The 57,671-nt window shown below is 35.5% G+C and carries 53 protein-coding genes, 3 tRNA genes and 1 pseudogene (1 of these 57 running past the window's edge); 44 read left to right on the top strand and 13 right to left on the bottom strand.

Annotated features, from left to right (window positions below; translation table 11 throughout):
* The 22 genes from FYJ58_RS08665 to FYJ58_RS08565 all read left to right on the top strand — a co-directional run.
* Positions 1–206, top strand: partial view of a cation:proton antiporter gene (locus FYJ58_RS08665; RefSeq protein WP_154519339.1) — the final stretch only. The gene continues 979 nt to the left of window position 1, outside the view; 206 of the gene's 1,185 nt are visible here — the last part of the coding sequence; the start codon falls outside the window, past its left edge; the stop codon is at positions 204–206.
* A 97-nt stretch (positions 207–303) separates the two neighbouring features.
* Positions 304–855 carry an RNA polymerase sigma factor gene (locus FYJ58_RS08660; protein ID WP_235912603.1) on the top strand — a complete coding sequence of 184 codons (552 nt, stop codon included), beginning with the start codon at positions 304–306 and terminating at the stop codon, positions 853–855.
* Positions 852–1,715, top strand: a complete 864-nt coding sequence (locus FYJ58_RS08655; protein ID WP_154519338.1) for an RsiV family protein — start codon at positions 852–854, stop codon at positions 1,713–1,715. The genes FYJ58_RS08660 and FYJ58_RS08655 overlap by 4 nt, the downstream gene beginning before the upstream one ends.
* 126 nt (positions 1,716–1,841) lie before the next feature.
* Positions 1,842–2,390 carry a stage V sporulation protein T gene (gene spoVT, locus FYJ58_RS08650; protein WP_154519337.1) on the top strand — a complete coding sequence of 183 codons (549 nt, stop codon included), beginning with the start codon at positions 1,842–1,844 and terminating at the stop codon, positions 2,388–2,390.
* Between the two features lie 93 nt (positions 2,391–2,483).
* Positions 2,484–3,257: a nucleoside triphosphate pyrophosphohydrolase gene (gene mazG / locus FYJ58_RS08645; RefSeq protein WP_154519336.1), complete on the top strand. Its 774-nt coding sequence runs from the start codon at positions 2,484–2,486 to the stop codon at positions 3,255–3,257.
* A gap of 50 nt (positions 3,258–3,307) precedes the next feature.
* Complete coding sequence (locus FYJ58_RS08640; RefSeq protein WP_154519335.1) at positions 3,308–3,583, top strand: HU family DNA-binding protein; 276 nt, start codon at positions 3,308–3,310, stop codon at positions 3,581–3,583.
* A 95-nt stretch (positions 3,584–3,678) separates the two neighbouring features.
* Complete coding sequence (locus FYJ58_RS08635; protein WP_154519334.1) at positions 3,679–3,918, top strand: RNA-binding S4 domain-containing protein; 240 nt, start codon at positions 3,679–3,681, stop codon at positions 3,916–3,918.
* A gap of 140 nt (positions 3,919–4,058) precedes the next feature.
* Positions 4,059–4,343 carry a sporulation protein YabP gene (yabP, locus tag FYJ58_RS08630; RefSeq protein ID WP_154519333.1) on the top strand — a complete coding sequence of 95 codons (285 nt, stop codon included), beginning with the start codon at positions 4,059–4,061 and terminating at the stop codon, positions 4,341–4,343.
* 9 nt (positions 4,344–4,352) lie between these two features.
* On the top strand, positions 4,353–4,790 hold the full coding sequence (gene yabQ / locus FYJ58_RS08625) for a spore cortex biosynthesis protein YabQ (protein ID WP_154519332.1): 438 nt from the start codon (positions 4,353–4,355) through the stop codon (positions 4,788–4,790).
* Complete coding sequence (locus FYJ58_RS08620; protein WP_235912602.1) at positions 4,777–5,088, top strand: FtsB family cell division protein; 312 nt, start codon at positions 4,777–4,779, stop codon at positions 5,086–5,088. The genes yabQ and FYJ58_RS08620 overlap by 14 nt, the downstream gene beginning before the upstream one ends.
* 70 nt (positions 5,089–5,158) lie before the next feature.
* A tRNA-Met gene (locus FYJ58_RS08615) sits at positions 5,159–5,232 on the top strand.
* Positions 5,233–5,549: 317 nt separating this feature from the next.
* Complete coding sequence (gene spoIIE, locus FYJ58_RS08610) at positions 5,550–7,838, top strand: stage II sporulation protein E (RefSeq protein WP_205839207.1); 2,289 nt, start codon at positions 5,550–5,552, stop codon at positions 7,836–7,838.
* Positions 7,839–7,952: 114 nt separating this feature from the next.
* Positions 7,953–9,392, top strand: coding sequence for a tRNA lysidine(34) synthetase TilS (gene tilS / locus FYJ58_RS08605; RefSeq protein WP_154519330.1), 1,440 nt, complete (start codon positions 7,953–7,955; stop codon positions 9,390–9,392).
* On the top strand, positions 9,382–9,903 hold the full coding sequence (gene hpt / locus FYJ58_RS08600) for a hypoxanthine phosphoribosyltransferase (protein WP_154519329.1): 522 nt from the start codon (positions 9,382–9,384) through the stop codon (positions 9,901–9,903). The genes tilS and hpt overlap by 11 nt, the downstream gene beginning before the upstream one ends.
* Positions 9,904–9,917: 14 nt before the next feature.
* The gene (ftsH, locus tag FYJ58_RS08595; RefSeq protein ID WP_154519328.1) at positions 9,918–11,771 is read left to right on the top strand and encodes an ATP-dependent zinc metalloprotease FtsH; all 1,854 of its coding nucleotides are present in this window, start codon (positions 9,918–9,920) and stop codon (positions 11,769–11,771) included.
* 541 nt (positions 11,772–12,312) lie between these two features.
* Positions 12,313–14,427: a glycoside hydrolase family 13 protein gene (locus FYJ58_RS08590; protein ID WP_154519327.1), complete on the top strand. Its 2,115-nt coding sequence runs from the start codon at positions 12,313–12,315 to the stop codon at positions 14,425–14,427.
* A gap of 180 nt (positions 14,428–14,607) precedes the next feature.
* Positions 14,608–14,689 (top strand) — tRNA-Tyr (locus FYJ58_RS08585).
* Between the two features lie 25 nt (positions 14,690–14,714).
* A tRNA-Leu gene (locus FYJ58_RS08580) sits at positions 14,715–14,801 on the top strand.
* A gap of 227 nt (positions 14,802–15,028) precedes the next feature.
* Positions 15,029–15,670 (top strand): TlpA family protein disulfide reductase, encoded by a 642-nt coding sequence (locus FYJ58_RS08575; protein WP_205839206.1) that lies wholly within the window; start codon positions 15,029–15,031, stop codon positions 15,668–15,670.
* Positions 15,622–15,831, top strand: coding sequence for a CD1871A family CXXC motif-containing protein (locus FYJ58_RS15235; RefSeq protein ID WP_331464181.1), 210 nt, complete (start codon positions 15,622–15,624; stop codon positions 15,829–15,831). Before FYJ58_RS08575 ends, FYJ58_RS15235 begins: the two co-directional genes overlap by 49 nt.
* 13 nt (positions 15,832–15,844) lie before the next feature.
* Positions 15,845–16,714, top strand: coding sequence for a 4Fe-4S binding protein (locus FYJ58_RS08570; protein WP_154519325.1), 870 nt, complete (start codon positions 15,845–15,847; stop codon positions 16,712–16,714).
* A gap of 11 nt (positions 16,715–16,725) precedes the next feature.
* A complete protein-coding gene (locus FYJ58_RS08565; protein ID WP_154519324.1) occupies positions 16,726–18,741 on the top strand; it encodes a M13 family metallopeptidase in 2,016 nt (671 codons plus the stop codon).
* 175 nt (positions 18,742–18,916) lie between these two features.
* Here FYJ58_RS08565 and FYJ58_RS08560 read toward each other — a convergent pair whose 3' ends face one another.
* The 3 genes from FYJ58_RS08560 to FYJ58_RS08555 form a co-directional block, all read right to left on the bottom strand.
* Positions 18,917–19,378 carry an Hsp20/alpha crystallin family protein gene (locus FYJ58_RS08560; protein WP_154519323.1) on the bottom strand — a complete coding sequence of 154 codons (462 nt, stop codon included), beginning with the start codon at positions 19,376–19,378 and terminating at the stop codon, positions 18,917–18,919.
* Positions 19,379–20,169: 791 nt separating this feature from the next.
* On the bottom strand, positions 20,170–20,373 hold the full coding sequence (locus FYJ58_RS14925; protein ID WP_235912600.1) for an integrase core domain-containing protein: 204 nt from the start codon (positions 20,371–20,373) through the stop codon (positions 20,170–20,172).
* A 4-nt stretch (positions 20,374–20,377) separates the two neighbouring features.
* Positions 20,378–21,118 (bottom strand): IS3 family transposase, encoded by a 741-nt coding sequence (locus tag FYJ58_RS08555; RefSeq protein ID WP_235912598.1) that lies wholly within the window; start codon positions 21,116–21,118, stop codon positions 20,378–20,380.
* A gap of 117 nt (positions 21,119–21,235) precedes the next feature.
* Between FYJ58_RS08555 and FYJ58_RS08550 the strand changes: the two genes are divergently transcribed.
* The 3 genes from FYJ58_RS08550 (at position 21,236) to FYJ58_RS14915 (ending at position 23,848) form a co-directional block, all read left to right on the top strand.
* Complete coding sequence (locus FYJ58_RS08550) at positions 21,236–22,927, top strand: ABC transporter ATP-binding protein (RefSeq protein ID WP_154519322.1); 1,692 nt, start codon at positions 21,236–21,238, stop codon at positions 22,925–22,927.
* A gap of 159 nt (positions 22,928–23,086) precedes the next feature.
* The gene (locus FYJ58_RS14920; RefSeq protein WP_235912596.1) at positions 23,087–23,449 is read left to right on the top strand and encodes a DUF134 domain-containing protein; all 363 of its coding nucleotides are present in this window, start codon (positions 23,087–23,089) and stop codon (positions 23,447–23,449) included.
* Positions 23,450–23,464: 15 nt separating this feature from the next.
* The gene (locus FYJ58_RS14915; RefSeq protein WP_235912595.1) at positions 23,465–23,848 is read left to right on the top strand and encodes a NifB/NifX family molybdenum-iron cluster-binding protein; all 384 of its coding nucleotides are present in this window, start codon (positions 23,465–23,467) and stop codon (positions 23,846–23,848) included.
* Positions 23,849–23,912: 64 nt separating this feature from the next.
* Here FYJ58_RS14915 and FYJ58_RS08540 read toward each other — a convergent pair whose 3' ends face one another.
* Positions 23,913–25,079 (bottom strand): SAM-dependent methyltransferase, encoded by a 1,167-nt coding sequence (locus FYJ58_RS08540; RefSeq protein ID WP_154519321.1) that lies wholly within the window; start codon positions 25,077–25,079, stop codon positions 23,913–23,915.
* 299 nt (positions 25,080–25,378) lie between these two features.
* Between FYJ58_RS08540 and FYJ58_RS08535 the strand changes: the two genes are divergently transcribed.
* Positions 25,379–25,558 (top strand): hypothetical protein, encoded by a 180-nt coding sequence (locus FYJ58_RS08535; RefSeq protein WP_154519320.1) that lies wholly within the window; start codon positions 25,379–25,381, stop codon positions 25,556–25,558.
* A gap of 94 nt (positions 25,559–25,652) precedes the next feature.
* Here the strand turns inward: FYJ58_RS08535 and selD are convergent, their stop codons facing one another.
* A complete protein-coding gene (gene selD, locus FYJ58_RS08530; protein WP_154519319.1) occupies positions 25,653–26,693 on the bottom strand; it encodes a selenide, water dikinase SelD in 1,041 nt (346 codons plus the stop codon).
* Between the two features lie 391 nt (positions 26,694–27,084).
* On the opposite strand from selD, the gene FYJ58_RS08525 reads away from it, so the two are divergent.
* The 9 genes from FYJ58_RS08525 (at position 27,085) to FYJ58_RS08485 (ending at position 39,756) form a co-directional block, all read left to right on the top strand.
* A complete protein-coding gene (locus FYJ58_RS08525; protein ID WP_154519318.1) occupies positions 27,085–27,984 on the top strand; it encodes a selenium metabolism-associated LysR family transcriptional regulator in 900 nt (299 codons plus the stop codon).
* A 183-nt stretch (positions 27,985–28,167) separates the two neighbouring features.
* On the top strand, positions 28,168–30,717 hold the full coding sequence (xdh, locus tag FYJ58_RS08520; protein ID WP_154519317.1) for a selenium-dependent xanthine dehydrogenase: 2,550 nt from the start codon (positions 28,168–28,170) through the stop codon (positions 30,715–30,717).
* Positions 30,718–30,809: 92 nt separating this feature from the next.
* Positions 30,810–31,829, top strand: coding sequence for a molybdopterin-binding protein (locus FYJ58_RS08515; RefSeq protein WP_328597822.1), 1,020 nt, complete (start codon positions 30,810–30,812; stop codon positions 31,827–31,829).
* 33 nt (positions 31,830–31,862) lie between these two features.
* Entirely contained in the window at positions 31,863–32,849 is a 987-nt protein-coding gene (gene moaA, locus FYJ58_RS08510; protein ID WP_154519316.1) for a GTP 3',8-cyclase MoaA, read from the top strand.
* Positions 32,850–32,855: 6 nt separating this feature from the next.
* Positions 32,856–33,830 (top strand): MOSC domain-containing protein, encoded by a 975-nt coding sequence (locus FYJ58_RS08505; RefSeq protein WP_154519315.1) that lies wholly within the window; start codon positions 32,856–32,858, stop codon positions 33,828–33,830.
* Positions 33,831–34,289: 459 nt separating this feature from the next.
* Entirely contained in the window at positions 34,290–35,711 is a 1,422-nt protein-coding gene (gene arcD / locus FYJ58_RS08500) for an arginine-ornithine antiporter (protein ID WP_154519314.1), read from the top strand.
* A gap of 26 nt (positions 35,712–35,737) precedes the next feature.
* Positions 35,738–36,856: an aminotransferase gene (locus FYJ58_RS08495; RefSeq protein ID WP_154519313.1), complete on the top strand. Its 1,119-nt coding sequence runs from the start codon at positions 35,738–35,740 to the stop codon at positions 36,854–36,856.
* A 200-nt stretch (positions 36,857–37,056) separates the two neighbouring features.
* Complete coding sequence (locus tag FYJ58_RS08490; protein ID WP_328597821.1) at positions 37,057–38,208, top strand: aminotransferase class V-fold PLP-dependent enzyme; 1,152 nt, start codon at positions 37,057–37,059, stop codon at positions 38,206–38,208.
* Between the two features lie 201 nt (positions 38,209–38,409).
* The gene (locus FYJ58_RS08485; RefSeq protein ID WP_154519372.1) at positions 38,410–39,756 is read left to right on the top strand and encodes a uracil-xanthine permease family protein; all 1,347 of its coding nucleotides are present in this window, start codon (positions 38,410–38,412) and stop codon (positions 39,754–39,756) included.
* A 113-nt stretch (positions 39,757–39,869) separates the two neighbouring features.
* On the opposite strand, the gene FYJ58_RS08480 is transcribed toward FYJ58_RS08485, so the two are convergent.
* The 6 genes from FYJ58_RS08480 to FYJ58_RS08455 form a co-directional block, all read right to left on the bottom strand.
* Positions 39,870–41,561 (bottom strand): M56 family metallopeptidase, encoded by a 1,692-nt coding sequence (locus tag FYJ58_RS08480; protein ID WP_154519312.1) that lies wholly within the window; start codon positions 41,559–41,561, stop codon positions 39,870–39,872.
* Positions 41,561–41,926, bottom strand: coding sequence for a BlaI/MecI/CopY family transcriptional regulator (locus tag FYJ58_RS08475; RefSeq protein WP_154519311.1), 366 nt, complete (start codon positions 41,924–41,926; stop codon positions 41,561–41,563). Before FYJ58_RS08475 ends, FYJ58_RS08480 begins: the two co-directional genes overlap by 1 nt.
* A 168-nt stretch (positions 41,927–42,094) precedes the next feature.
* On the bottom strand, positions 42,095–43,288 hold the full coding sequence (ygeW, locus tag FYJ58_RS08470; RefSeq protein WP_154519310.1) for a knotted carbamoyltransferase YgeW: 1,194 nt from the start codon (positions 43,286–43,288) through the stop codon (positions 42,095–42,097).
* Positions 43,289–43,439: 151 nt separating this feature from the next.
* Positions 43,440–44,750 (bottom strand): YgeY family selenium metabolism-linked hydrolase, encoded by a 1,311-nt coding sequence (locus tag FYJ58_RS08465; RefSeq protein WP_154519309.1) that lies wholly within the window; start codon positions 44,748–44,750, stop codon positions 43,440–43,442.
* 55 nt (positions 44,751–44,805) lie between these two features.
* Positions 44,806–46,011, bottom strand: coding sequence for a diaminopropionate ammonia-lyase (gene dpaL / locus FYJ58_RS08460; protein ID WP_154519308.1), 1,206 nt, complete (start codon positions 46,009–46,011; stop codon positions 44,806–44,808).
* Positions 46,012–46,027: 16 nt separating this feature from the next.
* Positions 46,028–46,672, bottom strand: a complete 645-nt coding sequence (locus FYJ58_RS08455) for a helix-turn-helix transcriptional regulator (protein WP_154519307.1) — start codon at positions 46,670–46,672, stop codon at positions 46,028–46,030.
* Positions 46,673–47,016: 344 nt separating this feature from the next.
* Here FYJ58_RS08455 and ssnA point away from each other — a divergent pair, with 344 nt between their 5' ends.
* The 9 genes and pseudogenes from ssnA (at position 47,017) to FYJ58_RS08410 (ending at position 56,813) form a co-directional block, all read left to right on the top strand.
* Positions 47,017–48,351 carry a putative aminohydrolase SsnA gene (ssnA, locus tag FYJ58_RS08450; RefSeq protein WP_154519306.1) on the top strand — a complete coding sequence of 445 codons (1,335 nt, stop codon included), beginning with the start codon at positions 47,017–47,019 and terminating at the stop codon, positions 48,349–48,351.
* 130 nt (positions 48,352–48,481) lie between these two features.
* Entirely contained in the window at positions 48,482–51,469 is a 2,988-nt protein-coding gene (gene ygfK, locus FYJ58_RS08445; protein WP_154519305.1) for a putative selenate reductase subunit YgfK, read from the top strand.
* Between the two features lie 74 nt (positions 51,470–51,543).
* On the top strand, positions 51,544–51,918 hold the full coding sequence (locus tag FYJ58_RS08440; protein ID WP_154519304.1) for a RidA family protein: 375 nt from the start codon (positions 51,544–51,546) through the stop codon (positions 51,916–51,918).
* A gap of 175 nt (positions 51,919–52,093) precedes the next feature.
* Positions 52,094–52,801: a hypothetical protein gene (locus FYJ58_RS08435; protein WP_154519303.1), complete on the top strand. Its 708-nt coding sequence runs from the start codon at positions 52,094–52,096 to the stop codon at positions 52,799–52,801.
* A 73-nt stretch (positions 52,802–52,874) separates the two neighbouring features.
* A complete protein-coding gene (gene hydA / locus FYJ58_RS08430; protein ID WP_154519302.1) occupies positions 52,875–54,254 on the top strand; it encodes a dihydropyrimidinase in 1,380 nt (459 codons plus the stop codon).
* 140 nt (positions 54,255–54,394) lie between these two features.
* A complete protein-coding gene (locus FYJ58_RS08425; RefSeq protein ID WP_154519301.1) occupies positions 54,395–54,928 on the top strand; it encodes a hypothetical protein in 534 nt (177 codons plus the stop codon).
* Positions 54,929–55,049: 121 nt separating this feature from the next.
* Positions 55,050–55,142 (top strand): annotated as a pseudogene (locus FYJ58_RS15440) (IS607 family transposase); the annotation flags it as partial.
* A gap of 1 nt (position 55,143) precedes the next feature.
* Positions 55,144–56,268, top strand: a complete 1,125-nt coding sequence (locus FYJ58_RS08415; RefSeq protein ID WP_328597824.1) for an RNA-guided endonuclease InsQ/TnpB family protein — start codon at positions 55,144–55,146, stop codon at positions 56,266–56,268.
* A 194-nt stretch (positions 56,269–56,462) separates the two neighbouring features.
* A complete protein-coding gene (locus FYJ58_RS08410; RefSeq protein WP_154519300.1) occupies positions 56,463–56,813 on the top strand; it encodes a tRNA-binding protein in 351 nt (116 codons plus the stop codon).
* Positions 56,814–57,015: 202 nt separating this feature from the next.
* Here FYJ58_RS08410 and FYJ58_RS14745 read toward each other — a convergent pair whose 3' ends face one another.
* On the bottom strand, positions 57,016–57,192 hold the full coding sequence (locus FYJ58_RS14745; protein ID WP_205839205.1) for a hypothetical protein: 177 nt from the start codon (positions 57,190–57,192) through the stop codon (positions 57,016–57,018).
* A gap of 48 nt (positions 57,193–57,240) precedes the next feature.
* A partial coding sequence (locus tag FYJ58_RS08405) for a transposase (protein WP_205839204.1) occupies positions 57,241–57,671 on the bottom strand: 431 nt, incomplete at its 5' end.

Genomic DNA, 57,671 nt, shown 5'->3' with positions numbered 1-57,671 from the left:
AAAAAGAAAGAATTTTTTGCATGCTTGCGTATACACCAAAAGCGACAGTACAGGCGGCAATTGGAGGTATTCCGCTTGCAATGAATCTTGCATGTGGACAAAAGGTTTTAACGGCAGCAGTAGTGGCAATATTAGTCACTGCACCATTCGGGGCGATTGCAGTAGACAAAAGCTATCGACTGCTTTTAGAAAAAAATAACGAATAATCCAAACTTTTTTTAAATTAAAAACATCTATAAGATAGATACAATCTATGATTTGCAAATCGGGTAATGTTGAAAGAAAATTTATAGAGAAAGGGAAATGACTGTCTACGGATTTCAACGATTGTATTTAGGCAGGAAAAGAAATGGTACCAGAATGAAACAGACACTACAAAGTTATTTGATTGATTTTATTATGGAGAATCAAAAGAAATATTATCGTATCGCTTATTGTTATGTCAAAAATAAAGAAACTGCACTTGATATTGTACAAAATACAATTGTTAAAGTACTTGAAAATCAGGACTCTTTGCGGAAAAAAAGAGCAGCAAAAACATGGATTTATCAAATTTTAATTCATGAATGTCTGAATGAGTTAAGAAAAACAAAAAGAGAAATTCCATGTGAACCGGAACAACTGGGCGAGGACTTTTACAAAGAAAAATTTTATGATGGAGAGGAGGAAGTTTTATTTGAGGCAATTAATATTCTTCCTGAAAAGCAGAAGACAGTGATTCTTTTACATTATTATGAATATTTGACATTAAAAGAAATTGCAGCGATAACAGAAACAAATTTAAGCACGGTAAAAACGCGTTTATACAGCGGATTGAAAAAGCTTAAAACTATCTTGAAGGAGGAGATTGAATGAAAAAGTTTGAAGAGGCAAAAAAAATATATGATAAGATTGAGATACCAGAGGAATTGTCAGGTGTTGTAAAAGAAACAATTGAACAGCACAAACAAAAGGAAGTAAAAATTAGAGTCCCTTATTGGAGATATTCCGTTTTAGCTGCCGCATCTGTAATGTTATGTTTTACAATTACTCTAAATACAAATGCTTCTTTTGCTAAAACAGTTAAAGATGTTCCAATTCTTAAAACAATTGCAAAAATTTTGACGATACGATCTTATGAAGAAAAAGATGATGATAAAACGACAACGGTCAATGTACCGGCGATTGAAGATAAGAGGGAAGAAACTTCTAGAAAAATAAATGATATTAATAAGACAATTGATGAAAAAATAGAAAGCTATGTAAAGCGTGCAAGTGAAGATATCAAAGAGTATAAGAAGGCATTTATGGAAACGGGAGGAACAGAAGAAGAGTGGAAAGAAAAGGATATTCATGTTAATGTAGATTATAAAGTGATGAGCCAGACAGAAAACTATGTATCTTTTGTAATCAGTGGCTGTGAAGATTGGACTAGTGCATATTCAGTCGATTACTTTTATAATATTAATTTAAATACAGGAGAGGATATTACATTAGAAGAGTTGCTTGGAAAAGACTATATTGAGAAAGCAAATCAATCAATTCGAAGCCAGATGAAAGAAAGAACGGAAAAAAATAAAGAACTTACTTATTTTACCAAAGAAGAGGGCGGATTTGAAACAATTAGTAAAGATGTAAAGTTTTATATCAATAAAAAAGGAAATCCGGTCATTGTATTTGATAAATATGAAGTTGCACCAGGTTTTATGGGACAGCAAGAATTTGAAATTAAATAAACTTTTATTGGCAGTTCCGGTTTTAATGAATAATTTTTCTTAAGTTACAAAGAATATTGGTAAAGATAAGAAAAAATTTGTAAGGAAATACAAATTACGATACTATTTTAACTGGAGGAATATACGATGAAAGCGACTGGAATTGTTAGAAGAATAGATGATTTGGGAAGAGTTGTTATCCCAAAAGAAATTAGAAGAACTTTGCGGATTCGTGAGGGTGACCCGTTAGAAATTTTTACCGATCGAGAAGGTGAAATTATATTAAAAAAATATTCTCCGATTGGAGAATTGAGCCAGTTTGCCAAACAATATGCTGATTCACTTGCTCAGACAACAGGTCATGTTGTGTGCATAGCAGACAGGGATTCTTTAATTGCAGTTGCAGGGGGTGCTAAGAAAGATTTGCTATCGAAACCGATCAGCAAAGAACTGGAAGAAGCTATAAATGAGCGAGAAAGTATTATTGCTGAAAAAGGAAGCAAAAATTATAGAAAAATTACAGATAGCGAGGACTTAGATTACACATTTGAGGCAGTTAGTCCGATTATTAGTGCTGGTGATGCGGTTGGTGCAGTTATTTTATTATCAAAAGAAAATAAATCTAATTTTGGTGAAGTCGAGTCAAAACTTGCAGCTACTGCTTCCGGATTTTTAGGAAGGCAGTTAGAACAATAATTAAAATATAATATCTGTCGTAAAAAGTTTTTGTATTTTTACGACAGATATTATACAATAAAAAGACAGAAGAGAAAGATGAGGTGGTGAATTATGAAGGAATTTGATGAGTTTGTAAAAATAATCCGTATACTTAGAAGTGAGAATGGCTGTCCATGGGACAGAGAACAGACCCACGAGAGTTTAAGACAATGTATGCTTGAGGAGGCATATGAGGTTGTGGATGCGGTCGACAAAAAAGATATTGATAACTTAAGGGAAGAATTGGGTGATGTATTGCTTCAAGTAGTAATGAATGGAGTGATTGCGGAAGAAAAAAAGGAATTTACAATGGAAGAAATGATACAGGAAGTGTCTGAGAAGATGGTTCACAGACACCCTCATGTATTTGGGACGACAGAAGTAAAAAATTCGGATGAAGTATTGAAAAATTGGGAAGAATTGAAACAGAAAGAGAAAAAAGAAACTTCCGTTTCTGATAGTATAAAGCGGATTCCACTTGCACTGCCTGCTAATATTCGAGCTGCAAAAGTACAGAAAAAGGCGGCAAAAGTTGGATTTGACTTTGATAATTATGAAGAGGTTTTAAGTAAAGTCTATGAAGAACTGAGCGAATTAGAGGATGCAAAAAGAACAGGTGATATTTGTAAAATCGAAGAAGAGTTTGGGGATTTATTGTTTTCCGTTGTGAATTTATCTAGGTTTTTGCAAATAAATGCTGAAAATTCCTTGACAAATGCCACTAATAAGTTTATAAATAGATTTGTAGGCGTTGAATCTCTTGCAAGGCTTGAGAACAGGCAATTAAGCGAGCTGTCCATAGATGAGATGAATGATTTATGGAATCGCGTAAAAGAATCAGAATAGGCGAAGTTCTGATACATAAAAATATAACGATTCAGAGGAGGAGTTTATCCATGAACAAAGCGGAATTAGTAGCTGCTATCGCAGAAAAAACAGAATTATCTAAGAAAGATACAGAAAAAGCATTAAAAGCTTTTATTGATGTTGTAACAGATGAATTAAAGAAAGGTGAAAAAATCCAATTAGTAGGATTTGGTACTTTCGAAGTATCTGAAAGAGCAGCTAGAGAAGGAAGAAATCCACAGACTGGCGAAACAATGAAAATTGCAGCTTCTAAAGCTCCAAAATTCAAAGCAGGTAAAGCATTAAAAGATGCTATCAACGCATAATTAACTTGCATTTAAAGGGTTGCTCGGGATACGGGCAGCCCTTTTTTCGATTAGGTGGTATCACTTGAAGAACAAAAAACGATTGGGAGGTAACAATGCGATTAGATAAATTTTTAAAAGTATCTCGATTGATAAAAAGAAGAACAGTAGCAAATGAGGCTTGTGATGCAGGTCGAGTTCTTATTAACGGAAAAACTGCTAAAGCTTCGGCAGCAGTAAAAGAGGGAGATACAATAGAGATTAGTTTTGGAAACAAAGAGGTAAAAGTAGAGGTTCTTAATGTTCAGGAAACTGTAAAAAAAGACGAAGCGAAAGAATTGTATCGATATTTGTAATGAAATGAACCCTTTTTTAATATATATAATAAAGTATATCTAATTGATGTCGGGGTCAAAAGATATTTTGCCCCCTGATACCTACGGAGGACTACGCACCATTGCATTTAATATTAGAGAATATATTAGGAGGGGTTATTTTGGAGGAAAAACAAAAAACAAAGGCTCATAAATTGGTACTAACTTCAAGAAAAACAGCATTAATTACAGGAGTTCTTGATGTATTATCGTTTGATCCAGGAGAAGTGTTGCTGGAAACAGAAATGGGGACACTTATGATACGGGGAGAAGAACTTCATGTAAGCCGGCTGGATTTGGAAAAGGGAGAAGTGGACGTTGATGGCAAGACAGATAGTCTGACTTATTCAAATGGAGGGCAGGCTTCAAAAAATGGTGAATCTCTGTTGAAAAAGCTGTTCCGATAGAGGTGATTTATGAGTGAGATGATTCGTTTAGAGGCTGTTTTTTTTGCAACTGCCTTTCTATGGGGAATATTTTTACTTGTAGGATATGATATCATTCGGATTCTTCGGCGGATTATTCCGCATAATGCCATGATAGTAGCAGTCGAAGATATGTTCTTTTGGACAATAGGTGGGATTCTTGTTTTTTGCATGATGTATGAAAAAAATGATGGAATCGTTCGGGGAATTGCACTTCTTTCGTTATTCTCTGGAATGTTCTGTTATCATTATATGGTTAGTAAATATGTGGTAAGATGGATTTATCAGATAGTAGGTGTTCCGATTAAGAAAATATTAAATGTCGTTAAGAAAATATTGAAAAATGGTTGGAAAACAGTTAAACTAATAAACAAAGGACGAGAACGGGCAAACGAGCCGGAAGGTGGAGATCAGGATGGTAAGGAATAAATATGCCGAAAAACGGGCAAAACGAATGAGAAGAAAAAATCTTTGTGTTGTCGCAATTGTTGTATTAGTGCTGTGTTGTACTGTTTATTATAAAAAGGTAGACCTGGATGCAAAGAACATGGAATATCAGAAGAGAATAGAAGAGCTTGAAAAGCAGAAGAAAAAGCAGGAACAAAGAGCAGATGAGATTGATGATTATAAAGTATATGTTCAGACAAAAAAATATATTGAGGAAGAAGCAAGAACAAAATTAGGACTTGTTTATCCCGATGAGATTATTTTTGAGGCAGAAGATTAACAAGATAAAAAAATAAAAATGATTATTGACAAGCTAAGATAAGTTTGCTATAATAATAAGCGTCTTGTTTGGCGGGATAGCTCAGTTGGCTAGAGCACACGGTTCATACCCGTGGTGTCGAGGGTTCAAATCCCCCTCCCGCTATGAATAAATAAGGAATAGAAGTTTGTATTATACAAGCTTCTATTTTTTTGCTTTATAGGAAAGTTCGTCTCCTATAAAGCAAAAACGCTCCACTTTGTTCTTATAACATCATTTTATCTTATAGTAATAAAAATACTTTGCCAGGGATTATTCGAAATTCTTAATCAGACTTATGTCCATAGATTCGATTCGAAACCCATTCTAAGCAAAATCTTGTCTAACGGTTCTTTAAAATCCATTCCACAATTTGACAAAAAATAAATTTGAGTTTTCGTATAATGGGTACTCGAATGATGCGAGTGAATGGAGGAAATAAGATGACAACATGGAAGAAAAGAACAATAGTACTGGATTTATTGGGATTTATGTTTGGACGATTTTTTATTTCGGGAATGAATCCTGTAGGTATGGCTTATTACTTATGTATGTATACACAGGAGACGGGGAAAGGAATTTTAGCATTTACAATTCTTTTGGGATTGGCGACTAAGATGGACTGGATCGAAGTATTAAAATATGCCTTGGCAATGGGGACGGTAACGACTATATTCCATTTAATGGAACATACAGGAAAAAAGGTCAACAGTAAAATTAGAGGAATAGCAGGTGGATTTGTAATCGCTGCAATGTCGTTGACTCATGGGGTACTTATGCTTCACTATAAGTTCTATATTATATTAGCCTTATTAGAAGGGTTACTTGTTTTTTTATTTACTTATCTGATGCAAAAAGGAATTACATACTTATTATCCTGCAAAAAAGGAGAGGGAATTAGCAATCAGGAGATGATTAGTATTGGGATTATGCTAGGATGCATTGTATATGCCTTTCCTGCCTGGACATATTATGATATTAGTATGGCAAGGCTTTTCGTATGCTTTATTGTCTTGTTTGTCGGATATAAGTATGGCTCTGGTGCGGGAGCTGTTATTGGTGCAGCTTGTGGAATTGCAGTTTCTTTTCAGGGAAATGAAGTAACCTTAATTGGGATTATGTGTATTCTTGGAATTTGTGCCGGGATGTTCCAGGAAATTGGAAAATGGGGAGCATCCATTGCTTATTTGGTTACTGGAATTTCATTAGGATTTTTATATGAACAAACATTAATCAATATGAGTGGTTTGCGAGATTTAATCTGTAGTGTGTTTTTATTTCTTCTTGTACCTAATTTTTTATGTAAACCGGTTGCTTGGGAAGCGGGTACAAATGGGGATTATATTAAGCAGAATATTCAATTGATAACAAAGAATAAGTTTCGTGATTTTTCAGATGCCTTGGGGAGTCTTTCTAAATCATTCAATGGAATTGCAAAACCGAAACAAATGTTTAGTTATGAAGAGGTCAATGGTATTTTTGAAAATGTGTCAGAGCAGTTTTGCAAAAGCTGTTCAAGATGTGAGGAGTGTTGGAATCGGAATTATCAGACGACGTATCAATCAACCCAAGCAATTTTTTCAGTTGCAAAGGAGCAGGGACGGATTCGGGAGGAGGATATTCCATTTGATTTTGTGAAACGTTGTATTAATGTAAAAGCATTTGTAAGAGAAACGAATAAAAGCCTGGAGATTGCAAAAGTAAATTTGGATTGGTATAACCGGCTCACAGAAAGCCGTGAAGCTGTGGCGGAGCAGTTGAATGAAATGGCAGAAGTTATGAAAGATTTTGCTGAAGATGTCTGTGGAATGAAGGAAGTAAAAAATGATGTAGAAGAGCAGATGATAATGAAACTGCATAATCACCATATCGATGTAAAGCGTTTGGTTCTAATGGAAAACAGGGAAAAACGGACGGAAATCCATCTTGTTGCTAAGATGAAACGAGGGCGTTGTGTGACAAGCAGAGAGGTGGCTGTAATTTTGGGACAAGTATTAGGAAAAAGAATGCGTCCGGCGGAGCATACTAAAAATGTTGTTTCAAAAGAACCGGAACCAATGGTATTTGTGGAAGATACCCGCTATAAGACGATTACAGGTGTTGCTCGAAAGACAAAAGAAGGAGAGGAGATATCCGGCGATAATTTTTCTTTTTTAGAGTTGGATACGGGAGAGATGATTACAATGCTTTCTGATGGAATGGGTTCCGGAAAAGAGGCGAACAGGGAGAGTGCGGCTGTGATTGACTTGTTAGAGCGGATGATGGAGGCGGGATTAAGAGAAAAAGCGGCAATCAATTTAATTAATTCATTATATGTATTACAATCAGATAGCAAATCGTTTTCGACAATTGATATGGGAATTTTAAATTTGTTTGAGGGTAGTTGCGACTTTATTAAATTAGGTGCTGCGACTACATTTATAAAAAGAGGAGAGGAATATTTGACCGTGGAATCCTCTTCTTTGCCCGCAGGAATGTTTCAAAAGATTGAGGTTGAGTCGGAGCAAATGAAAATGGAGGATGGAGATTATATCATTATGGTGAGTGATGGGGTGTTAGATTGTTTCCCATATGAGGAAAAAGAAGCTTGTATGGAATTTTTATTATCTGAAATTAAGAGTAGTAATCCGCAGGAAATTGCCAACCAATTGCTTAGGAAGATTGAAGAGATGGAGGACGGAAAACGGAGTGATGATATGACAGTATTAGTTGTTGGAATGTGGGAAAAATAGATGTTATAAGGGAAGGAGTTCTCCTTCCCTTATCGTCTGTCTTTCGAAAAGAAATACAGTTTTGAGAAAAGTTTAGCAGGAGATATGTTGAAATAATGGGAGGTGAGTTGTAGAATGATAGAAAAGAAAAAGGAGCAGGTCATGTTAGAGAAAATTATTGCATATATAGAAAAGTATTCTTTAATTGAACGTGGAGATGGAATCGTTGTCGGCGTGTCCGGTGGAGCAGATTCGGTTTGTCTTTTGTTGATTCTGGTGGAGCTTAGAAAACGTTTTTTACTGGATTTAGTTGTGGTTCATGTTCATCATGGAATTCGTGGGAAAGAGGCTGACGAAGATGAGGAGTTTGTTCGAAATCTGGCTTCTCAGCTGGAGATTCCGTTTGTTGTGGAAAGGAGAGATGTTCCTGCATTTGCAAGGGAGTGTGGTCTGTCAGAAGAGGAGGCTGGAAGGGCTGTCCGATATGAGATTTTTGAACAGGTAAGAAAGTGCTATGGGTTTACTAAAGTTGCAGTGGCTCATAATAAAAATGATTGTGCAGAAACGGTTTTATTTCATTTGTTTCGGGGAAGCGGTCTGACGGGCATTAGTGGTATTTCTGCCAGCAGAGAGAAGGTGATCCGTCCTTTGCTCTGCTGTAGCCGTGATGAAATTGAGCGATTTTTGGCGGAGCGTGGACAGCTGTTTCGGACTGATCGGACAAATTTTCTTGAGGAATATTCCAGAAATAAGATTCGACTTAGAGTTTTGCCATATGTGGCAAAGGAAATTAACGATAGGGCGGTTGAACATATTGTTGGGACTGCAGGTATGGTATCGGAAGCTCAGGAATTTATTGAGAAAAATGTTCAAATTATGTATGATAAGGTTGTATCAATGAGAAATGGGATATACTTTATAAATGCAGATGAATTTCGTGCAGTTGATAGAATTATTCAAAGAGGAATTCTCTATCAGGTGATTGTGAGGCTGGCGAAAGGAAAGAAAGATATCGAACAAAAACATGTGGAATTAGTTATGGAGTTGATGAATCGAAGTGTCGGAAAGGAAGTGATGCTTCCTTATGACATCGTAGCAGTGCGGTCTTATGATGGTATTCAAGTGTGCAAAAGAGAGTGTCTTGTTAGAAGTAAACAGAAGAAAAAATGGGAGTTTGTGGAAGTTAAACCTGGTAATACTTATCTTCTTGAGGAGATTGGATATCAGATTTCTTTGGAACTGGTCAAAAATGAGCAAGGAGCGATGCAAATTCCAAAAAACGACTGTACGAAATGGTTTGATTATGATAGAATAAACAATGTTATCTTAGTCCGAAGCAGGCAGAGTGGTGATTACCTGGAAATTAATGACAAGAGAGGGAGGAAGAAGCTAAAAGATTATTTTATTGATAAAAAAATTCCTCGAGATGTCCGGGATGAGATTCCGTTATTAACAGATGGAAACCATGTAATGTGGATATTTGGTGATCGGATAAGTGAACGTTACAAAGTCAGTGAAATGACTAAAAATATACTAATGGTAAATATTATGGAGGTAAAAAAGAATGGAAGATAAGATTAGAGTTATGATTTCAGAAGATAAGGTAGCAGCAAGGATTCAGGAGTTAGCAGATGAAATTAACAGGGATTATGCGGGAAAATGTGTCCATTTAATTTGTATTTTGAAGGGAAGTATATTTTTTACTTGTGAGCTTGCCAAGAGAATCAATACAACCGTGACAATGGATTTTATGTCCGTTTCCAGTTATGGAGATGCGAAAGAAAGTTCAGGAAGAGTTAAGATTGTAAAGGATCTGGATGAAAGTATCGAAGGTAAGGATGTAATAGTAGTTGAGGATATTGTAGATTCCGGAAGAACTTTATCTCACTTGATGGATGTGCTGAAAGTAAGAAAACCAGCTTCTATGAAACTTTGTACTTTATTAGATAAACCTAGTCGAAGAGTCGTTGAAGTACCTGTTGACTATACAGGATTTGAGATTCCAGATGAATTTGTTGTAGGATATGGTCTGGATGATGTTCAAAAATATAGAAACTTACCATTTATCGGAGTGGTAGAGGACTAAAGGAGGATTTTGGCTTGAAAAAACAATTTAAAGGGCTTGGATTTTATTTTGTAATCCTGGCTATTATTATTGCGGCCTTATACTTTTCCGAGAGTATGCAGACAAAGACAACTGCATCCTATAATATTACTTCTTTCTTTAAAGATTTAGCGGATAATAGGGACGACATTTCATTTGTAGATATTTATCAGAATCAAGAAGTACCAACTGGAGAAGTTGTGGTGCGATTTAAGGATAATCAGGAAAAAAGGTTTTATGTAAGTGATACAAAAGAAGTGGAAAATCAGATTAAGTCTGAAAATTATACAACATTTGAGGTTCATGATATTAGTAAACCAAGTTGGATTATCACAACACTACTTCCATATCTTCTTGGCTTCATTGTAATCATTATACTATTCAGTTTTATAACGAATCAAGCTTCCAGCGGCGGTGGTGGCAATTCCAAGATGATGAATTTTGGAAAGAGCCGTGCCAGAATGACAACAGATGAAAATAAGCGGACTACATTTAAAAATGTGGCAGGGCTTCAGGAAGAGAAGGAAGCTTTGGAGGAAATTGTTGATTTTTTGAAGACTCCAAATAAGTATATCAGCGTTGGTGCCAGAATTCCTAAGGGGGTTCTTTTAGAAGGACAGCCGGGAACAGGTAAGACTTTACTTGCAAAAGCAGTTGCAGGCGAGGCTGGTGTTCCATTCTTCAGTATTTCCGGTTCTGATTTCGTTGAAATGTTTGTCGGTGTAGGTGCTTCCCGTGTAAGGGATTTGTTTGCGGATGCAAAGAAAAATTCACCTTGTATTGTATTTATTGATGAAATTGATGCGGTCGCAAGACGAAGAGGTACAGGTCTTGGAGGTGGGCATGATGAACGGGAACAGACATTGAATCAGCTGTTAGTCGAAATGGATGGTTTTGGTGCGAATGAAGGCATTATTGTTATGGCTGCCACAAACCGTGTCGACATTCTTGACCCTGCGATTTTAAGACCAGGTCGTTTTGACCGTAGAGTTACAGTCGGCTATCCGGATGTAAAGGGAAGAGAAGAGATTCTTTTGGTACATTCCAAAAATAAACCTTTGGCAGAAGATGTAGATATCAAACAGATTGCCCAGACAACAGCAGGATTTACAGGAGCTGACCTTGAGAACCTTTTAAATGAAGCTGCGATTGTTGCAGCCAGAGAGGACAGGGCATATATTGTAGAAGAAGACATTAAGAAATCATTTATTAAGGTTGGCATTGGTCCTGAAAAGAGGAGCCGTGTTATATCGGAAAAGGATAAAAAAATTACTGCTTATCATGAAGCAGGTCATGCACTGCTGTTTCATTTATTACCGGATATCGGTCCGGTTTATACGGTTTCTGTTATTCCAACCGGACATGGTGCAGCAGGTTATACGATGCCTCTTCCAGAGCGTGATGAAATGCACATGACGAAGGGAAAAATGCTTCAGGATATTATGGCAACATTAGGTGGTCGAATTGCAGAATCATTGATTTTTGATGATATTACAACGGGTGCTTCCCAGGATATCAAGCAGGCATCTCAGCGTGCAAGAGATATGGTAACAAAATATGGTTTTTCAGAAGCAGTGGGTATGGTTAATTATGCAAGCGATGATGATGAAGTGTTTATTGGTCGTGATTTAGCACATACAAGAACTTATAGTGAAAGTGTTGCGAAAGTGATTGATGAAGAGGTAAAAGAAATTATTGATGATTGTTACGAAAAAGCAAAGAAATTATTGACTGATAATATAGAAATTCTTCATGCTTGTGCAAAGATGCTAATCGAGCGTGATCGAATCAGCAGAGAAGAGTTTGAAAGCCTGTTTCCAAAAAAAGAAGTGGAACTGGCGAAAAATTAGAGAAAATAACAGGTGTGTTTGAAGAAAAATAAAAAAACACGCGTGCAATATTGCTAAAAATAAGATGAAAATTTTTGAAAGTTTGTGCACACTTCAAACAATTATAATGCTATACTATAACACGTAAACCCCAATACATTATATAGTTTTTGCTACACCCCATAAGTAACAAAAATACCTTCTCCAAAAAGAGAGCAGCAGATCGGATGGCTGCTCTCTTTTTTTTGCTTTATAGGAAACTTCGTCTCCTATAAAGCAAAAACGCTCCACGAGGATGTGCACAGATGCGAAAGAAGTATTGTTGCAAAAAGCATGCAACACGCATCTGGCACGCAAAGTGGAGCAAGTCCCTCATGAGTGAGGGATACAGGGAGTTGAGGTGGACTTGTCTACTTTGTTCCAATGGAACAAAGGAAGACAAAAGAATCTTAAATAAATCATTTCCTTTGGGGGAAGCATATTGTATAATAAGTGTATATATAATGTAATTATGTTTAGAATTAGTATTGTATTGAGGGAAACAAATCCATGGAGGCAAGAGATGGATATATCATTGAATTTTAAACAGTTGACAGAGAGTCAGAAGATTCGTTTCTATGTTGACAGCAATGTTCCAATTTTAGATGAAGAAGCTTTATTCAGTGATGGAACGAGTAATTATCGGATACCAATGGAGCCAGAGCCATACGAGGTGGTGAAGCTTCGATTTCGTACCGGAAGAGAGAATGTGGACAGTGTATGGGCAGTAATTAATGAAGAGCGGCACTTGATGAAAAAAACAGAAAGTGATTATTATTTTGATTACTATGAAGTAGAGTATAAACTAGAAGATAAAAAAATTGATTATTATTTTCGAATTCGCTCGGGAAGCCAGATTCTTTACTATAATAGTAAAGGAGTATGGAAGGAGATAAATCCATATTATAGCTTTTTTATTATGCCGGGATATAAGACACCGGATTGGGCAAAGGGAGCAGTTTTTTATCAAATATTTGTAGACCGCTTTTATAATGGTGATTCAGGCAATGATGTGGAAGATAGGGAGTATGTTTATATTGGTGATGGAACTGTCAAGGTAAAAGATTGGGATAAGTATCCGGCTGCGATGGGAATTCGTGAATTTTATGGTGGTGATTTAAAGGGAGTCATGGACAAGCTGGATTATCTGCAGGATTTAGGTGTGGATGTTATTTATTTGAACCCTATTTTTGTATCACCATCTAATCATAAATACGATATTCAGGATTATGATTATGTAGACCCACATTTTGGTGTAATTGTGGAAGATGGAGGAGAGACTTTGGCAGACTGGGATAATAATAATGCCAATGCTTCGAAATATATAAAACGCGTGACAAACAAAGCTAATTTGGAGGCAAGTAACCAATTATTTATTCAACTTGTTGAAGAAATCCATCGGCGTGGAATGAGAATTATATTAGATGGTGTATTTAACCATTGTGGTTCCTTTAATAAATGGTTAGATAGGGAAAAAATATATAAAAAGGAAGAAGGCTATGCACCAGGAGGTTATGTGTCGGAGGATAGTCCATATCATACGTATTTCCGTTTTCATGAAAATAACTGGCCGGATAATTCAAGCTATGATGGATGGTGGGGGCATGATACACTCCCTAAGCTAAATTATGAGGATTCTAAAGAGTTATTTGAGGATATTATGCGTATTGCGAGAAAATGGGTTTCTCCGCCATTTAACGTTGATGGCTGGCGTCTTGATGTAGCAGCTGACCTTGGATACTCACAGGAGTTTAATCATTATTTTTGGAAAGAGTTTCGGAGAAATGTAAAAAAAGCAAATCCGGAAGCGATTATTCTGGCAGAACATTACGGTGACCCATCACCCTGGCTTCAGGGAGAGGAGTGGGATACTGTAATGAATTATGATGCGTTTATGGAACCTGTTACTTGGTTTTTGACCGGGTTAGAAAAGCATAGCGATGACTTTAGAAGTGACTTGCTGGGATCGTCAGATAGCTTTTTCGGGGCAATGCAGCATCATATGAGTCGTTTTAATACACAATCATTACTGACAGCAATGAATGAACTGTCAAATCATGACCATTCCCGATTTCTTACGAGGACGAACCGGAAAGTTGGCCGGATTGGCACTGTAGGTCCGGAGGCAGCATCCCAAAATATTAATAAGGCAATTATGCGAATTGCTGTTTTAATGCAGATGACTTGGCCGGGAGCACCAACAATTTATTATGGAGATGAGGCGGGGGTCTGTGGATGGACTGACCCGGATAATCGAAGAACTTATCCATGGGGAAGAGAGGATCAGGAATTGATTGCATTGCATCGGGATTTAATTCGGATTCATAAGATTCATCCATCGCTGAAATATGGTTCAATTATATTTTTATATGGTGAACTGCAGGTAATTAGTTATGGACGATTTAATGCAAAAGAGAAAATGGTCGTTATTGTTAATAGTAGGAACGAATCTTTCGAATTAAAGATTCCTGTATGGAAAATAGGGATTCTGGATAAGGAATGTTTAGAACGGGTTATTTTAACAAATGAGGATGGTTATAATATAGATAAGCCTTATTATTTTGCGGAAGGTGGGATTTTACAGATTGAAATGCCGCCACAATCGTCTGCAATTGTTAAGAATATTAATAGTGTGTAAAAATGGAAAAGAAAAGAGCGGGAGTATCAGGCTGCTCTTTTCTTGTTACTCTCAGTAAAAATTTTTCTAATATTGTATATAAAGTTGTAAGTTTATATTAAAATTGAAAAAACAAAAAAATTAAAAAAAATTGCTTGCATTTTGTCGAAAACATGCTATAATAGTTTGTGGATTGATTTTGGATGGATTCCCGAGTGGCCAAAGGGGGCAGACTGTAAATCTGTTAGCAACGCTTTCGAAGGTTCGAATCCTTCTCCATCCATTTAGATCGATTTATTCGATTTGATGCCGGCGTGGCGGAACTGGCAGACGCACAGGACTTAAAATCCTGCGGGACTTATACTCCCGTACCGGTTCGATTCCGGTCGCCGGCATTTAGAATTTAAAGACTCAACCTTTGTAGAAAATATAGGTTGAGTCTTTTTGTATTTCTTAAAGAATCGTGTAAAAAAATCCAAAGGAAATTTTAAGATTTCTTAAGAGTTTTTATAGATACTTTCCTTATACTTTTTGTTATAATAGTGCCACATATTTACAATAAAATAAGAGAAAGGAAGTACGGAACAAATATGTAATGACATATCCGGAACAGGTGAACAGAATGAGAAAATTGAAATTAATTAGTTTTATAACAGTAACTGTAGCTGCATTAGCATTAGCAGCTGGATGTTCAAATGGAGCAAATAAAAATGAGACAAAAACAGAAAACGTGTCAGAAACACAAGAAAAGGAAAGTGAAAATCAAAATCAAGGTAAAACCGAGAATATAGGAAAAATATTTCAAACTATGGATACAACAGATATAACAGGGAAAAAAGTAACAAAAGATGTTTTTGCAGAAAAGAAGCTTACAATGGTTAATATGTGGGCAACCTGGTGTGGTCCATGCGTTGAAGAAATTCCTGAGTTGGAAGAGATTGCAAAGGAATATAAAGATGGTGATGTTGCAATAAAAGGACTTCCGGTTGAGATTGATGGGCAGACAGGAAAGCCTATGGCGGGTCTCACGGAAGGCGAAAAAAAGATGGTAGAAGATGTTCTGAAAGAAGCAGGTGCAACTTACCAACAACTTTTAGCAAGTGAAGACATGAAACAGACACTTAGTGAATTAGAAGGTTTTCCTACCACTTATTTTATAAATCAGAAGGGCGAATTAGTTGGTGAACCGATAGTGGGATCTAATTCGAAAGATGGATGGAAAAAAATAATCGAAGAACGATTAAAAATGTTAGAAGAAAAGTAAGAAAGGGCGAGGTGGAGATGTGGTTTATGAAAAATAAAACAGCATATCTTATTTTAATGATAGCCGTCATATTTATTGTAATTGGGATAAATCGAGGCGAGGCGGAAGTTGTCTTGACGAAAGCAGTCCAAATCTGTCTAGAGTGTATAGGCATTGGATAGGAGGCTGTGTCATATGAATATAATAAGAAAAATAAGAGAGCATGTACGACTTATTGTTCAAATTACCTTTACTGCTTTGTCAAATGGATATGTAAATGGATTTTTACAGGGAACTATTTATAAAGGAACGAGTAAGAAAATATGCGTGCCGGGATTAAATTGCTATTCCTGCCCCGGAGCGTTAGGGGCGTGTCCGATTGGTTCACTGCAGGCAGTATTGAATGCCAGACAATATCAATTTTCTTTTTATATAATAGGAATTTTGATGGCAATTGGTGCTTTTTTTGGGAGGTTTGTGTGTGGATGGCTTTGTCCATTTGGTTTAGTACAGGATTTGCTTTATAAAATACCACTTTTTAAAAAATTGCGAAGGTTACCGGGAGAAAAATATCTTCGGCTTATAAAGTATGGAGTACTTTTACTTTTTGTAATTATTTTTCCAATATCAATTGTAAATATAGTTGGAATTGGTACACCTTGGTTTTGCAAGTTGATTTGTCCGTCCGGAACATTGCTCGGAGGAATTCCTCTTGTGTTGAAGAATCCATTATTACGTGAAACAATAGGTGTTTTATTTTCCTGGAAAGTGCTTGTGCTGGTAACGATTTTGGTCTTATCAATTAAATTGTATCGGCCATTTTGCCGTTATCTTTGTCCACTGGGTGCAATCTATAGCTTTTTTAATCCGATTGCATTGTATCATATGGAGATTGATCAGACAAAATGTACAAAGTGTAAGGTTTGTCAGAAAAACTGTGGTCTGGATATTCCAGTATATGAAAAGCCAAATGCAATGGAGTGCATACGATGTGGTAAATGTATAAAAGTATGTCCACATGACGCAATTAAAAGCAGTATAATGCTAAAAAAAAGTGAAAAATAAGAGGTGGAGAAATGAGGGGAGAAGTTGCTGTAATATGTAGCCAAATTATAGCTTTTAGTCTATTATTTACGTCTTGTGAGGGAATTGCAAAGGAAAAAAAGGAAGTATATGCAAATAAAGAGGGGCAGGTTCGGCTGCAAGATGATTACTATGACTACATAAACGGAAGCCTGATCCAAAAGAAACAAATACCGGCTGATGAAACAGGATGGAACTATTTTAATGAAGTCAGTAATCAAGCCGAAAAACAGTTAAATGATGAATTAAAACACATAGTCACTCATCGGGATGAATATGAGAAAAATTCCAGTGAATATAAGATTGCAAGCATATATCTCACAGCAAAAGATATGGAACGAAGAGATTTAGTTGGTTTTGGGGATTTAAAGCCATATATAAATCGGTTATTATGTTCAAAAAATATTTCTGAGTATTTAAAGGCAATGGCGGTTATTCAAAAAGATTTGGGAAAAGGAAGCCTTTTTGCCTTAGAGGCACAAGCTGATTTGAAAAACTCAAATCAATATGCACTTTATATTGGTGAACCGAATTTAATGATTGGAAAAGAGGGATTTACCAGGGATTATTTTGAAGACAGACGAGAAGCCTATAAGAATTATATTACAGAGATTTTAAAGACGCTTGGAGAAAAAAAAGAAAACGTAGTTAAGATTAGTGAAAAAATATATGAGCTTCAGGAACAATTGGCAAAGGAAGCGTTAGATGCAGAAGAAAGTGGGAATCCGTCTGTGATTTATAATCCTCTTACCAAAGAAGAGTTAAAAAACATTTTTACTAATATTGATATATTAGGTTATTTAACCGATTCCGGGCTGGATAACTATCAGAATTATATTGCAGTAAATCCTGCAGTTTTAAAGACGGTAAATCAATATTTAAAAGAAGGAAATTTGTCGTTGCTAAAAAAATATTCTGCTTTTATTTTAGTCAGCAATTATTCAGGGTATTTGACAAAAGAAATTCAAGATGATAATCAAAATTTTGTACAGATTCTCAACGGAACAAAGGAAAAACCATCGGAAGAAAAAACATGGTCCCGTATTACACAAGAATTAGTACCGATGGAATTTGGAAAAATTTATGTAGAGAAAAACTTTTCTGCAAAAGATAAGAAGAAAATTGAGAAAATGATTGATAAGATTCTTATGGCTTATCAGAAAAAAATTGAAGGTCTGGACTGGATGAGTGCAGATACAAAAACAGAAGCTAAGAAAAAGCTAGATTGTATGACTGTAAAGGTTGGTTATCCAGATTTATGGTCAGAGGAACTAAAACAAGTATCAGTTAAAGCTCCGGAAGAAGAGGGAGTATTTATCAATAATGTATTAAATATTCAAAAGACGGCGGCAAAACGCCAGCAAGAAAAGATGAATAAGCCAGTGGATAAGAGTGAATGGGGAATGTCGCCACAGACTGTAAACGCATATTATAATCCTTCTGCAAATGAAATTGTATTTCCGGCAGCTATTTTACAGGAACCATTTTATAACAGAGCGAAGAGTGAGGCGGTTAATCTGGGAGGAATTGGAATGGTAATTGCTCATGAAATAACGCATGCTTTTGATAATAATGGGGCAAAGTACGATGAGAAAGGAAATCTTCACAACTGGTGGACACAGGAAGATTATAAGAATTTTGAAAAGCTGAATGAAAAAGTGATTGAGTATTATAATCAATATGAAATTATTGATGGGTATAAAGTGAATGGCAAGCTGACGTTAGGGGAAAATATTGCAGATTTAGGAGCGATGTCTTGTGTTTCTGATATCGTTGGAAACAATAAAACTAAGCTGCGTAAACTTTATACTCAATATGCTAAAATTTGGGCATGCAAATATAACAAAGAAGAACAATTAAGCCGAATGAATTCAGATCCACATTCACCGGGGAAAGTTCGTGTAAATGCTGTTTTAAGTTCGATGGATAAATTTTATAGGGCGTATTCCATTAAAAAGGGAGATAGAATGTATGTTGCACCAAAAGACAGGGTGAATGTATATGAATAAAATTTAAAAGTAAATGTAGCAAAAACGCTCCGCGAGGATGTGCACAGATGCGAAGGGAGTATTGTTGCAAAAAGCATGCAACACGCATCTGGCACGCAAAGTGGACAAGTCCCTCATGAGTGAGGGACTTGTCCACTTTGTTCAATATTATTAGGGAAGTCGAAGTTTGATATGTTTATCCTTCAATTGCGATATAACCTTTATTTTCAATCTTTTCCGGTGTTTTTTTCGGAATGGTAAGTCGTAAAATACCGTCTTCGTATTTTGCATGAATATCTTCTTCTTTTATTGTATTTCCTACGTAAAAGGCTCTTGCACATTGACCGGAATAACGCTCTTTTCTAATATAAGTTCCATCGTCATCTTGCTCTTCTTTATCGAGTCCTTTTGCAGCACTGATTGTCAAATATCCATTTTCTAGTTTAGCAGAAATTTCGTCTTTTTTAAATCCCGGCAAATCAATATCTACTTCATAGGAATTATCAGTTTCTTTCACATCAGTTTTCATTAAGTTCTTAGCGTGTTTTCCGTAAAGAGGATTGCGTTTGCCAAAGAATTCTTTTTCCCATGGGAAATCAAAAGAAAAATCCATCATGTCATCAAATAAGTTTTCTCCAAAAATACTAGGCATCATCATAAGTCATTCCTCCATTCATTTAAATGATTTCTTTTATTTGTTCTATCTGTACTATAACACACATTATTAGCACTGTCAATAGGTGAGTGCTAATTTTTATGAAAACATTGTGAAGTTTCTATTTTTCCTATTTTTTGATTCTATTGTAGTTGAAATGCTACTAGCTTCAATAATTATTAGAGAATTACATAACGTTTTGTAGCTTGTGTCATTTCCTGTTCTGCTTTTTTTCTATTTGAAAAAGTTTTGATAGACTTGTTCTTATTATAATACAGCTTGGCAAGACAGAGTTGATGGTTGGAACAGTAATTGAAAAAGTGATTAAAATGATCACTTTTCTGGAAAAGCATATGTTTACAGATCTCCTTGAAAATTGTAGTGCAATTTAGGTTGAGGATGGAGGAGTTTCTTTAAAGGAAGTGGAGAAATTAGGCATAGTTTTAATGGAAGCATTTTCCTCGATGGATAAATGCTTATTCATAGCTGATTATGTTAGGGAAGATTTAACTTTGTAATTTAAAAAAGGGAGAAAAAGGGAAAAAGATAAAAATAGAAAAATATGTTGATTTATGACAGAAAAGAGGTATACTTTTTATTAAAAGTAATGTACAAAGAAATCAAAAGTTTAAGGAAGGAAAAGATATCCAATTGCTACCTACATTCTAACAGCTTAAGCAACAAGATGGACAATGGCTCAGTTGTCAAGACAAAAATTTGATATTTTTATAATGAACTGATATGTTGACTAGTTACATGAGAGAATGCAGTGCAGCATCTCACAGATTTTTATATTATGCGACTGCCTTAGCTTCATCCAGAAGCATTGCCGGATAATATACCTCGGCAGGACGCTTGTTTCCAATTGACTGATGGCATCTTTCAAAGTTATATGTGTAGATATATCTTATAATAGCCTCTCTTGCATCTTTGAGATTGGCATACTCTGTAAGATAAGCTTCATCATATTTGAAAGTACGGAACCAGCGTTCAATCATGATATTATCTGCCCAACGACTTTTGCCATCCATGCTTCATTGGAATGTATGTAATGTCAATAGACCATACCTGATTCGGGCAATCTATAATAGCATTCCGAAGGAGATATAGACAGACTTTTGCCTGCTTCATACGCTTAGACCGATTCATCTTTGAATAAATCGGTGTAATGTCCATTTCACGCATATATCTTCCTGCTTTACGGCGACCAACCTGGTATCCGCGCAGTTTAAGCTGAGCAGACATCTGACGGGATCCCCAGGTAGGATTATCAGTATGCAGATGGTCAATGATAGCTTTGCATTCCAATTCTTCCTCTGAAACCGGGGTGCCACCACAATATACGCTGGTGCGGTTGATTCCGAGTAGCTTGGCTCCTGTAGAAATCGGCAGTTCTTTAGTCGGCGAAAGGTTTCGGACTAAATTTACTCTTGTAGTCAGGTCCGACAATTTCTTCAGATTTTTTTTGAGCCAGTCAACCTGCATGGTAAGTTGACCGACCTTTTTGGCGTATTCGGCTTTTTCCTTGCGTTCTTCCACTAGTTTTTCGCGGAGATTGTCTTCTCGCTTATTATCAAAAGCGAGAGAAGCATTAGCAAGGAATTCTTTCTTCCAATTGCGGAGAAGGTTAGGCTGGATATCATTTTCAACAGCAAGGACATTGAGTTCCTTCTCACCCTTGAGCAGTTGGAGAACAAGATTGGTTTTAAATTCAGCACTGAAATTTCTTCTTGATCTGGACATAATAAGTACCTTCTTTCTTTTGTTGGTTATAGTACATCAGATTCATTAAGAAATGTCGCTTTCAGTGTCTTAATTTATGAGACCATTATAGTTGATTTAGGAGAAGACATTAATTATATGTTAAACTATTTGTTCAAAGAAAAAAAACAGTTCATATTGTATATATTTTTTTTAATTTTAGATGGAATTAATGTTGCATTATTAGCTTATTTTTTAAAATATACATTTGATGCGGCAAATAGCGGAAGCTGTTATAGACTAAATATGGCATGGCTGGTTGTTGGGATTTATTTATTATTTTATTCGGTTGTCAGCAATTGCACCCGACATTTTAAAGCCAATTATATTACAAAAACCATGTTTTATTTAAAAGAAGATTTATTTTTTCAGATTGTAAATTACAGTATTCATAAATTTAATCAACAAGCATATGCAAGTTATATTTCTATTTATAATAATGACTTAGAGTTAGTAGAAAAAAAGTATTTTGAATCGATTTTTTTGATTATAAGGAGTATTGTAATACTAATCTGTTCTTTTGTTATGTTAATATGGATTCAACCGTTTGTTGCGGCTGCTGGTATTATACTTTCTTTGTTGCCGTTGGTAATTCCTAAAATTTTTGAGGAAAAATTAGGTAACTATACAAAGAAATATACTGACTCCATGAAAGAATATAATTCTTTGCTCAGTAATTATTTCATGGGATTTGAGACAATAAAAAGCTTTGGAATTAAAAAAAATGTTATACATTTGCATAGTCAGACAAATAAAAGCGTTGAAGATAGGAAAAAAAAATCTTATTATGTAAAAGCAAATGCAGATGTAGCTACTAATTTTATAGCAATTGGAACACAGTTCGCAGTCTATCTTATATCAGGTTATTTCATGATAAAAGGGGTTATCACTGCAGGCAGTGTAATTGCAATTACCCAGTTAATGTATAAAGTCGTGAATCCGGTGTTTGACGTTATTGATCAGCTCAATAATATGAAATCAGTAAAGTCAGTTATAAAAGAAATAAATGAAATTTTAAATTACAAAGAGGAGGAGAAAGAAGTTAAAAATCAACTAGAAGTAAAAAGAGGTATTTCATTTGAACATGTTTTTTTTCGATATGATGGTTCTGATTTTTGCTTAAAAGATATTTCACTTTATTTGGAAAAAGGTAAGAAATATGTGATTGTGGGGGAAAGCGGAAGTGGAAAGAGTACATTGGTTAAATTATTGTTAGGATATTATAATAATTTTAATGGTCAGATATGGTTTGATGATATTTGTTTAAAGAAAGTAAATCCAGAATGTTTATGTCAGATGTTTTCTGTCATGCATCAAAATGTATTTTTATTTGATGATACAATATTTAATAATCTTACATTATATCAAGATTATGATTTGACAGTGGTTCAATCTGTCATTCATCAAGTTGGATTAAGTGATTGTGTGAATCTCTTAGAAAATAATATTTACACTAAAATACAAGGAAATGGAGCTAATTTATCGGGAGGAGAAAAACAGAGGATTGCATTAGCACGTACTTTATTAAGAGGAAGTCAATGGGTCATTATGGATGAGGCGACTTCAAATTTAGATAATGAAACCTTTCATACGATTGAACAACAAATTTTGAGTTTAGAAAACATTACTTGTATAACAATAACACACAGATATCAAAAAGAACTTTTAGAACGATATGATAAAATTTTTGTATTAAAAAATGGAGAACTTTATGAGAGTGGAACTTTTCAAGAGTTAATGGAACAGCGAGGATTGTTTTATAACTCGTATACAGTATTTGATACAGTTTAAATGATTGACGGATATTCTTAGCAATTTGGATTTTATTAATTTTTAATGTCAGATTTGCGATGTATGGCTTTGCTTTGGTTTATTATTGACATATGTCGGAAATAGTGTTATATTGATTATACAATTTAAGTGACATATGCTGGAAAAAGGAGGAGTAAAATGCCCAGACCAAAAAAATGGAGAAAGGTATGTTGTTTACCAAAGAGCAGTGAATTTCATCCAATTAATTGCAGATTAGACTGGTCAGAATTTGTGATTTTATCAGTTGATGAGTATGAAACAATACGTTTGATTGATTATGAAAATCTTACACAGGCGGAATGTGCAAAATATATGAATGTAGCACGAACAACAGTTCAAGAAATTTATAGTAATGCTCGTAAAAAAATTTCCATTGCATTGGTGGAAGCTATGCCATTAAGAATTGAAGGTGGCGAGTATAAGTTATGTGATGGCGAAGAAGTATTATGTCATTATGGCAGATGCAAAAATCAGAAACGAATTCAAGAAAATAGAAAGTAAGGAGAAAATAAGATTATGAAAATTGCAGTGACTTATGAAAATGGAAATGTATTCCAACATTTTGGACATACAGAGACTTTTAAGCTTTATGAAATTGAAAATAATAAAGTTGTTAAATCTGAAGTTGTTGACACAAATGGCAGTGGTCATGGTGCACTTGCACAATTCCTAAAGAATTATCATGTGGATACATTAGTTTGTGGAGGCATTGGTGGCGGAGCACAGAATGCACTTGCAGAAGCAGGGATCAAATTATATGGAGGTGTGACAGGAAGTGCAGATGAGGCAGTAAACGCTTTATTAGAAAATAAACTTTCCTATAATCCAGATGTTAAGTGTAATCATCATGAGCATGAAAATGGAACTCATACATGTGGTGAGCATAGCTGTGGGAAATAGAATTAACAGTATTTGGAAAAAAGATTGTTGTAATTTATTAGTTTACAACAATCTTTTCTTTAACTTAATACCATCTTGTCATCGGAATCATATTATTTACGCCCTTTGATAAAAGAATTTGATGCAAGTCAATAATGCCATTATGAAAGGTTGCTGCACAACTACATAGATAAAGATCCCACATTCGTGTAAATTCAGTGCCCATAGAAGCTTCAATTTCCGGTAGATGTTCATTAAAATTATGACTCCAGCAGCGTAAGGTGCGATAGTAATGTTGGCGGAGGCTTTCGACATCTAATGTGTAAAAGCGATATTCTCCAAAAAGCTGCATCATTTCTCTAAGACTTGGAATCATACCGCCCGGAAAGATATATTTTTTTATCCAGGGATCGCCCGGATATTCTTTCAAAGCACTTATATAATGAAGGAGAAATAATCCTTGTTCTTTTAAAACAGAATTGACATTTTTGATGTAACATTCATAATTCTTTCTTCCAACGTGCTCAAGCATGCCGACACTTACAATACGGTCGAATGTAAGGTGGCTTTTTCCCAGCTCACGATAGTCCATTTGCCTGACGGTCAGTTGATGTTCCAGTCCTTCTTTTTGTATTTCATATTCGAATTTCTTTTTTTGCTCCTTGCTCAGAGTAATTCCCATTCCTTTGATTCCGTATTTTTTAGCTGCTTCAATTAAAAGAAATCCCCATCCGCAGCCGATGTCAAGAAGAGTCATATCTGGTTTTAGCAGAAGTTTTTGTAAAATATAGTCTACTTTGTTTACCTGAGCATCATAAAGAGTATTAGATTTTTCTTTAAAATATCCACAAGAATAACTCATTGTCGGATCGAGCCAAAGCTTATAAAAGTCATTTCCAATGTCATAATGGGAACAGACTTCTTTTTTTTGGTTTTTCTTTGACACAGAACTGTGGATTAATTTCTTTAATGCAGAATGGTCGGTGGAGAACTTTCCCATTTGACCTAAAAAATGGTCAAGGGCATAAAATAAATCACCTTTAATTTCTAAATCCTTTCGCATGTATGCTTCGCCTAGGGCGAGGGAGGTACTTGTTAACAATTCTTTTTGTGGAATTTCTTTATGAATTATTACTTGAAATTTAGGAGTTCCACTTCCGATATGGTAATTTTGGTTATTCATTGTTAAGATAAATGGATATTCATCAAATCGTTTCATAAATTCAATGAAATAGTGTTCGGCTAGTGTCATGGACTGTCACCTCTTTCAATCTCTTATTTTATTCTATATGAATGGAGAAGGTAAAATGTTTACTATCTGGGAAATACAGGAAACCGGTATGATTAGAGTTTTTACAGTTTTAGCACATTTATTCACATGAAATTTATTCGATGTTAAAAAACGATTTTGTGTTGGTGTTGCAAAATATATCTCTAATTAGTCAGATTAAAAGAAAGAGACAGGGAATAAGCTCTATAATAATAGATAGAAAAATGGTATATTAAAGTGGAAACAAGGGCATACTGCTCTTTGTACGAAGGAGAAATAGGATGGAGATGAATGAATTTAAAGACCTCTTGTTTGATATTTTGAATGAGACGGACAATCTTCCAATTCAAGACATAATCGTAAATGATAAAAAGAGTCAGATGTGCATTTATTTAAAGGATGGAAGCAGTGTTTATGTTACCTGTGAAAATTATGGAAAATGGTTTATTGTTCGTAATTAACATGATAAAACAAAGTGGTATAATGAAAACAAAATAGAATTAAAACCCAGTAAGCGAAAATTGGTCTACTGGGTTTTTGTTTAAGTAGAGATTATCAGGATATCTGAATCGGTATTTGTTCATAATCTTTCACTTCTCCAATGATTCTACTCCAAGGGGAATAACATTCCATGCGAGAAAGGAATTCGTTGGCATCTGATTCTGGCATGGAAAGTAAAAGACCGCCTGAAGTCTGTGGATCAAAAAGAATATCTTTTTTACATTGGGAAATATCGGAAATGAAAGCGGTTTTATCCTGCAGATAATCTAAATTGTGATACATGCCTTCTGGTATAATTCCCATAGAAGCATATTCTTCGGCACCGTCAATTAGTAATAAATCTTCTGAATGAATATGAATTGTTTTTTTACTGCCAGAAGCCATTTCACAGCAATGTCCAATTAGCCCAAATCCTGTAATATCTGTACATGAATGGACAGATAAATTGTTTGTACATTCTTTTGCATACTTATTTAACGTTGTCATGACTTGTGTGAGCTTTTTTTGTTGTTTTGGAGTAGTCAGTTCTGCTTTTGCAGCGGTATTCATGATTCCGATTCCAAGCGGTTTTGTTAAAACTAAAACATCTCCGGTTCTGGCATTACTGTTTGTTAAAAGCTGATTTGGATGGGCAAAACCAGTAACACAAAGACCATATTTTGGAGTTGGATCTGCGATCGTATGTCCTCCCGCGATAACTGCACCGGCTTCTTTTACTTTTTCGTATCCTCCAAGTAGTATTTCTTTCATAATTGAGATATCAAGACAGGAAGGAAAACACATTAGATTCATTGCGGTAGCAGGTGTTCCTCCCATTGCATACACATCACTTAAAGCGTTGGCAGCCGCAATCTGGCCAAACACATAAGGATCATCAACCATAGGTGGAAAGAAATCTACAGTTTGAATGATGGCGGTTGAGTCATCTAATTGATAGACACAGGCATCGTCACTTGTGTCATAACCGACAATTAATTTTTCATTTGAGAAAGTTGGAAGCTGTTCTAATACTTTATGTAAAACGGCTGGACCTATTTTCGCTGCACAGCCGGAGGTCTTTACAAGACTTGTTAATCGAATTGTTGAATTGTTCATAGTAGAAAATCCCCTTCTGTTTTGTTTGAATGTATTATTTAGATACCAGGGTCAAAAGGTCATGCTTTTCATGCTGGCATGAAAAAAGCATGACTTTGAGACCCGCAAAAACATGAGAAAGTAGCCCGAATAGGGCGGATTTCGAATGTTTTTAGGATGACGGGAGCACAAAGTGTGTAGTCATCCGTAGGTATCAGGAGTCAAAATAGCTTTTGACCCCAACATCTTATTTATAAGGTATTATACTATATCTGAAGTGGAAAAACGATGGCATAAGGATAGTTTCTTCTATTGTTTTATGATAGTTTTAAATAACATTTGTACAACTTATTTGAAAATGCTATAATATAAGATTAGTATCAGATGAGAGATTGTATTTAGGAGGGCGAAAATGGAATTAAAACAGTTGGAGATATTTGCAAAGGTTGTTGAGGTACAGAGTTTTTCTAAGGCAGCAAAGGAACTTTATGTTTCACAACCGACGGTCAGCTCCAATATAGTAGCTCTGGAAAAAGAGTTTGAAGTAAAGTTATTTGAAAGGACAACGAAGAAAGTATCTGTGACAAAAGAGGGGGAGAATTTTTATCGATATGCAAAAGAGATATTGGAGGTTAGTGAGGAGCTATATTATGAGTTTGGAAAAAGTTATCGTCAGACAGAGAGGATTGTGCTTGCCGGATCTACAATTCCTTCCTTATATATTTTGCCGGAACTTGTTTTAAAATTTCAAAAAAAATATCCGAATGTCCAATTTTCAATTGAACAGGGCGATAGTAGTGAAGTCATTCAAAAAGTGCTTTCTCATCAGGTAGCGATTGGTATGGTTGGGCAAATAAAAGAAGATAGCAGGCTATGTTATATTCCATTTTGCAGAGATAAATTGGTAGTAATAACACCGGTAAATAATTATTATCAAGAGTTATTTCGGACAGATTGTACGATAAAACGGTTCTTAGAAGAACCAGTTATTTTTAGGGAACAGAAATATGGAGAAAAGAAAGAAGCCGAGCTATTTTTGGAACGTTATCGAATAACAGAAGAAGACTTAAATGTTATAGCATATATGAATGATCAAGAGATGATAAAGCGTTCTGTTAGCTGTGGTATGGGAATTTCTCTTATTTCCAAAAGAGCGGCTATGGATTATGCAGAACTTGGAAAAATTTATATTTATGAACCGGATGAAGAAGTGAGCTATCGAGAACTGTACCTTGTGTTTGAAGCAAAGAAAAAATTTGATAAGTTAGAAAAGAAATTTTTGGATTTTACAATGGAAACCTATAAAAAATAAGAGAACCGAAATTCAACTTGTTAAAAACAAACAAAATTTTTTAGGTTTCAACAAAAAAATTTAGTTTTTCTGTTGAAGTTTTAACGCTATTATGGTACTCTATAAGTAGAGTTATGATGAAACGGAATCTGTTTTTGGGGGCAATATTTAACAGATTGTTTAAGCGTGAAATGGAGGAGAAACATGTATACATTAAATGTAAATGGAACAACCTATGAAGTCGAACAGGATAAAAAGTTAATGCGCTTTTTGAGAGATGATTTGAAACTTAAATCCGTAAAAGACGGATGTAGTGAGGGTGCCTGTGGAACTTGTACGGTATTGATTGATGGAAAGGCTACAAAAGCCTGTGTACAGCCTCTCTCTAAAATGAATGGAAAGACGATTATAACAGTAGAAGGATTATCGGAAAGAGAAAAACAGGTATTTGCTTATGCGTTCGGTGAGGCAGGTGCGGTACAATGCGGTTTTTGTATTCCGGGTATGGTTATTTGTGCAAAAGGTTTAATTGACGTGAATCCGAACCCATCAAGAGTAGAGATTGCTTTTGCAATTCGAAATAATATATGTCGTTGTACCGGATATAAGAAAATCATTGATGCAATTGAGATGGCAGCAGGAATTTTCCGTGGCGAGATTGAGATGAAGGAGCCGGAAGAAGACGTTAAGGTTGGAAGTAGAATTCATAGAGTTGATGTGAAGGACAAAGTGCTTGGAACAGGTCAGTATGTAGATGATATTGAGATGGAAGGCATGATATATGGAAGTGCGGTTCGTTCTAAGTATCCAAGAGCAGTTGTTAAGGCAATTCATACCGAAAAAGCAAAAGCACTTGAAGGAGTGGAATGTGTTCTGACTGCGGAAGACATTCCTGGAAAAAATAAGGTTGGACACTTAAAGCAGGATTGGGATACTATGATTGCAGTTGGTGATACAACGAGATACTTAGGGGATGCAATCTGCCTTGTTGCAGCAAAGACACCGGAGATTTTAGAACAGGCGAAGCAATTAGTTGAAGTGGAATATGAGGAGTTAGAGCCTGTTACCTGTCCGGAGGAGGCAATGAAGGACGATGCTCCTTTGATTCATGAAACAGGCAATATATTAAGCCATGAGCATCTTGTCCGTGGAAATGCGGACGAGGTGATAAAGGCGTCTAAATATAAAGTAACAAGACATTATGAAACACCATATACAGAGCATGCTTTCCTGGAGCCGGAAGCAGCAATTGCAATGCCATTTGATGATGGAGTGTTTATATATTCTACAGACCAGGGAACTTATGATACCCGTCATGAATGTTCGATTTTGCTTGGGCTGCCACCGGAAAAAATTATTGTTGAGAATAAATTAGTTGGTGGTGGATTTGGTGGAAAAGAAGATGTAACTGTTCAGCATCAGGCGGCGTTGATTGCTTATATTACAAAAAAAGTAGTAAAAGTTAAACTGACAAGACAGGAAAGTATTCTGGTTCATCCAAAACGTCATCCAATGAGTATGGATTTTACAACTGCATGTGATGAAGAAGGACATCTGACAGCAATGAAAGCAGTTATTGTGGCTGATACAGGAGCTTATGCTTCGTTGGGAGGTCCGGTTCTTCAAAGAGCCTGTACGCATGCGGCAGGACCATACAATTATCAGGTTATTGATATTGATGGAAAGGCAATTTATACAAATAATCCACCAGCAGGTGCGTTTCGCGGATTTGGTGTTACACAGACATGTTTTGCAACCGAGTGTAACTTAAATTTACTTGCAGAAATGGTTGGAATCTCACCTTGGGAAATCCGCTACCGCAATGCGATTCGTCCGGGTCAGGTACTTCCAAACGGACAGATTGCCGATTCTGCAACGGGTCTGGTAGAAACATTAGAGGCAGTGAAAGATATTTATGAAAGCAGTCCTTATGCAGGTATTGCTTGTGCGATGAAGAATGCGGGTGTTGGTGTTGGAATTCCGGATACCGGTCGTTGTCGTCTGATTATAAAAGACGGAAAGATACATATTCATGCCGGAGCTTCTTGCATCGGTCAGGGACTTGGAACTGTTTTAGTTCAGGTTGTTTGTGAGACACTGGATGTACCTTTAGAATGTTTGGTATATCATGCACCAAATACATCAATGGCACCAGATTCAGGAACAACTTCCGGTTCCAGACAGACATTGGTAACAGGAGAGGCAACAAAGAGAGCTTGCGAAAAACTGAAAGAGGCAATGAAAGAAAAAACTTTAGAACAATTGGAAGGTGAAGAGTTCACGGGAGAATATCTTGCCAAGACAGACAAGATGGGAGCCGATGTTCCAAATCCGGTATCTCATGTAGCGTATGGATATGCAACTCATGTCTGTATATTAAATGAAGATGGTACGATTGAAAAAATGGTAGCGGCACATGATGTAGGAAAAGCAGTGAATCCAAATAGTGTAGAAGGTCAGATTGAAGGTGGTGTTGTAATGGGTCTTGGTTACGCACTGACTGAAAAATATCCATTGGAAAATTGTCATCCAACAGCAAAATATGGAACATTGGGACTATTCCGTGCAAATAAGACACCGGATGTGGAAAGCATTATTATAGAGCGTCCGGGAGTATCAGTTGCTTATGGTGCGATTGGTGTAGGAGAGATTACTTCAATCCCAACTGCACCATCGGTACAGAATGCTTATTACGTAAAAGATGGAAAGTTCAGAACAAGTCTTCCATTAGAGGATACGCCATATAAAAAATAAAGAGAGAAAAAGAGAGGAAACCGACCAAGAGGCAAGTCCGCAAGGTCGGTTTTCATGCTAAAGATTAAAGTGGATAAAAGGAGAGTGTTACTGTGAAAGAGGTAAGAGTAGAAGATGCAGTTGGAATGGTGTTGTGCCATGATTTGACGGAGATTGTACCGGGGAAATTTAAAGGCTGTGCATTCCGAAAAGGACATATTATTGAAGAAAAGGATATTGAGAAATTACTTGATATCGGAAAACGATATATTTACGTTTGGGATTTAGATGAGGGATATGTTCATGAAAATGATGCGGCAAAAAGAATGGTAGACGCTGCGATTGGACAAGGAATTACATATGGTGAGCCAAAAGAAGGAAAAATTACATTAAAGGCTGCATACCAAGGAGTCTTAAAGATTAATCTGGACTTGCTTTATCAGGTTAACGAAGATGAAGCCATCTGCTTTTCTACAATTCATGGTAACAAGGTAGTACTGGAAGGAAAGGCTTTAGCAGGAGCAAGAGTAATTCCGCTTGCGGTTAAAAAAGAAGTAATAGAAAAATTTGAGAAAATATGCAAAGAACAAGGACCATTGATTGAGGTTTTTCCAATAAAAAAAGCAAAGATTGGTATTGTAACAACAGGCTCAGAAGTGCAAAGTGGAAGAATTGAAGATAAATTTGGACCGGTACTGGAGGCGAAAGCGAAGGAGCTTGGAGCAGAAATCGTTGGACAGGTATTTCCGGGGGATGATGCTGAGAAAATCAAAGAAGCCATTTTATCCTTTTTAGAACAGGGGGTTGATTTAGTCGAGGTTTCAGGAGGAATGAGCGTTGATCCTGATGACAGGACTCCGAAAGCAATCAGAGATTGTGGAGGCGAAGTCATAACATACGGAACACCGGTATTGCCAGGTGCTATGTTTATGCTTTCTTATGTGAACGGAACGCCGGTTGTAGGACTTCCGGGATGTGTCATGTATGCAAAACGAACGGTATACGATTTGATGGTTCCAAGAATTCTTGCGGGAGAAAGACTTACAAGAAGAGATTTTATTTTACTCGCCCATGGAGGACAATGTCAGAATTGCGAACATTGTGTGTATCCGGATTGTGGATTTGGACAGTAAGGTAAACCAAAAAAGTAAAGGTGGAAGATAACAGTGGAAGCAATACAATTAGAAGATGGAAAACATAGAACAATTGATTATATGAGAATCTCTGTTACGGATCGTTGTAACCTTTCGTGTGCCTATTGCATGCCCGGAAAGAATCATAAATTTCTTCCAAAGGAAGAATTATTGTCATTAAAAGAATTATATCGTATTTGTAAATTAGTCAGTGAAATTGGAATTCATAAATTGAAGATTACTGGTGGAGAACCTTTACTTCGGGAGGGAATTGAAGATTTTATAACACAAATAAAAAAACTTCCAGGGATTGAATGTGTAACACTGACAACAAATGGCACGATGTTAAGAAAAAAACTTCCGGTACTGAAAAAGGCAGGAATTGATGGAATTAATATTAGTCTTGATTCTATGAATCCGGTAGTATATAAAAAGGTGACAGGATTTAATCGGCTTGAAGAAGTTTTGGAGGCTGTGCAGTCATGTATTGCTTTGGAAATACCGACAAAATTAAATTGTGTCGTATTAAAAGAGATTAATGAATCCGAGATAAGAGAATTTGTTAAAATGGCAAAACAATATCCGGTAATTGTGCGTTTTATAGAGATGATGCCACTCGGAGAAGGCAGTCGGTTTGAATCGGTGTCAGGTGTTTTATTGAGAAAACAATTAGAACAGGAGTTTGGAGTCTTGTATTCTGCTTGGGATGTAGCGGGAAATGGACCTGCTGTTTATTACCACGGGGAAGACTTTAAAGGAAGAATTGGTTTTATTAATGCAGTCAGTCAGTGTTTTTGTGCTTATTGTAATCGTATCCGCATGAGTGCCGATGGATATATTCAGCTTTGTTTGTCACATCCGGATGGCTGGAATATGAAACATGCGATTCGCAGCGGAATGACAGATGATGAAATAAAGCAAAAATTTATTACATTATTGAAAAATAAGCCGGCAGGGCATGACTTTAATTTAGATATAAAAGAGAGAAAACCACATGACATGTGGCAGATTGGAGGGTAACTATAGATGGGAATTATAAAGGCAATTTGCATCAGCGAGAAGAGAGGAACAGAAAAAAAACCAATTAGCGAGGCTGTTTTAGTTGAAAATTATGGAATTGAGCGAGATGCACATGCCGGTAATTGGCATCGACAGGTGAGTTTATTGTCTTATGATAAAGTAGAAGAGTTTAATCGAAAAGGCGGCGGTGTGGCATCTGGAGATTTTGGAGAGAATCTTTTAGTGGAAGGGTTTGATTTTCGTTCCATGCCGGTTGGAACAAGATTGATAACAGGTGATACAATACTTGAGATTACGCAGATTGGTAAAGAATGTCATAGTCATTGTACAATTTACAAAAGAGTTGGGGAATGTATTATGCCAAAAGAGGGTGTGTTTGCAAGAGTAATAAAAGGAGGCGTAATTCATACGGGTGATGAAATGCGAATGGAGCTTCCAAGGAAAGACAGGTCGTTTCAAGTAGCAGTTATTACGTTGAGTGATAAAGGGTTTCGGGGAGAACGTAAGGACGAAAGTGGAGCTTTCATCGAACAATATATGAAAGAACGTGGCTATGAAATCGTAGAACGGATTCTTCTTCCCGATGAACAGATTCAGATACAAAAAAACCTGATTCGTTTAAGTGATAGCCGTCAGGTAGATTTAATATTTACAACGGGAGGAACCGGATTTGCAATGCGGGATTGTACACCGGAGGCAACGCTAGCGGTTGCAGACCGAATTGCTCCGGGTATTGCAGAAGCGATTCGATATGGTTCTATGCAGATTACAAAACGTGCGATGCTGGGAAGAGGAGTTTCAGTAATTCGGAAGCATACATTGATTATTAATCTTCCGGGAAGTCTTAAGGCAGTAAAGGAAAGCCTTGATTTTGTGATAGAACAATTGCCACATGGAATAGAGCTTCTTCGGGGAACAACAGGTGAGTGTGGAAAAACGATTAGTATTGAAGCAGATACGAAAAGTAATGAACTAGTTTAATAATAATGAAATAGGGGAAAATTGTAATAAGATTAAAAAATGGATGGAGAAAGAGAAAATTACTTCTCTTTCTTTTTTTTGGATTTTTATGCACATTTTGTACAAATTCATAAATAAGAGGGGTAAAACAAATATTTAACAAAGTTTTAATAGCGAAAATGGACAAAAAGAAACAAAAAAATTGTATAAAACGAGTTTTTTTGACAAGAATCTCACTTTTTTATACAAGAAAAATAAAAATATGCAGTATAGTTATTCAAAAATAGGAAATATATGTGTATTATAAAGCAATTGGGTGTATAATATATATAATTTATATTTTTTATACAATTCTTTAATAATACAATAATTTTTTTGTTTTAAGTCCGCCATAAAAGGACAATGAACGTTAAAATCTTAAGTACTGTTTTTATGAATCAATTTTTAAAACATTATTTATTTAAGGAGGATATATTTCATATGTCTAGTGAACAAAAAAAATTAGGACTACTTGCTTTGACAGCATTAGTAATTAGTTCTTCTATTGGTAGTGGTATCTTTGGTATTTCTACTGATATGGCAGAAAGTGCAAGCCCTGGAGCTGCTATTATCGCATGGATTGTAGTTGGTCTTGGTGTGTTAATGCTTTGCTTAAGTTTAATTAACTTAATTAATAAACGTCCAGATTTAAGTGGTATTTTAAGTTATGCCGAAGCCGGATTTGGACCTTTCGGAGGATTTATCAGTGGATGGGGATATTGGTTATCCGCATGGCTTGGAAACGTTGCATTCGCTACAATGATGATGAGTGCTTTAGCATATTTCTTCCCTGTATTTGGAAATGGTAATAACTTGATTTCTATTATCGTTGCCAGTGTAATCTTATGGCTTATGTTTTTCTTAGTAAATCGTGGTGTAGAAAGTGCGGCTGCATTAAATACAATTATTACAATTTGTAAACTTGTGCCATTATTTGCATTTATTGTTATTGCTATTTTCTCCTTTAAAGCAGATGTATTTACTGCTAACTTCTGGGGAACATTATCAGGAAACTTTGAAACAAAAGAAGTATTTTCACAGATTCAGAACAGTATGATGGTATTAATGTGGGTATTCGTTGGTATCGAAGGTGCTGCTATGATGGCAGACCGTGCTGAATCAAAATCGGTTGCAGGAAAATCTACAATTTTAGGTTTAGTTGGTCTTTTATTTGTTTATATCCTTATTTCCATTTTACCTTATGGTCTTATGGAGAGAGAAGCAATCGCCGAGTTAGGACAGCCTGCAATGGGATACCTTTTAGCTTCACTTGTAGGTCCTTGGGGAGCAGCATTTGTAAATATCGGTTTAATTATTTCTATTTTTGGATGCTGGCTTTCATGGACAATGCTTCCAGCTGAAACTACTTTATTAATGGCAAAAGGTAATTTACTTCCAAAGAAATTTGGAGAATTAAATGAAGCAAAATCTCCAACATTTTCTTTATTTTTCATGACAGTTTTAACACAGCTTTTCATCTTTACATTGTTATTTACAGATAAAGCTTATAACTTTGCTTACTCTTTATGTACAGCAGCTATTTTCGTATCATGGATTTTTGTAACATTATACCAGGCAAAATATTCTTTCGAAAACCGTGAGAAAAAAGGTGAAATGTTACAGTTTGTGATTGGTGTCCTTGGAACAATATTTTATCTTTGGGCTATCTGGGCTTCTGGAATTGAATATTTCTTACTTTGCTTAACAGTATACATTTTAGGTATTTTCCTTTATGTAAAGGGAAGAAAAGAAGCCGGAGTAGAAAAAGTATTTTCTTCTAAAGAGTACATTACAATTGCATTTATTGTAGTTGGTGCTGCAATTTCTATTTATATGCTTGCAACTGGACAGATTGCAATGTAAAATAGAATAAAAAGGAGATTTTGCTTATGAAAATACCTTGTTTTGGAGTCGAAGAGTGGTTAAACGTATGGGAGAACGATGCAATTTATGATATTGCAGGAAGTTCGATTGCTTCCTTTACACTAGATGAGATTATTGCAATTGGTCATAAGTCAAAAGAAGAATTCTTTGAAGAGCTTCTGAAAAAGAAAATGAATTATGGCTGGATTGAGGGTTCACCTGAGTTTAAAAAGGAAGTAAGTAAGATTTACAAAAATGTTTTACCAGATCAGATTTTACAGACAAACGGAGCGACAGGTGCAAATCTCTTAGCAATTTATGCATTGATAGAGCCAGGAGATCATGTTATCTCATTGCATCCAACTTATCAGCAGTTATATGATATTCCACGTTCCATGGGAGCCGATGTAGACTTCTGGGAGATTAACGAGGAGAATAACTGGTTACCTGATTTGGATGAACTTCGCAAAATGATTCGTCCGGACACGAAGATGATTTGCATTAACAATGCGAATAATCCGACTGGGACAGTTATGGAGGAAGTATTCTTAAAAGAGTTGGTTGAGATTGCAAGAAGCTGTGGTGCTTATATTCTTTCTGATGAAGTGTACAAGCCGTTGGAGGAGGACTTGGAAATTCCTGCAATTGTTGATTTATATGAAAAGGGAATTTCTACAAATAGTCTTTCTAAGACGTATTCTGTTCCCGGTGTGCGGGTAGGCTGGGTTGCTGCCAATGCAGAAGTAACAGATATTTTCCGAAAATACCGAGATTACACGATGATATGTGATGGTGTATTTGACGACTATCTGGCGACCTATACACTTGCAAACAAGGAAGCAGTGCTTAAGAGAAATCGTAAATTAGTTGAAGAGAATCTTTCCATCGTAAAAGAATGGGTTGCAAATGAACCTAGAGTTTCACTGGTATTTCCAAAGCATGTATCTACCTCTTTTATTAAATTGGATATTCCGATGGAAATTGAAGAGTTTTGTATTAAGCTGTTAAAGGATAAAGGCGTATTGCTCGTGCCGGGTAATCGTTTTGATGTGCCGGGACATGCCCGTCTTGGATATTGTGCACATACAGACGTGTTAAAAAATGGATTAAAAGCTTTATCCGAATATTTAAGACAGTTTGATTAGAAATGATATAGAAGTATTAAAATAGTTTAAGAAAAAATGCTATGATGATTTATTATCTTCATAGCATTTTTTCTTAAACTATTTTAATTATGTTCTTATGGTACGGCACGTTTGGTTAGTTGTTATTTTATGTTTACAAGAGTATAATGATGTTAGATTGTAATCGTTAAAGAAAATACAAATTATGAGAGGTGAAGGTAGTGAATGCAATATATGCGGATCAAGCGGCGACGTCATTTCCAAAAGCAGAAGGTGTTTCAGAAGCAATCACAAAATATCTTCTTTCAAATGGGAAAAATATAGGAAGAGGAGGTTATCAAAGTGCCTATGAAACAGCCAACCTTGTATATGATGTAAGGGAGAAACTATGCAGACTGTTTGATTTTGATAAACCAAGTAATGTAGTGTTTACAGCCAATATTACATATGCAATTAATATGATAATAAAGGGATTTTTAAAGGAAGGTGATCATGTACTTGTCAGTAGTATGGAACATAATGCGGTTATGCGTCCGCTTGTTCAATTGGCAAATGAAAAACAGGTTGAATTTTCAAGAATTCCATGTAATTCATTTGGAGAACTTTGTGTTGAAAAAGTTGAAGGAATGATAAAGAAAAATACGAAAGCAATTATTATGCTTCACGCTTCCAATGTAAGTGGAACTGTTATGCCGATAGAAAAGGTGGGAAAAATTGCAAAAAAGAACGGTCTATTTTTTATTGTTGATTCTGCACAGACGGCAGGGGTAATTCCTATCTCTATGAAAGAGATGAAAATAGATGCCCTTACGTTTACAGGGCATAAAGGTCTGCTTGGACCTCAGGGAATAGGAGGATTTTTAATTACAGATCAGTTAGCAAATCAATTAACGCCACTTGTTTCAGGAGGAACCGGAAGCATGTCGGATTCAGAAGAAATTCCGGATTTTTTACCGGACCGTTTTGAGGCAGGTACACTAAATCTTCCGGGAATTATAGGTTTAGGAGAGGCACTTTCTTATCTGGAGCAGACAGGAATTAATCATATATATCAACATGAAATGGAACTGACGAAATATTTTTTAGAAGGCGTAAAAAAAATTCCATCTTTTCAGATTATTGGTCATGAAGACATTAGTAATCGTACTGCGGTAGTTTCTTTGCAGTGGAAAAAAGGGGATGAAGCATTGCTTGCCTTTGAACTTGATCACAGTTATGGGATAATGACGAGAGTCGGAATGCATTGTGCACCGAATGCACATAAAACACTCGGGACATTTCCGAAAGGAACGATTCGTTTTTCATTTGGGCATAAAAATAAAAAAGAGGAAATAGAAGAGATTCTTGCAGTATTGACAAAAGTTAGGTGTTAAATGTGAAATTTAAAGTAAATATAAAAAAGCGATTGTATTATTATGCAAAATATGCTATGATAAAAATACAAAAATTATTTAGGTTGGATAAAAATTTTTGTACAAATTAAATAAGGGTGAAAAACAAATTAAAGTCTAAATCCAAATGCAATGTTTGGGGTGATTCATTACGTTGGATATGAATGTGCAGGAGGATGAATGATGGGTAGTAAAAAAGAAAATTATGCTTCCGTATTTGAATTAAATGGAGTACCAAAGTTTAGTCAGGCACTTCCTTTAGCATTACAGCATGTTGTTGCAATGATTGTAGGATGTGTAACACCTGCGATTATTATTGCAGGGGTTGCAGCAGGAAAAGGTGATATTACTGCCAATGATACGGTTCATTTAGTACAGGCAGCATTATTAGTTGCGGCGATCTCAACAATAATTCAAATATGTCCAATCGCAAAACGGATTGGTTCGGGACTTCCGATGGTAATGGGAGTTAGTTTTGCATATTTAGCAACCATGCAAAGTATAGCTGCTGATTTTAATCTGGCAACGATTTTTGGTGCACAGATTGTTGGTGGCTGTGTGGCAATAGTAGCGGGAATCTTTGTCAAATGGATTCGACCATTATTTCCACCGCTTGTTACAGGAACAGTTGTATTTACAATTGGTTTGTCATTATATCCGGTAGCAATTAATTACATGGCAGGTGGAAAGGGTTCTCCGGAATATGGAAGTGTAAAAAATTGGGTACTTGCATTGATTACGTTGGCAGTTGTAACAGCTCTCAATTATTTTGGAAAAGGGTTTTTTAAACTGGCATCTATTTTAATCGGTATTTGTGTTGGATATGTAATTGCATTATGTATGGGAATGATAAATTTTGATTCTGTAGTGTCAGCAAGCTGGTTTCAGTTCCCACAGCCAATGCATTTTGGTATCCATTTTGAAGCATCAACAATTATAGCAATGTCAATTTTATTTGCAATTAATTCCATTCAGGCAATTGGGGATTTTTCTGCTTTGACAACAGGAGGTCTTGACCGTCAGCCAACAGATAAAGAGTTAAGCGGCGGTATTACTGCATATGGAATAACGAATATTATTGGTGCATTTTTTGGAGGACTTCCAACTGCAACATTTAGCCAGAATGTTGGTATTGTTGCTACAACAAAAGTTGTAAACCGTTGTGTGATTGGCTTAGCTGCGTGTATTTTATTAGTGGCAAGTTTTGTACCTAAGTTTTCTTCAGTTTTGACAACAATACCTCAAAGTGTACTGGGAGGAGCTACCGTATCGGTATTTGCATCAATTACAATGACAGGTATTAAATTAATTTGTCAGCAGGAATTGAACTATAGAAATACTTCGATTATTGGTTTGGCAGTTGCATTAGGTATGGGACTTACATTAGTGCCAGAAAGTATGGCATTATTTCCAGCATGGGTAAGTACAATTTTTTGTAAATCCCCAGTAGTTCCAGCTGCTATTATTGCAGTATTATTAAACACGATTATTCCTAAAGAATTAGGTGAGACAGCAAAACAAAAGGAATAAGATAGTAAAATTGAAAATCCATGAAATAGAATGATTAAAAAAGCCACAGAATATAACAAAATTACTATGTTTTCTGTGGCTTTTTTGATTAATTTAGGTTTAAAATTAAGTTATTATTTGTTTTTTACAACCCAGATTCCATCTTTTCCGATTTTCTCTGGCTGATACATAGGAATTTTGATGGAAGTGCCATCTTTAAAGCTATATTTTATGATTGCTTCATTTCCTTTTTGTGATTGAATGGTTGAGTTGCCTCCAGAAAGATTTAATATATATTGTGCAGCAGTTTCTGGAGATTTGTAGTTAGAATAAAAAGAAAAGTCGTCAGACAGCTTCTGATTTGCCCGTTCTTGAATTATTTTTGTATATTCTAACTTTTTGTAATCAGGAAAATAGTATTTTGACTGAATTTTGTATGCCTGATTAAACTCTTTTTTACTAGAAATTTCATCAAAATAAGATGTTTTTATGTGGTCTCCATATAATTTGTTTTTCTTTTCAGTAATTTTCACGGTTTCTTTCCATACGGTTACATGTGGATCGGAGACTTTGGCATAATAGTAAATGTAGATAATATTTCCTTTAATAACTGTGATGTAATCAGGGTCCCAAGGCCATGGACTGGACCAGCCAAAAGAATATTTTCCTTTTTCATATTCTGTAACCATATCCCACTTGGAAAAGTCTTTCTTGTTGTAAGTTAATTTGTATAGTGCGGTTGCGTTTCGTGAGGTAAATGCAGTAGCCCATTTGTCAGCGAAGGCTTGAATTTTTTTAGCTTTTATCTTTGCAGAAGTGTCACTTGTTTTAGTTAAATGGTCTGTAGAGGTTTGAGATTGTAATACATTGAGAGGATTTTTCGCATCTACAGTATTTTTATTTGTTAAAAGACAAAAACTTATGCCAAAGCAAAGGACTACCAACAATAAGGATACTTGCATAGGGAGTTTTTTGTAGTGAAGAATATTTTCAATTCTTTTTTTAATACTTCCAGAACCAAAACTGATTGGAAGCTGGTTGCCTTGGTAAGGCTTGGTTGCAATTGATAGCAACGAGGTCGTATAACTTTTTTTTATGCCTGAACCTAATTGCTTGATAACTTGTTCGTCACAAGACATTTCCATATCATGGCTCATCAGAAAAAATGAAACCCATACAAGCGGATTAAACCAGTGAATACAGGTAATAAAAAATGCTATTGATTTAAATAGGTAGTCTTTTCGCTTGATATGAACCTGCTCATGGCAAATCATATAGTTGCGTTCGTCATCCGTCAGATTATATGGGATATAAATTCTTGGTTTAAAATATCCGAGAACAAAAGGGGTTGCTATATTGTCGGCTTCATAGATGTTGTCGCAACATGAGATTGCAGTAGATATTCTTTTCTGTAATCGATAAAAAGTTATTCCGTAGTAAAAGAGCAGACAAATAATACCTGATAACCATATAGCAGCCAGAATTGATGATGAAGAAATAAAATTATTTCCATTGTTACTCAAAGGAGTGGACGACAAATTTGTTTGAGTAACTGTTTTTGAAGGCAAAGCTTTTGGAGAAGTTATACTTTTTCCAATATGGAAAACAACGTTTTCTGTCTGTTTTGAAGTAAGTTGCTTTGGAATTAAGCTAATTGCACTTTCTGGCTGGAATGGGCATATTAACCGGATAAATACAACAGACCAGAGAACATAAGAAAAAATTTTTGGAGCCCTCGAGAGGAGAAGCCTTGTAATTAGTATTACTAAAATAACAAAACAAGATAAAATGCTCATATGAATTGTTGTTAAAAAAAGTTGTTCCATTAAGATTCCTCCTCGTAAGAATTAATAATGTCTTTTAGTTCTTTTACTTGTTTTTTGCTGAGTTTTTTATGCGTCATAAATGCAGTAAGAAAGCGGGGGAGAGAGCCACTATAATTTTCTTCAATAAATTGCTCACTTTTTTTTTGCTCATATTGGTCTTTTTTTAGAACAGCAGTAACTGTGGCACTTTCGTTTTGAAACAGTTGTTTTTCACAGAGTTTCTTTAGAACAGTGTAAGTTGTAGACTTTTTCCAACCAAAGTTTTGTTCACATAATTTTACTAATTCCCCAGACCCTATCGGTTCATTTGCCCAAATTAACTCAGCAAATCGTTTTTCGCTTTCTGTCATAATATATACATCCATCGGTATCCTCCTTTAATCTTTTTAAGGTCTATAAATGATAGACCTGTTGTTTGATTTAAGTCTACAACTTATAGACCTCTTTGTCAAGAGAAAATTAATTTACAAACAAATCACCCAATCATTTCTATAAATTTAAAAATGATTGGGTGATTTCTTGAAAAATGTTATTTATTTGAATATTCTAGGAGTTCCTTTTTCTTCTAATTTCTTAAGAATTTCTTGAGGATTCTCGAATTTGCTTAAGAAAATCATTGCTGCGATAACGTATGGTTTGAAGCTTGCTTCTTTGTATAATGGATCACGGTAGCGGTCGAATACGGAAGCATCTACTTCACCTTCTTCACAGCTTACGCCTGTAATATCTGCAGGTAGGCAGTGTAAGTAAAGAGCTTTTCCGTCTTTTGTTGTTTTCATTAATTCTTCGCTGCAAGTCCAGTCTTTATGTTTTGCGTTTTGAGCTAATAATTCTTTTTCTAACTTGTCGATACCGTCAAAGTCGCCATTACCATATAATTCAGTACGTTTCTCCATGGCAGCAAATGGAGCCCAGCTCTTAGGGTATACGATATCAGCGTCTTTGAATGCTTCCGCCATATTGTTTGTCTTTGTAAATGTACCGCCAGAAGCTTCTGCATTTTTCTTTGCAACTTCTTCTACTTCAGGCATAACTTCATATCCTTCAGGATGTGCAAGAACAACATCCATACCCATACGTGTCATCAGCCCTATAACACCTTGAGGAACAGATAATGGTTTACCATAAGATGGGGAGTATGCCCATGTCATAGCAAGTTTTTTGCCTTTTAAATTTTCAATTCCACCAAATTCGTGGATTATATGAAGCATATCAGCCATACATTGTGTAGGATGATCGATATCACATTGTAAGTTTACTAATGTAGGTCTTTGCTCTAAAATACCATCTTTGTGACCTTGTTCTACGGAATCAGCAACTTCGTGCATATATTTATTACCTTTTCCAATATACATATCATCACGGATACCGATAACGTCTGCCATGAAGGAAATCATGTTGGCAGTTTCACGTACTGTTTCACCATGTGCAACTTGAGATTTTCCCTCGTCTAAGTCCTGTACTTCTAAACCTAAAAGGTTGCAGGCAGAAGCGAAAGAGAAACGTGTACGAGTAGAGTTGTCACGGAATAAAGAAATTCCAAGTCCGCTTTCAAATACTTTTGTAGAAATATTATTTTCTCTCATAAAACGAAGCGCATCAGCTACTGTCCAGATAGCTTCCAGTTCATCATCTGTTTTTTCCCATGTAAGGAAGAAATCGTTATTGTACATTTCCTTAAAATTAAGAGCGTTTAATTTATCGATATAATCCTGTAATGCTTTCATATTTTAATCTCCTTTATGTTTTTTACACTTTTGTTGTTACGGTCAAATTTTTAGTTAGTTTTTTTTTTGATATGACTGCCTTTGGGGGAGGCAGTCATAAATAGAGTTACGACTAATGTTAACAGAATATAAGCGTTTTATTTTTGTTTTATTATTTACAATATAAAGTAGGTAGTGCTGCATAAACAGCTGCACATCTTACTAAATCATCTTTCCATGTTTTTTCGTTTGGTGCATGTGCCTGTGCTTCTGCACCAGGACCAAATCCGATACAAGGAATTTCGTTACGACCCATAATGGATACACCATTTGTGGAGAATGTCCATTTGTCTGTAAGTGGACGGGCTTTTCTCATTTCTTCTGTTTCAGCATTTCCGGTACGGGTATCGCCATACAAGCCTTTGTAAGCTTCTTCTAAGGCGGAAGTAACAGGGTGGTCTTCCGGAATTACCCATGTTGGGAAATAACATTCGATTGGATAAGTAAGTCCTTTATAAGATGGACGTGCATATTCATACATAGAAACGGTTACATCATCGCCATATTTTTTAACAGAAGGGAGTGCACGGATTTCGTCTAAACAGCTTTCCCAAGTTTCACCTGCAGTCATACGACGGTCTAAGGAAACAGCACAGGAGTCTGCAACAGCACAACGGGAAGGTGAAGTATAGAAAATCTGGGAAGTCGTAACAGTACCACGTCCTAAGAATCTTGCTTCCTTCCATTGTGGGTTATATTTTTCGTCTAACATTTTTACTAGACCTTTGATTTCAGTAGAATCTTTGGCATCATTTTCATTTAAAGCACGAACTTCCTGAAGAATATCAGCCATTTTATAAATTGCGTTATCACCACGTTCAGGAGCAGAACCATGGCAGGAAACACCTTTTACATCAATGCGGATTTCCATACGTCCACGTTGTCCACGGTAGATGCCGCCGTCAGTAGGTTCTGTTGATACAACAAATTCTGGTCTGACTTTATCTTCATTGATAATATATTGCCAGCAAAGACCATCACAGTCTTCCTCCTGTACAGTACCGGTTACTAATACAGTGTATTTATCAGTTAATAGATTTAAATCTTTCATAATTTTTGCACCGTATACAGCAGATACGATACCACCTAATTGATCGCTTGTTCCACGACCACCGATTTCTGTTTCACTCTCAAAACCTTCGTATGGATCAAAATTCCAGTTATCTTTATTACCGATTCCAACCGTATCAATATGAGCATCAAAGCCGATTAAAGTTTTTCCGGTTCCCATATAACCTAAAACGTTACCCATTGGATCAATTTCAACTTTATTGAATTCTAATTTTTTCATCTCTTCTGCAATGCGGTCGATGTGACCTTTTTCATCACAGCTTTCACCAGGAATTTTTACTAAATCCCTTAAAAATTTTGTCATGTCTGCTTTGTAATTTTCAGCGGCAGTTTTAATTTTATCAAAATCCATTATGTTTACCTCCTAATACATCTCATTCACTTTTTATTTCTTTGCAGTTTTTGAATTAATATTGTTTACCTTCCCAAACAATCTCTTTATAACGGTCAGGGTCTGTATCACCCTCCGTAGAGAAACATAATACTCTCGAATCTTTGTCCAGACCTAAATATTCTTTTAAGTCTTTGTATTTGTCCATTGTCATAATGCTTGTAAGAAGTCCGAATGGAGCAGCACCGGATTCACCGGAAACAATACTTGAGTCACCTTTTAGTGGAGCAGCTGACATTCTCATTCCTTTTGCTGCAACCCAGTCTGGAGCAGATACAAATACATCGACATGATTCTTTAAGATATCCCATGAAATCGTATTTGGTTCACCACAGGCAAGTCCAGCCATGATTGTAACCATATCACCGTCTACAATTCTTAAATTACCATCTTTTGCGGCAGCACCTTTATAAAGACAGGCAGCAGCCTCGGCCTCTACGACAACGATTTTTGGTGGATTATCAGGATAACGGTTTACAAAATATCCGGTTACAGCACCGGCTAAAGAACCAACACCTGCCTGAACAAATACATGAGTTGGACGTTCACATCCGGCTTCTTCTAATTGTTCATTTGCTTCCATTGCCATAGTTCCGTAACCTTGCATAATCCATGCCGGAATTTCTTCGTAGCCATCCCATGCAGTATCTTGAACAACAACACCATTTGGAGTTTCACTTGCAGCTTTTGCAGCCATACGAACACAGTCATCATAGTTGACTTCTTCAATTGTAGCTGTTGCTCCTTCTTTCTGGATGTTTTTGAGTCTTGTCTGTGTAGAACCCTTTGGCATAAATACAACAGCCTTTTGTCCCAATTTATTCGCTGCCCATGCAACACCACGTCCGTGATTTCCATCGGTAGCAGTAAAGAAAGTTGCCTGACCGAATTCTTCTCTTAATTCTTTCGAAGTCAACACATTATAAGGAAGTTCAGATACATCTTTTCCCGTCTGCTTTGCAATGTATTTTGCCATTGCAAAAGAGCCTCCCAATACTTTAAATGCGTTTAGACCAAAACGGTAAGATTCGTCTTTTATGTATACTTCCTTTAAGCCTAAATAATTTGCCATTTCTTCTAATTTTACCAAAGGAGTTTTCTTATATTGAGGAAAACTCTCATGGAAAGTTCTAGCTTTTTTGATTTCGTCTAAAGCCATGACGCTAAGTTGTCTGTCATCGCTTTTAGGCATTTCGTTTGCAACCCATAATATATCTTTCATTGAAAGAATAGCCTCCTTATTTGTCCGATTTTTTCACATCTATATAACTATATAAAGTATATTTGGAAATACCAAAATAGTTAGAAACTTTATCACCGGATTTTGTAATTAAGAAAGCACCTGCATCATTTAGAAAATTAATTGCGGCAACCTTTTCATCTTTTGTCATCAAAGCGACAGGTTTTCCAATCATGGCAACGGATTGTTCAATTAAATCATCTAAAAGGTCGTTTACATTCTGGGTGATTTTTTCAGGTAAATCTCCTTTATTAGATGGAACTTCCGTAGCAAGTATGGATTTTACTGCACTTTCTGCTGCAAGTAATCCGGTAATATCATAATTGACACAGAAAATGTAATCAATTTTATTGTTTTTGCCTCGGATATACATGGTACTGGACTGAAGAATTCGACCATCTTTGGTACGGGTGAGATACCGATAACGGTCTTCTAATTCATTCGAGTCTTTTTTGGTGGCCTCTAATACTACATGAGATGGTCCGTCTCCTATAGTACGGTTGGATATCTGGCCATTTTCGATATATGCCACAGAACTTTCAAGATGTTCTACGGTCAAATCATGTATTACAACTTCACAATTCGGACCAAACTGTAAGGCAATTCCGTGTGCCAATTGTTTTAGGTAATCTAACGTTTTCATTGAATATCTTCCTTTCGCGAGAGGTTTATTCTAATTCCATCATATCATAAAAAAATCGAAAATCAAGACTTTTTTACAATTTTTTTTTGATTACCTAAAAATTTTTGTATTTTTTGCTTGCAAACTCTTATTTCTAGTGTTAGACTTATTATATAGATACTACAAAATATGATGCTATATGAAGCTGATTTTGGGGAATTTATATGGTGTTTTGTAGAAAAGCGGCTAATAACAAGACAGAATTTTAAAATGTTGAAAAAAACTAAAAAATTTTTAGTTAATATGCAGACCATAAGGTTACTGGTTAAGAGGTTGAAAAAAGATAAAAGAAGGAGAAGAGAACTATGTTATTGATTGGGAATGGACGTTTAGTAACTAGAGATAATACAAATCCATTCATCGAAAATGGTGCAGTATTCATCGAAAATGACTTGATTAAGAAAGTAGGAACAACGAAGGAGTTAAAAGAAGCATATCCTGAGGCAGAATATATTGATGCTAAGGGCGGTGTTATTATGCCTGGATTTATCAATGCACATGAGCATATTTATAGTGCAATGGCAAGAGGATTATCAATTAAAGGATATGATCCAAATGGTTTCCTGGATATCTTAGATGGCATGTGGTGGACAATTGACCGGAATCTTACACTGGAACAGGTAAAACAAAGTGCAATTGCCACATATATTGACAGTATTAAGAACGGAGTTACAACAGTATTTGACCACCATGCAAGTTATGGGGCAATTACAGACAGTTTGTTTACAATTGAAGAAGCAGCAAAGCAAACAGGAATCAAGAGCTGTCTGTGTTATGAAGTATCTGACCGTGATGGGGAAGAAAAGATGAAACAGGCAGTAAAAGAAAATGAAGCATTTATTAAGCATGCCTTAAAAGATGATTCTGATATGATAGCCGGTATGATGGGACTTCATGCTTCGTTTACACTGTCTGATAAGACACTTGAATATTGTGCGGAGCATAAGCCGGATGAAGTTGGATATCATATTCATGTGGCAGAAGGAATTGAAGATTTATATGATTCTTTACATAAGCATGGAAAAAGAATTATTGACCGTTTGATGGATATGAATATTTTAGGAGAAAAGACATTGGCTGCTCATTGTATCTATGTGAATAAGCATGAGATGGATGTCTTAAAAGAAACAGATACTATGGTAGTACATAATCCGGAATCCAATATGGGAAATGCTTGTGGATGCCCTCCTACGATGGAAATTTTCCATCATGGTATAGTAACAGGCCTTGGAACGGATGGTTATACACATGATATGACAGAATCTTATAAGGTTGCAAATGTACTTCATAAACATCATTTATGCGATGCCAATGCAGCGTGGGGAGAAGTACCTGCAATGTTATTTGAAGGAAATGCTAAAATTGCAAATCGTTATTTCAAGCGCCCTGTTGGCATTATAAAAGAGGGTGCGGCAGCAGACGTAATTATTTCTGATTATATTCCATTAACTCCAATGACAAAAGACAATATTAATAGTCATATTCTATTTGGAATGCAGGGAAGAAGTATCGTTACAACAGTTGCAAATGGAAAGGTATTGATGAAAGACCGTAAATTGACACAGATTGATGAAGAAGAAGCAATGGCGAAAGTAAGAGAAGAAGCTTTAAAACTTTGGACAAAAATTAACAATAGATAGATATGCCAGTGCACTAGTGAGAAAGATTGAAAGAAATAAAAAAGAAAGGAAATATGCAATGCCCGTTCTTTCAATCTCTTGTATTTGGGCAGTATCGCAAGCAGACTTGTGATATGCATGGGTAGAAAAAATGAGTGATATTATGACACCAATTCCTTTTGAGGATTTATTAGATTGGATTTTAGAGGAACATAAAAAGTATGGTACAGTATTTGGAGTACATAAACCTTTTGTTGCAGATCAAAATAAGAAATTATCGTTATTTGATGAAAAAATAGAAACACCATTTGGTCCGGCAGCAGGTCCAAATACACAGTTAACACAAAATATAGTCGCTGCTTACTATGCAGGAAGCAGATTTTTCGAATTAAAGACAGTTCAGGAGTTGGATGGTGAGGATTTACCAGTCAATAAGCCATGTATTAAGGCAGATGATGAATGTTATAATGTAGAATGGTCAACAGAACTCCGGGTACAGGACGCATTTGCTGAATACGTAAAAGCATGGTTCATTTTGAAAATGATTTCAAAGGAGTTCGGTTTAGGCTCTCCAGATGGCTTTATGTTTAATATGAGCGTTGGATATGATTTAAAAGGAATCCAGACAAAGAAAATTGATGATTTTATCGAAGGCTTAAAAGACGCTTCCCAGACAGCCATTTTTAAAGAATGTAAAGAAACAGCATTAAAATATATAGACAAATTTGAAAAAGTGACAAAAGAGGATATAGAAGCAATTACAGCAAATATATGTAATTCAATTACATTATCTACACTTCATGGATGCCCTCCGGAAGAAATTGAAAAGATTGCAACTTATCTTTTGACAGAAAAACATTTAAATACATTTATAAAATGTAATCCAACATTGTTAGGTTATGAGTTTGCAAGAAAAACAATGGATGAAATGGGTTATGATTATGTTGCATTTGGTGATTTTCATTTTAAGGATGATTTACAATATGAAGATGCAATTCCAATGCTGAAACGTCTTCAAAGCCTTGCAGATGATAAAAAATTGAGCTTTGGTGTTAAGATTACAAATACATTCCCGGTTGATGTAAAACAAAATGAACTTCCGGGAGAAGAAATGTACATGTCAGGACGTTCTTTATATCCATTGTCAATTGCTTTGGCTGCAAAGCTTTCGGAAGAATTTGACGGCAAGCTAAGAATTTCTTATTCCGGTGGTGCCGATTACCATAATATTAAGCAGATTTTCGAAGCGGGAATCTGGCCAATTACAGTTGCAACGACAGTATTAAAGCCAGGTGGATATGGTCGTATGGTACAGATTGGAGAATTGCTTGCAAAATCAGAATATAAACCATTTGAACGGGTTGATAAGAAAGCGGTCCGAGAGCTTCAGACAGACTCTTTGACAAACCCATATCATACGAAGGCGGTAAAACCATTGCCATCCAGAAAGATGAAAAAAGAAGTACCTCTTATGGACTGTTTTGTTGCACCATGTAAGGAAGGATGTCCAATTCATCAGGATATTACCACTTATATGAAATTGACAGCAGAAGGAAAATACGAAGAAGCATTGGAAGTAATTACGGAGAAAAATCCACTTCCATTTATTACAGGTACGATTTGTGCTCACAGATGCATGAGTAAATGTACTCGTAATTTCTATGAAGAACCGGTACATATCAGGGAAACAAAGTTGGAAGCGGCAAAAGGCGGATATGAAGCATTTATGAAAAAACTTCAAAAGCCGGATGTTACAGAGAAAGGGAAAGCCGCTGTTATTGGTGGTGGTCCTGCAGGACTTGCAGCAGCCTATTTCTTAGCAAGAGGCGGAAAGCAGACAACTATATTTGAACGTAAAGATTCTCTTGGCGGTGTAATTAAACATGTGATTCCTAAGTTCCGTATACCTACCGAGGACATTGAGAAAGACATTGAACTTGTTAAGGCAATGGGTGTAGAAGTTAAGACGAATTCTTTGGTTACTTCAGTAGAAGAAGTTAAGAAAATGGGGTATGATACAGTAATTCTTGCACTTGGTGCTTCCAAAGAAGGAAATATCCGTTTAGAAAGTGGCAAAACAGTAAATGCACTTGCGTTTTTAGAAGAGTTCAAGAAAAAAGAAGGACATGTATCGATTGGTAAAAACGTAGTAGTAATCGGTGGCGGTAATACAGCAATGGACACGGCAAGAGCTGCAAAGGCTACGGATGGTGTGGAACATGTTTATCTTGTATATAGAAGAACAAAACGCTATATGCCTGCAGAAGAAGAGGAATTATTACTTGCAGAAAAAGACGGTGTGGAATTTAAAGATTTGCTTGCACCGGTTAAAGTGGAAAATGGTGTATTAATTTGCCATAAAGTAGAGCTTGGTGATATGGATGCTTCTGGAAGAAGAAAACCAATCGAAACAGAAGAAGTGGTAGAAATTCCGGCAGATACAGTAATTGCGGCGGTTGGAGAAAAAACAGATAAAGAATTTTATGAGGCAAATCGTATTGTGACAAATAAGAAAGGCTGTCCAATTGTAGATGAAAACCTTATGACAAATATAGAACAGGTTTATGTTGCGGGTGATGGATTAAATGGTCCTGCTACGGTTGTAGAGGCAATTCGTGATGGTATGAAGGCAGCAGAAGCGGTTCTTCAAAAATCAGTAAAATGTGAGCAGGAAGATGAGCGAAATCCGGAAGAACTTTATGCAAAGAAAGGTATTATACTGGATGCTAATCCAGCTACAACTGAAAGTGAGCGCTGCCTTGTATGTTCTGGCGTATGTGAAAACTGTGTTGATGTATGTCCAAATAGAGCCAATGTTTCGATTCAAGTACCTGGAAGAAAGATGGCACAGGTTCTTCATGTAGACAGAATGTGTAATGAATGTGGAAACTGTATGAGTTTCTGCCCATACAGCAGTGCACCATATAAAGATAAATTCACTTTATTTAGAACAGAAGAAGATATGTATCATAGTGAAAATCAAGGATTTGTTCTACTTGATAAAGAAAATAAAGTATTTAAAGTAAGACTTGGAAATGAAATTATGAATATGATTGGATTTGATAGAAAAACTTTGGTTCCAAAAGAGATTGTAGAATTTATTAAAGCTGTCTATGAGGATTATGTTTATTTATTTTAATTTAGATAAGTTTACGGATGTGGTATACTACATTTGATATTAAAATTTATAGAAAAGTTTAGGAGGAATAGAACATGAACAAAGTAATCGCAACAACAAAAGCACCAGGAGCAATTGGACCATATTCACAGGCAATCGTAGCAAATAATATGTTATTTACATCCGGGCAGATTCCAATTGACCCAGCAACAGGAAATGTTGTAGAAGGTGATGTTATTGCTCAGGCAGAACAAGTTTGCAAAAATCTTCAGGCTGTATTAGAAGAAGCAGGAACAAACTTTGAAAATGTAGTAAAAACAACTTGCTTTTTAGCAGATATGGGTGATTTTGCAGCATTTAATGAAGTATATGCAAAATATTTTGTATCAAAACCTGCACGTTCTTGTGTAGCAGTTAAGACATTACCTAAAAATGTACTATGTGAAGTTGAATTGACAGCTACAATATAAGATATAAAAGTAAAAAATAAAAAAATTAAAATGAAAGAAGTAAAAACAGTGACGGACACGGAAAAAAGAATTTGGACCGCCGTTTTTATTGAACATAAGGACAGTTCGCATAGCGTACTGTCCGTTGTTTCTATTAAGATCTATAAATGAGATTCTGATTATTAGGTGATAGAAGATGGAAAAAATATATATTTGTATTGTTTTACCATTAATTTTATTGTTAATTAGTTGCTCACAGGAAGAAAAAAGTAAGCATATTATCTTCCAAGATACGTATTGGGGAATGACTCCCGATGAGCTTTTAAAGAGCTATAATTTTACAAAGGATGATATAGATTATGAAAAAAGTGAAGATGGAATTACGGTTTCTATTCCTAATATGAAAGTTTTAGAAACAAAATCAGAAGGGGTTATTTTTCAATTTTATAAAGTAAAAGAAAATAAATATGGATTGTATGGAGTTACAGTTTCATATCCTGACGAACTAGATATGAATCTTGTTTTACAAGAATTAAAAAAAGAGTATGGAGAACCATCAAAAGAACATAAAGAATATAAAAGTAATTTAGAGGATAATCAATTAAAAAAAATAACATATAAAGAAAGTGAACATGAAAAATATTTTATTGATTCGGAATATTTGGATACACAACTAAAAGAAAAACAAAAAAAACAATTAAAAAAGATATTTGAAAAAAGATATCATAGTTTAGAAAATAATAAAAACTGGGAAGATTTTCTATCGAATGTACCTATGGCAACGATATATTGGACTGATAACTTTTCTTATCCAGAGGGAGTTACAATGCAAAAGGTGAAAGTAAGTAAGAACAAATTGTTCTTTTCTGGAATTGGTTATTTTACGAGGGATAAATATTTATAACTTGTGTAGTGGGATAGTCTAGAGTATATGTTGGAAGTCTTCTTGAAGATGCTTAAGATTAGGAGAATCGGATATGAGATATTTAATAAAAAACGGATTCGTTGTTACAAGTAAGGAAACAACACAGATGGATTTGCTTATTGAAGAGGAAAAAATTAAAAGAATTGCACCGACAATTGAGGCAGAAGAATCGATGGAAGTGATTGATGCAAAAGGAAACTATATCTTTCCTGGGTTTATAGATGCCCATACACATTTTGATTTAGAAGTAGCAGGGACAGTAACCGCAGATGATTTTTCTTCAGGAACAAAAGCAGCTATTGCAGGGGGAAACACTTGTATTATTGATTTTGCTACGCAAAATAAAGGTGAAACGCTAGAAGAAGCAAGTGAACATTGGCATAAAAAAGCAGACGGAAAATCTTCTTGTGACTATGGTTTTCATATGGCAGTGACAGATTGGAATCAACAGACAAAAGATGACTTGAAAGCGATGTTTGAAGAAGGAATCACGTCCTTTAAATTATATATGACATATGACACAAAAGTTAGTGATGGAGAGATTTTTGAAATTCTTACAGAATTAAAAAAATATGGTGGAATTGTTGGGGTTCACTGCGAAAATGGAGCGATTATTGATGAGCTGGTAAAGAAACAAAAAGAAAATGGTAACTTTTCTCCATCTGCTCATCCACTTACAAGACCGGCAGAAGTAGAAGCAGAAGCAGTAAATCGTTTGCTTTATATTGCTAAACTGGTTGATATTCCAATTGTAGTTGTTCATTTAAGTTCAAAGCTTGGATTTAAAGAGGCAGAACAGGCGATTGAACAGGGACAAACGGTATTTTTAGAAACATGTCCTCAATATTTATTGATGGACGACTCAAAATATCAATTAGACGGATTTGAGAGTGCCAAATACGTATGCTCACCACCATTGAGAAAAAAAGAAGATGCCGATTGCCTATGGAAGGCTTTAAAAGAAAATAAATTACATACAATTTCCACGGATCATTGTAGTTTTAATTTTACACAAAAAGAGATGGGAAAAGAAGATTTTACAAAAATTCCAAACGGTATGCCGGGAGTCCAGCATAGGGCAGAATTATTATATACTTATGGGGTACTGGAAGAGAAGATTACAGTCAGTCAGATGTGCAAATATCTTGCTGAAAATCCTGCCAGATTATACGGTTTGTATCCGAAAAAAGGGTGTATCAAAGAAGGAAGCGATGCAGACCTTGTAATTTGGAATGGTAATGCCAGTGAAACAGTTACGAAAGAAAATCAGCTTTATCATATGGATTATTCACCGTTAGAGGGTGTTGAAATAAAAGGAAAACCAGATAAAGTATTTCTTCGCGGACAGATGGTTGTGGATCATGGATGTGTTATCAAAGAAAATTGTGGATTATATGTAAAACGTAGTACGATGGAAAATGAAATATTATAGCAAATTGTGTATCCCGGTTTAATGTTTTAGAATAATTTAAAAAAACTAAAAAAAAATTAGTGTATCAAAAAAATATTTTGAATTTTACTGAATATATTGGTATAATAGAATCAGAAAATAAACAATAAAGTGGGGATGTAATGTATTATTTTTTGGAGATAGGTTTTTTTGTTACTTTAATTTTAGTAGTGGGTATTAGTATAACAGCTTTTATTAACCAAGTTGCAAGTAAAGAAGAAGGTTTTTTTATTAAGCAGGTGAGAAAATATTATGCTTTAAGTATAGTTTTTTTCTTGCTTTTTGCAGCTACGAGAATGATTTATGTATCGGTTGCAGATGTTTCTAATATTCCCATTGTGGATGGAATGGCAATAGGGGCTGAGCACAGTTTAACAGAAAATCAATTTCTCGTTTCTTATAAGACGGCGGGGCGTTCTTTTAGACAAACAATAAAAATAAAAGAAGAAGAATTGGAGCAAGTTCGGGTTGCCTGTACAGCGAAAGAAGGAGAGGTTTTTTTAAAAATGACGCAGCAGGCAACTGAGAAGACCTTTAATGTTACAAATTTTGATGGAATTATTGACATGAAGGGGTTTCATGCCGGTGAGATTAATTTGGAAACTTATAATAAGCAGGCGAAGGAGGTGTCTGTTGAGGTAATCTGGAAAAGGTGAGAAAATAAAAATACATAAGAAATGAAGGATTAACCTTGCAATATTTAAATTATAATGATAGAGTTGTATTAGAAAAAAGTAAGAGATAAAATATTAGAATCAAAGGAGAAAAGTTAAGTTATTAAAAGCGAATCGTACTCCTACTGATAGACGTTATTATACTTATGACCAATATTTGCAATTTAAAGGAATCCAAACAGAGAATGATATAAGAGATACAAAAGATAACTAAAACAATTGGCACTTGCAGGTTTATTTATAACTTCTATCTTGCTCATAATAAAGAACTTTATAACAACGGTGAAAAGTTTATGACAGCAAAATCATTTAGTGTTTGGATTAATCATGAATTTATACCAAATAATCCAGAGTATTCATGGATAAAAGAAGTAAGTTCTAAGTCGGTTAAAAAATCTATGGAAAATGCCTGTACTGCTTTTACCAGGTTTTTCAAAAAACAAAGTGGATTTCCTAGATTCAAGAAAAAGAATAAATCGGATGTAAAAATGTATTTTGTTAAAAATAATCCAAAAGATTGTTTTTGTGAAAGACATCGAATTAATATTCCTACTCTTGGATGGGTCAAATTGAAAGAAAAAGGTTATATTCCTACTACGAAAGATGGGTATGTAATTAAAAGTGGAACCGTTTCTTGTAAAGCTGGAAGATATTATGTATCTGTTTTAATTGATATTTCTTGTACAGAAAAACTACAATTAAATGAGTTTGGATTAGGAATTGATTTGGGACTGAAAGATTTTGCAATTATTAGTAATGGTATTACAAAGAAAAATATCAATAAAACTGCAAAAATAAGAAAATTAGAAAAACAATTAAGAAGAGAACAGCGTTGTCTATCGAGAAAATACGAAGACTTAAAGAAACGCAACAAGAAAATGAAAGGAGAAGCCACTAGACAAAATATTCGGAAGCAAGTCTTAAAGGTACAAAAACTTCATCAAAGAATTGATAATATTCGTACCGATTATATCAATAAATGTGTAAATGAGATAGTAAAAACCAAGCCATCTTATATTACCATTGAAGATTTGAATGTAAGAGGAATGATGAAAAACAGACATCTCTCAAAGGCAGTTGCTTCACAGAAATTCTATGAATTTAGGACGAAACTGGAAGCAAAATGCAAAGAATTAGGAATTGAATTGAGAATTGTAGACAGATGGTATCCATCCAGTAAATTATGTCATGAATGTGGATGTATCAAGAATGATTTAAAACTTTCTGACAGAGAATACATTTGTGAATGTGGATATCATGCTGACAGAGATTATAATGCAAGTCTTAATTTAAGAGATGCAACATCCTACAAAATAGCATAAACAAGCATTTGTAGGCATGTACCGATGGCTTTAGTCGGGAATTTACGACTGTGGACTGTACAAGAACTTGTGAGTAGCGTATTACTTTGTAATCGCAAAAGCATACAGGACGAAACAGTAAGAAAAGTTTGTGAAAACGTTCAATATCTCGATATGGATATGTTTGTCTATGTTTTGAGTGGCAGAATATAGTTATGGGACAACCAGTAAAAGAAGTAGTTTCAATTGATGATTTGGAGAAGTTAGATATTCGTGTAGGGGAAATTTTAAAAGTAGAAGACGTTGCGAATTCAAGAAAATTAGTAAAACTTACAGTTGATTTTGGTGATTTTCAGAGAGTTATTTTATCAGGTTTAAAAGAGGAAAGAGAAGACCCTACAGAGATAGAAGGAAAACAGGCTTTATTTGTAGTTAATTTGGCACCAAGGAAAATGGCGGGAATTGAATCAGAGGGAATGCTATTTGATATAGGATATTCGGATGGAATCTTACCAGTGCTTGCGGTTCCAGAGGAGAAGGTTCCAAACGGTGTTTGTGCGGGATAATATGATGTTGGGGTCAAAAGATATTTTGACCCCTGATATCTACGGATGACTATGCACTTTATGCTCTGGGTATTTCTATTATAAATTTTTAGAAATATTCAGAGCATTTTTTACTTTACTTTATAGGAAAGTTCGACTTTCGTTAAACGCTTGGATGAAAATAGCCCGCACAAAGGCGGGCATGGGAAATAGACGACACTGTTTAGAAGATATAAAAACCTTCTGCACCAGCCTCATCGGCGAATAAGTCATCTTCATTCAAGAAGTAATCCATATCCAGAAGTTCTTCCTCGCTCATACGGCGAATGTCCTTGGAAGTCATACCTTCTGGGGGATTATCCATATATTTTTTGCGTAATTCCTCGATGTTTGGTTTCATAGTAGTTTATCCTCCTTCCAGAGGATTATATCATAAAATCAGAGGAATTTATGCAGAAGAACGCTTTCCACGAGATTTGGACATTGCTTTCTCGTAAAGTTCTTCGAGAGATACGCGTTTGTGATTGTAATAAAGTTCAAGAAAGACCATCTTGTGCTTACAGTCAGGACATTCCAGAGGGTCATAACCGAAAGAGGATAGAATAGCAGTTCTCCATTGATTGAAGCTGCGGTAAATATGATGTTTGCTTTTTGAAATGGCACGATGGAGATTTGAATCAATCTTACGGTGGCGAGCGTAAAGGCCGCCATACCGGATCATTTTGAAATGTTTTTCAGGTATGTGCCGGATCAACCGTTTGATGAAATCCATGGCAGGAATGGTTTCTTCAATATATTTTTCATCCTCGTGGCGATTGTAGTGGAAAGTAACCATTTCACCATCATATTTATCAATCCTGGAAGTGGCGATGACAGGTC

It is taken from the genome of Velocimicrobium porci (genome assembly GCF_009696045.1).
Taxonomy (GTDB): domain Bacteria; phylum Bacillota; class Clostridia; order Lachnospirales; family Lachnospiraceae; genus Velocimicrobium; species Velocimicrobium porci.
This window is presented reverse-complemented; position numbering and strand designations above follow the sequence as displayed.

Coding starts and splice junctions, on each gene's coding strand:
- FYJ58_RS08540 (WP_154519321.1), bottom strand. CDS start 25,079: ATGACACTAGCCGAACACTATTTCATTGAATTTATGAAACGATTTGAT.
- FYJ58_RS08425 (WP_154519301.1), top strand. CDS start 54,395: ATGTATTATTTTTTGGAGATAGGTTTTTTTGTTACTTTAATTTTAGTA.
- FYJ58_RS08440 (WP_154519304.1), top strand. CDS start 51,544: ATGAACAAAGTAATCGCAACAACAAAAGCACCAGGAGCAATTGGACCA.
- tilS (WP_154519330.1), top strand. CDS start 7,953: ATGATAGAAAAGAAAAAGGAGCAGGTCATGTTAGAGAAAATTATTGCA.
- xdh (WP_154519317.1), top strand. CDS start 28,168: ATGTATACATTAAATGTAAATGGAACAACCTATGAAGTCGAACAGGAT.
- yabQ (WP_154519332.1), top strand. CDS start 4,353: ATGAGTGAGATGATTCGTTTAGAGGCTGTTTTTTTTGCAACTGCCTTT.
- FYJ58_RS08480 (WP_154519312.1), bottom strand. CDS start 41,561: ATGGAACAACTTTTTTTAACAACAATTCATATGAGCATTTTATCTTGT.
- FYJ58_RS14925 (WP_235912600.1), bottom strand. CDS start 20,373: ATGATTGAACGCTGGTTCCGTACTTTCAAATATGATGAAGCTTATCTT.
- FYJ58_RS15235 (WP_331464181.1), top strand. CDS start 15,622: ATGGAAAAAAATAATCGAAGAACGATTAAAAATGTTAGAAGAAAAGTA.
- FYJ58_RS08410 (WP_154519300.1), top strand. CDS start 56,463: ATGGGACAACCAGTAAAAGAAGTAGTTTCAATTGATGATTTGGAGAAG.
- FYJ58_RS08465 (WP_154519309.1), bottom strand. CDS start 44,750: ATGGATTTTGATAAAATTAAAACTGCCGCTGAAAATTACAAAGCAGAC.
- FYJ58_RS08590 (WP_154519327.1), top strand. CDS start 12,313: ATGGATATATCATTGAATTTTAAACAGTTGACAGAGAGTCAGAAGATT.
- FYJ58_RS08475 (WP_154519311.1), bottom strand. CDS start 41,926: ATGGATGTATATATTATGACAGAAAGCGAAAAACGATTTGCTGAGTTA.
- FYJ58_RS08570 (WP_154519325.1), top strand. CDS start 15,845: ATGAATATAATAAGAAAAATAAGAGAGCATGTACGACTTATTGTTCAA.
- ygeW (WP_154519310.1), bottom strand. CDS start 43,288: ATGAAAGCATTACAGGATTATATCGATAAATTAAACGCTCTTAATTTT.
- ssnA (WP_154519306.1), top strand. CDS start 47,017: ATGTTATTGATTGGGAATGGACGTTTAGTAACTAGAGATAATACAAAT.
- FYJ58_RS08550 (WP_154519322.1), top strand. CDS start 21,236: ATGTTAAACTATTTGTTCAAAGAAAAAAAACAGTTCATATTGTATATA.
- dpaL (WP_154519308.1), bottom strand. CDS start 46,011: ATGAAAGATATATTATGGGTTGCAAACGAAATGCCTAAAAGCGATGAC.
- FYJ58_RS08555 (WP_235912598.1), bottom strand. CDS start 21,118: ATGTCCAGATCAAGAAGAAATTTCAGTGCTGAATTTAAAACCAATCTT.
- FYJ58_RS08535 (WP_154519320.1), top strand. CDS start 25,379: ATGGAGATGAATGAATTTAAAGACCTCTTGTTTGATATTTTGAATGAG.
- FYJ58_RS08635 (WP_154519334.1), top strand. CDS start 3,679: ATGCGATTAGATAAATTTTTAAAAGTATCTCGATTGATAAAAAGAAGA.
- spoIIE (WP_205839207.1), top strand. CDS start 5,550: ATGACAACATGGAAGAAAAGAACAATAGTACTGGATTTATTGGGATTT.
- FYJ58_RS08620 (WP_235912602.1), top strand. CDS start 4,777: ATGGTAAGGAATAAATATGCCGAAAAACGGGCAAAACGAATGAGAAGA.
- FYJ58_RS08660 (WP_235912603.1), top strand. CDS start 304: ATGACTGTCTACGGATTTCAACGATTGTATTTAGGCAGGAAAAGAAAT.
- FYJ58_RS08575 (WP_205839206.1), top strand. CDS start 15,029: ATGAGAAAATTGAAATTAATTAGTTTTATAACAGTAACTGTAGCTGCA.
- FYJ58_RS14920 (WP_235912596.1), top strand. CDS start 23,087: ATGCCCAGACCAAAAAAATGGAGAAAGGTATGTTGTTTACCAAAGAGC.
- FYJ58_RS08525 (WP_154519318.1), top strand. CDS start 27,085: ATGGAATTAAAACAGTTGGAGATATTTGCAAAGGTTGTTGAGGTACAG.
- FYJ58_RS14915 (WP_235912595.1), top strand. CDS start 23,465: ATGAAAATTGCAGTGACTTATGAAAATGGAAATGTATTCCAACATTTT.
- mazG (WP_154519336.1), top strand. CDS start 2,484: ATGAAGGAATTTGATGAGTTTGTAAAAATAATCCGTATACTTAGAAGT.
- FYJ58_RS14745 (WP_205839205.1), bottom strand. CDS start 57,192: ATGAAACCAAACATCGAGGAATTACGCAAAAAATATATGGATAATCCC.
- spoVT (WP_154519337.1), top strand. CDS start 1,842: ATGAAAGCGACTGGAATTGTTAGAAGAATAGATGATTTGGGAAGAGTT.
- selD (WP_154519319.1), bottom strand. CDS start 26,693: ATGAACAATTCAACAATTCGATTAACAAGTCTTGTAAAGACCTCCGGC.
- ygfK (WP_154519305.1), top strand. CDS start 48,482: ATGAGTGATATTATGACACCAATTCCTTTTGAGGATTTATTAGATTGG.
- FYJ58_RS08560 (WP_154519323.1), bottom strand. CDS start 19,378: ATGATGATGCCTAGTATTTTTGGAGAAAACTTATTTGATGACATGATG.
- FYJ58_RS08505 (WP_154519315.1), top strand. CDS start 32,856: ATGGGAATTATAAAGGCAATTTGCATCAGCGAGAAGAGAGGAACAGAA.
- FYJ58_RS08485 (WP_154519372.1), top strand. CDS start 38,410: ATGGGTAGTAAAAAAGAAAATTATGCTTCCGTATTTGAATTAAATGGA.
- FYJ58_RS08435 (WP_154519303.1), top strand. CDS start 52,094: ATGGAAAAAATATATATTTGTATTGTTTTACCATTAATTTTATTGTTA.
- FYJ58_RS08455 (WP_154519307.1), bottom strand. CDS start 46,672: ATGAAAACGTTAGATTACCTAAAACAATTGGCACACGGAATTGCCTTA.
- FYJ58_RS08565 (WP_154519324.1), top strand. CDS start 16,726: ATGAGGGGAGAAGTTGCTGTAATATGTAGCCAAATTATAGCTTTTAGT.
- hydA (WP_154519302.1), top strand. CDS start 52,875: ATGAGATATTTAATAAAAAACGGATTCGTTGTTACAAGTAAGGAAACA.
- FYJ58_RS08495 (WP_154519313.1), top strand. CDS start 35,738: ATGAAAATACCTTGTTTTGGAGTCGAAGAGTGGTTAAACGTATGGGAG.
- FYJ58_RS08640 (WP_154519335.1), top strand. CDS start 3,308: ATGAACAAAGCGGAATTAGTAGCTGCTATCGCAGAAAAAACAGAATTA.
- arcD (WP_154519314.1), top strand. CDS start 34,290: ATGTCTAGTGAACAAAAAAAATTAGGACTACTTGCTTTGACAGCATTA.
- hpt (WP_154519329.1), top strand. CDS start 9,382: ATGGAAGATAAGATTAGAGTTATGATTTCAGAAGATAAGGTAGCAGCA.
- FYJ58_RS08655 (WP_154519338.1), top strand. CDS start 852: ATGAAAAAGTTTGAAGAGGCAAAAAAAATATATGATAAGATTGAGATA.